This is a genomic window from Clostridioides sp. ES-S-0123-01 (assembly GCF_020658415.1).
Classification (GTDB): domain Bacteria; phylum Bacillota; class Clostridia; order Peptostreptococcales; family Peptostreptococcaceae; genus Clostridioides.
The window spans coordinates 346,028-403,698 of sequence record NZ_JACVWD010000004.1; the positions used below are offsets into that span (position 1 = coordinate 346,028).

Consider the following 57,671-nt stretch of genomic DNA (forward strand, 5'->3'; position numbering starts at 1 on the left):
AGATGGTCTTATGATTGCTCTTCAGAAAAAAACTAATAGGTCTGTACGTCTTGTTAGAACAGTTCTTGAAATATTAGCACTCGTTGCTGGTTGGTTATTAGGTGGTTCTGTAGGAATTGGTACACTTGTAAGTGCTTTAGGTTTAGGGTATGTATTACAAATAGTGTTTAGAATGTTTAAATTTGATACAAAATCTCTTAAACATAGATTCATTATAGATGATATAAAAGAGTGGAAAGAAAAGAAAAATGATGAACATAAATGTAAATCAAGCATTGTAATAAAAAATGAACAAAATTAATTATACTAAAATGTATCTATATTTTAGTTAACTTTATAAGGAAAGTAAGGAGATTTGAAAGTGGAATTATGGGATTTGTATAATGCTGATGGAATTAAAACAGGAAATGTTATAGAGCGAGATAATTCTATTGAAGAAGGATATTATCATTTAGCAGTTGAAGTGTGGATTGTAAATAGTAATTTTCAGGTTTTAATTCAGAAAAGGTCTGAAAATAAAAAGACACTGCCAAATATATGGGGGATGACAACTGGATGTATTGTTTCTGGAGAAGAAAGTTTAGATGGTGCAATTCGTGAGGCTAAGGAAGAAATAGGAATTGATATATCCAAAGATGAGATAAAGATTTTTAGAAGTATGATTCATGGAGATACTTTATGGGATGTATATTTAGTTAAAAAAGAGTATGATGTATCAAATGCAATTTTACAAAAAGAAGAAGTAAGTGATATAAAATGGGTAAGTACAGGTGAAATAAGACAATTATTAAAAAAGGGCTTATTTTTTGAATATCCAGAGATATATGATTTACTATCTGATATAGATAATAATGATTTAAATATATAATGTAGGCAGAATTAGATATAAGTATGTATTATCTAAAATTATCTTCTCTAAAATTTAATGTTGTATTAGGAAGAATTAATGCATTATTTTTAATGTTCTCCTAATTAGATTTTAGAATTAGAGTAATAAGTTTGATTGTTAAGTAGTAAAAATCTGGGGAGGATTACGCTGTGGAGAATAATAAAGAATTGACACCCGATAGTTCAAAATATAAGATTGTTTCTATATCTGTGGTAGTGATTATTTTAATTACATTTTGGTATATGTTAAATATGGTGCTTTTAACATTTATAATGACTTTTGTTTTTTATAATTTATTAGTTTCCATAAGAAAAAGAATTAGGAAATTATTTTCTTTCTATGTTCCTGATTCATTAATAATTATAGTATTATATTCGTTATTTGCTATATTATTAGTACTAATTAGTTATGCAGTTGTGCCAATAATTATAGTTCAACTTACAGAGTTAAGCAGGATTTTAAGTAATTTTGATGTAAATCAATTTGCTCAATCTTTAGGGCCAAAGATTTATCCTATTGTTTCAAAGTTGGATTTTAATAAATATATTTCACAGGCAGGATTGTTAATAGCATCAGCAGCAACTAAAGTTGGAAGTTTTGGGATAAATATATTACTAGCTTTTTTACTTAGTTTACTGCTTTTACTTGAAAAAAATGATATTAAAAAATTTGGAAATAAACTTGCAGAAAGTAAAATTTCTTTCATCTATAATTCTCTTGTATTTTTTGGAAAAAGTTTTGTGAAAAATTTTGGTGATGTAATGAAAGTACAAGTAATGATTGCATTTATAAATTCTATTGTTTCTATGATTTTTTTAGGATTTATGGGTTTTCCTCAAATATGGGCTTTAGGGCTTATGATTTTTGTTTTGGGTCTTATTCCAGTAGCTGGAGTTATAGTGTCTCTAATTCCATTAACAGTAATAGCCCTTAATATAGGAGGAATAGCAAAAGTATTTGGCGTTTTGGCCATGATTTGTATAGTGCATGCAGTGGAAACATATATATTAAATCCTAAGTTGATGTCAAATAGAACAAAACTTCCAGTTTGTTTTGTTTTCATTATTTTACTTGTAGGAGAGCATTATTTAGGTGTATGGGGATTATTAATTGGAGTTCCAATATTTATGTTTCTTATGGATATATTTGGTGTAAAATTTAGTTCAAGATGATAACTTATAATTACATTTACTTCCTAATACATAATGCTTTAATTGTAAAAAAGAACCTATAATAGATATCTTTTAAAAGGTATCTGTTTTATAGGTTCCATTTTATTTTTTATAAATACTAAATAGTTAAGTATCAATGAAATTATTTCATTTCAAAAGTTTCACAGCTTGCATTTCCTGAGTTTATATGAACTTTTTCAGCCTTGCAAAGTTCATTCTTGTTGTATTTACATTTTACAGCTTCACAATGAATATTATCTGTATCAACTTGGTTAGTGTCATTAGAACGACTAGTTATACCAGATGTATATTTGTCTTCAAAAGAAGCACAGTAAGTATTTCCTGTAGTAGTTGCTTGCATTCCATCTACTTTTATGCTACCAGCATAACAATATCCACTAGTATTATAAGCACAGTTAGTAGCATCACAATTTAAATTATTATTTTTCATAAATAACCTCCTAAGTTTTTTATTTAAACTTATTATGTGAAGTTATTTGAATTTTATACACTTATTTACAATTACATTTCTTACATTTAACAATTATATCTTCAGAAGTTTCTCTTCCTAAATTTTTATTAATATGATACACATCAATATTTTCAGTTGAACCACATATAGAACATTTAAAGTTGTTCTCTAGTAAAGTTCTTTCTCTAAACAACTTCCAGTACATAGAATTAATATAATCATTATAGTTTACCTTAAGGCATGTCTCAAGAAAGTTTATGTATAGATTGTCTAAATCTCCTGTATTTAAGTCTGTATATTCTGGCTCAAAATATTCACAACATCCTCTAAAATCAGGTTTGGTATCTGAAATAACACATTTAATATCATATCTGTAATCTAGGCTAGGCCCCTTCAATGAAAGGTGTGTACAAAAAGAACAAGATGTTTCTGGTAAATTTTTTTCTAGTTCATGTAATTTATTATTCATAAGTATTCCTCCAAAAAATTATTTTGAGTATATAAACAATGTAGATTATTTTAAATCTTTTATTTATTTATATTAAATATATAGGATAAATATTCCAATAAAAGGTGGCTGTTTATTTATTAATGTATTTAATAAGAAAGAGGCTAATCTCTATTTTGAGACAGCCTCTTTTTATTGAGTTATTTAAAATTAAAAGTTTTAATAAAAATCTAATAATATTTATATTTAGCTAGCTAGATTTGTATCCGTTTTGCTTTTTAGTTTTCTGCCATAGTATACAGTTAAAACAGCATACAAAACAGTAAAAATGGTAGCTAAAATATATGATATATTTATACTTAAGTTAAATCCAATTTGAGCATTGAATATATAACTAGAAATTACAAAAGAATAAAACATACCTGGGATTAAGCTTATGATATAATTTTTTTCTTTTATTATAAGATAAACTGTAATCATAGCAAAGGCGAATATAGCAATAGTTTGGTTACTCCAAGAGAAATATCTCCATAATATATTAAATCCAGAAGTGCTAAGTTTTGCAAATATAAGGATGGCTATAACAGGAATAAATATACAGATTGATAATATAACACGATGTTTCTTTTCTTTTTGGTCATAATGGAAATAATCTGCAAGCATTAATCTTAAAGATCTTAAAGCTGTATCTCCAGAAGTTATTGGTAAAACAATAACACCTATTATAGCTATAATACCACCAACAGAACCAAGTAAGTCTCTAGCAACTAAACCTATTACATCAGGAGAACCTATTAATTCACTAGGTATTCCTTTATTGTAAATACCCATAGCAGCTGCCGCCCAAATCATGGCAATTAAACCTTCCAAAATCATCATATTATAAAAAGTGCTTCTACCTTCTTTTTCATTTGAAACTGATCTTGCTATAAGAGTAGCTTGAGTTGAGTGGAATCCAGAAACAATACCACAAGCAACTGTAACAAAGAATGTAGGGATAAGAGGAATTCCATTAGGATGGATACCTTTCCAATTTGCTAGGCTTAAATTGGCTAAGTCATAACCCTGTGTAAATATTCCAATTCCAACACCAGCAGCAGATAAAAGTAGAATGGCTCCAAATATTGGATATATTTTTCCTATTATTTTATCAATTGGAAATAGTGTTGCACATAAATAATATACAAAGATGATTCCATAAACTATCCAAACGACTGGATTATTGATAGTTGATTTCATATTTAGAATTTGAGTAACTACCAAATCTCCAGGTGTATAAATAAAAACTGCACCAACCAAAAGCATTAATAAGCAAAGGAAGATATTATAAACTTGAAAGACCTTATTACCTAAAAATCTGCTGATAAGAGAAGGCATCTGTGCTCCTTTTTCTCTTATACTAATCATTCCACTCATATAGTCATGTAAAGCTCCTCCTAATACACAACCAATAGGAATTAGTATAAACGCAATTGGACCAAATAAAATACCTTGTATAGGTCCTAAAATCGGTCCTGTACCAGCTATATTAAGCAACTCAATAAGACTATTTTTCCATTTTTTCATTGGAACATAGTCTACTCCATCACTCTGAGCAAGTGCAGGTGTTTTTCTGTCATCTGGGCCAAATACTTTTTCACAATAAGCGCCGTATAAAGCACCTCCTATTAGTAAAATAGCCAAACCAATTAAGAATGTTGTCATAACATCACCCCATTTATAAAATTTTTTGGATTCTGTATACATATTGTCTGAATGTGTAAGTTTTTATAAGATTTTATACTTAAAACACTTACAAATTCTATAAAGTATTAAAACTAATATAATTTCAGAAATAAATACATATACATAATCATGCACTTAGTATACAGGTATTTGGAAAAAAATTCAATATTATAACAAGAAAGAATATAAAAAATATTCTGATAATATTCTACAAAAAATTAAAAAATACAAAAAAAATAATTTAAATAGAGGTAAAAAAATGATAAATTAATTGATAGTGTAAGTGTCTATATCTTAACAATATTAAGAGGTCTAAAATTCTTGAAGAAAAAATAGTCAAGTGATATAATGAATTTACAGGTGTATATACACTAGTACATATAGAAAGCGGTGCAATTATGGATAAAGATTTAACATATCAAATCAAAGAGCTAAAGAAAGAAAAAAATGCAATAATACTTGCTCATTTTTATCAACCACCAGAAATACAAGAATTAGCAGATGCAGTTGGAGATTCGTATTACTTAAGTGAAATTGCTAGAGATTGTAAAGAAGAAGTGGTTGTATTTTGTGGTGTGAGATTTATGGGAGAAAGTGCTAAGATATTATCACCTGAAAAAACTGTATTGATGCCAGTAAGTAACGCTGGATGTGCTATGGCAGATATGGTAGATGAAGAAGGCGTGATAAAACTAAAACAACAGTATCCAAATGCTTTGGTTGTATGTTATATAAACTCTACAGCTAAAGTTAAAGCACATTGTGATGTTTCAGTTACATCATCTAGTGCAATTAAAATATTAGAAAACATAGATAATAAAGAAATTATATTCCTCCCAGACAAGAACCTAGGAGGATATATTGCAGAAAAATTCCCTAATAAAGAATTTATATTTTGGGATGGATATTGTAAATATCACAACAATATAAAAGTTGCAGAAATAATTGAATTAAAAGAAAAGTATAAAGATGCAGAAGTATTGGTACATCCAGAATGTAAAAAAGAAATAAGAGACTTAGGTGATTATGTAGGTAGTACATCAGGAATAATAAAATATGCTACTGACAGCAAAAATAAAGATTTTATAATAGCAACTGAAGAGGGTATCTTACATGAATTAAAGAAAAACAATCCTAATAAAAATTTTTATATTCCTGGTGGAAGAATACTATGTACAGATATGAAAAAAACAACATTAGAGAATTTGTATAGTACTCTTAAAAATATGGAAAACGAAGTTATTGTAGAAGATGAAATTATGGAAAAGGCTTTAAATTCACTGCTTAATATGCACAGATTAGCAGAAGGATAGAGGGATAGACTTATGAATTTAGAACAGGATGTTTTAATAATTGGAAGTGGTGTTTCGGGACTATATTGTGCATTAAATTTGGATAAAAATTTAAATGTGTTAGTAGTATCAAAATCTACAATTGAAAACAACAATACATATCTTGCACAAGGAGGAATTTCAACTGCTAGAAATATTGATGATATAGAATCTTTTGTAGAAGATACAATGAAGGCTGGTCAGTATAAAAATAGGGTTGAAGCAGTCAAAGTTCTTGCAGATGAATCTATAGAAAATGTAGGTCAAATAGTAGACTATGGTATGCCTTTAGACAAAGAAAATGGAGAGATAGACTATACAAGAGAGGGAGCTCATAGCGTAAATAGAATAGTTCATAGCAAAGATAATACAGGAGAAGTTGTTTTTAAGACTCTATTAAAAGAAGCTAAAACTAGGGAAAATATAACTCTTATAGAAGATGCTTATCTTTTAGATATATTAAAAGATGGTAATAAGTGTATAGGAGCTAGAATTTTTAAGTCTCAAAAAGAAATTCATATCTTTTCAAAGGTAGTAGTTTTAGCTACAGGTGGAATTGGTGGACTTTTTAAAAATTCTACGAATCAAAGACACCTTACAGGAGATGGAATTGCTATAGCATTAAGAAATAATATTAAAATAGAAAATTTAGAATATATTCAAATACACCCAACAGCTTTCTATGAAGAAAATAGTGAAGGTAGAAGGATGCTTATATCTGAATCTTTGAGAGGAGAAGGGGCTAAACTTTTAAACAAAAACAAAGAAAGATTTGTAGATGAACTTCTTCCAAGAGATGTAGTTTCAAAAGCTATTTTTGAACAAATGGAAAAAGATGATTTGCCTTATGTATATTTAGATGCAACACACTTAGATAGTGAATATTTAATTAATAGATTTTCTTTTATATACAATGAATGTTTAAATAGAGGAACAGATATAACCAAAGAATATATAAAAGTATCTCCTGCACAACATTATTTTATGGGAGGGATACATGTTGATTTAGATTCAAAAACATCTATGGAGAATCTATATGCAGTGGGTGAAATTAGTTGTACAGGTGTTCATGGAGCTAATCGACTAGCAAGTAATTCACTACTTGAAGGTCTTGTATTTTCAAAAAGAGCAGCTAAAAATATAAACTCAGTTATAGGTAGTATAGAAGTGAAGTTTATAGAAGTAGCAAATATAGAGGTGGATGTAGAAAAAATAAAGGAAGAGAATAAAATATTAGTTATAAAAGAAATAGAAAGAACAAGTGAGGATTTTGGCGATGAATTATTTGATTATTGATAAAATGATACAAGATGCTTTAATAGAAGATGTTCCAAGTGAGGATATAACAACTAATTCTATTGTAGATGAAAATTCTAAGTCTACTGTAGATTTAATTTGTAAACAAGATGGTATAATAGCGGGTTTAGGTGTGTTTAAAAGGGTTTTTGAAATACTTGGAGATGTAGAGGTAGATTTGTATAAAAATGATGGCGATAGGGTAAATAATGCAGAAAAGATAGCTGTATTAACTGGAAATACTAGAAACTTACTTGTGGGAGAACGTGTAGCGTTAAATTATTTACAAAGAATGAGCGGAATAGCTACTGCTACAAGTATGTATGTGGAAAAACTTGAAGGTACAAATACTAAACTATTGGATAGTAGAAAAACAATACCTAATCTTAGAATTTTAGACAAATATTCTGTAAAAGTAGGTGGAGGATGCAATCATAGATTTAATTTATCTGATGGAATATTACTTAAAGATAATCATATTGGAGCTGCAGGTGGCGTCAAAAACGCAGTTGAATTAGCTAGAAAAAACACATCTTTTGTCAGAAAAATAGAGGTAGAAGTGGAAACTCTAGAAATGGTAAAAGAAGCTATAGAAGCTAAAGCAGATATAATAATGTTAGATAATATGAATTTGGAGACAGCAAAAAAGGCTATAGAAATGATAAATGGGAGAGCAGTTGTAGAGTTTTCTGGAAATGTAAATTTAGATACAATAGAATCTATAGGAAAAATTGGTGTTGATGTTGTCTCTGTGGGAGCGCTTACACACTCAGTGAAAGCACTTGATATAAGTATGAAAAACTTAAGAAATATATAAGACAGGACTAAAATAAATTTAATAAAAAAGTATTGAATAGATTTAATTTAATAATGTGATAAATAATTAAAATAGATTACTTAAATAAGCTAGATAAATTTAAGTAATCTATTTTTTATTTATTAAAGTTAACCAAAATGATGAAATAATCAAAAAATAATTAAATAAATATAGAAAAACACTATATTTCTATTGGATAATATTGTTATTATCTATTTTACAGATAAATACGAATAAACTTATAATATAATTACATATGTAAAATTTTGTATAAAATTTAGATAAAAAAGTATAGGGGGAATAAAAATGAAAGTAGCTTATATTTTTAGTAGTACTAACGCACATAAAATTCTAGACAAAATGATAATACCACAATTAGAACAAGGAACTCATGGGGTAGATGTCCTAGGTATGTTTTTCTTTATGGATAATACCTTATTTTTGTCTAAAGGTAACCCAGTGGGAGAAAGATTAAGTAAATTACATGAAAAGACAGATATGATAATAATGGCTTGTGACCAGTGTGCTATGGAAAGAGGGATAGAGGATAAGTTGGTCGATGGAGCTACAATTGGATGTTTCCCAAATTTATATGCTTGTTTAGGTGGTGCAGGTATAGACCAAGTTATAACATTATAAAATCTTGCGGAATACAATCCATAGAAAAAATTTTTCTGTGGATTATTTTAAGTAAAAGATAAATTGTTTAGAGTAGGGGATGAACAAATGTCTAAAATTTTAGTTGAATTCATAAATACTTGACCATCTTGTGATGAGCATGGAGTGTTTATAAAAAAAATTTCTGAGAAGTATACTGACAAGTTAGAAGTAAAACTTTACCAAGCAGGTAAAGATTTCTCATATGTCAAGAAGTATGGAATCATAACAAAAGGAACCTTAATAATAAACCAAAAAAAGAAGTATGATAGATTAAACAAAGATAACATTGAAAAGGCAATAGTAGAAGCTATAAATAATAGTTAAAAGTTTAAAAATTAGGAGCAGTAAAAATGAATATATTAGAAATTGTTTTAAGTGGAGTGAAAAACACTGTGGTAGCTTCTATAGTTACACTAAATGGAGCATCAGGATGGCTTATGATAAGTTTTATATTGGCAGGAGTTCTTCACAATGTTTTAACACCAAAAAGGTTTCAAAAGCAACTTGGAAATAAGAAGTTTTCTTCTCTGATTAAAAGCACTATTTCAGGAATGTTTTTACCAATTTGTAGTTGTGGCGTAATACCATTGGGCATAAGTATGTACTATTCGGGAGCATACTTAGGGCCAGTACTTGCCTTTATGACATCAACTCCAATAATAAATCCAATAGCTGTAGTTCTTTGTTTAGGTCTTTTGGGACCTAAAATTACAATCATTTATCTTATATCTGGATTTTTAGTACCATTTTTAGTAGGAGTTTTGGGGAATACCTTTGGAAAAGAAGAATTATTTTTGCAAAATGACTCAGATGAAGAAGCTATAGAATTAGAAGAAGAAAAGAGAAGCTTTATAGAAAATATGGTTGATGGGCTTAAATGGTCCTTTGGAGAGTTAGCACTTACTATTAGTAAATATGTAATAATGGGAATGCTTTTTGCGGGATTTATAACAACAATTTTTCCAAATAGTATAATTCAAAAATACTTAGGAAATCCAGGTTTACTATCTCTTGGAAGTATATCAATACTTGCATGTGTTATGTATGTATGTGCTGTAGGACATATTCCATTTATAGCAGCCCTTGTTGCAAGTGGAGCATCTCCTGGGATAGCGATAACATTTTTGATAGCTGGTGCAGCGACAAACTTACCAGAACTTATAAGTATGTGTAAACTTATTGGAAAAAGAACTGTTGTTATATATTCAGTTACACTAACACTCTGTTCAATAATAATAGGTTATATAACCAATTTACTTTTGGCAAACAACAATACTGTGAATTTAGAGACAACAAATTCTTCAATACAATTAGCAAATAAACTAATGTTAAATATACCAGATAGTTTTGAATATATATGCACTATTTTGATTATTTTATTTGCACTTAAAGCAGTAATACCAAAGATGAAAGAGGTCATAGGAAATCATGCTTAAAAAGGTAGTTATAATATCATGTGTAGTAATTGCATTAATAGTCTTATCAAGTGTAGTAGATGATAACCTTAAACAAAATGACTCTATTCCAAATGTAAATCAAGAAACATTAACATATTTCAAGAAAAATCATAAGGAAGATATAATAACCTGTGCTGAAGAAGACTTAAATAATGATGGAAAAAAAGATTTAGTAGTTATATATAAAAAAGGTAATAATTCAAATGAAATGGCAGTGGTAGTTTCTGATGCGGAGAGCCATTATATAACAAAACCAATACCAGCACCTATAGAGAATCAAACTATAACTTTTAAAAATATTGATGAGAAGCCACCAATAGAAGTAATAGTGTCAGGTTCTAAAAATGGCAATGTAGGATACTCTATTTATAGAGTAGAGGGTAAAAAACTTGTCGATTTATTTGGAGAAGATATGGACAAGTGTTGCTAAAAATAAAAATAATACATAAAAGAGGGGAAATTGAAATGAAAGTATCTAAAAAGATTCAAGCATTAATCTTAGTTAGTGCAGTGGGGGCATCTATATTAACTGGATGTAGCAGTAAACCAAAGGAAGAGGGGAAAAAAGCTGGAAAAGATGATTATGCGATAGCAGTAGGGTATTATAATTGTGACCATATGACAGCTGGACCAGTAGCAGAAGCAGCAGGAATATATAAAGATTTAGGTCTTAATGTAAAAACTGTTGGGAATGGTAAAGTTCCTGAAGCAATGGCAGCAGGTAAGATGGATGCTGGTTATATAGGAACAAAGGGTCTAGTAGGAGCTATACCTAAAGGTTCACCAATAACAATAGCAGCAAATAATCACACTGGTGGGTCTGAATATTTAATAGTTTCAAATGATATAAAAGAACCTAAGGATTTAGTGGGCAAAAAAATTGCAACAGATATGAGTGATTTCTTATGGATAAGTGATTATGGTCCAGAAACAGGTTTACCAACTGACCCATCAAAATATGAAGTTGTAAATATGGATTCAGATAAAGATAAATATTTAGCTCTTAAAACTGGAAAGATACAAGCATTTACATCTTGTGACCCTTGGGGTTCTGTAGCTGAAAATGATGGAGTAGGAAAAATAATAGCATCAACTCAATATAAAGAAAAAGCTAATAATAAAGAATATAACTGTTGTTCATTCTCATTAAATAAAAACTTTATAAAAGAGCACCCAGACTTAGCAAAAAAATTGGTTTTAGCTCATACTAAAGCAATAGAATATATATATACAAATCCAGCAGAAGCAGCTAAAATATTTGCAAAATATTATAATGTAGAAGAAGAAGTTGCACTTAGAACTATTTATAAAAAGACAGTTGGAGAAGGTAGAACGCTTACTTGGAAAGTTACAGGAGAAGAATACAAAAACAATTTACAAATGTATAAAGATTTAAAGGCATTAGATGAGATACCTAAATATGAAGATACAATTGATACAAGCTTATTAGATTCTTGTGGGGCAGACGACTTTGATAAGTTTATAAAAGAAAAAGTTAATCCCAAATTTCCAGAAGGTATGAGTTATGAAGATTGGAAAGCAAAGGTATTATAAATAAATGGAGAGAATAAAAAATATAATAATACTTTTTGTCATTATTTTAGGAAGTATATTTATAATATTTTTTAATTTTGAAGATAAAGAAGAAATAAAAGGAAAATTAAGAATAGGGGTATCTGATGATACCTCTGGTTTTGTAATAAATTATATGATAAACAAAGATTACTTTGAAAGCATAAAAGTAAGTGATGTAATGGAGACTTTTACAATTAATGATTGCTGAGCAAGTACAATGCAATGGGCTCTGAGTTCAGAGGAAATAGATATAGCAATCATATGTAAAGATGCAGCAAAACAGTATATAAATGCAACTAGTGAGTTTGAAATTGTTGGTACAGTAGTTCAAAATTCAGATATATTTTTATTAAAGAAGAACAATCCTCAAAAAATAGGAATAATTCAAAATAGAAATTATCAATCTGAATTAGTAAAAAAATACTATGAAAATATAAAAGTTTCTCCATTATTAGGGACAGCACTAGCATATGGGCTAGAAAGTAATTTAGTAGATGGTGTTGTAATAGACTGTATAAAAGCAATTGGATTAGAAGGCGAAAAAAAATCTACAGCTAAATTAGGTGACTATGATACCTATGTATTAGTTGTGAATAAGGAGTTTGAGAAAAGCAAGTCGTATAGTGATTTTATAAAACTATACAATAAAAGTGTTGATAATTTAAGGAAAGAAACTATATTTAAAAAAGCATTAAAAGAGTATAAGAATATAAGAAATATAGATATGGAGGAAATAAGAAGTTGGAAATTAAAATTTCTAAAGATAGAGGAGATACAATAGCTAAGAAAAAATCTAAAAGTAGTATGGACATTTTATATAAAATAATACTTTTAGTTAGTATATTTTTAGTCTGGCATTTTGCAGCAAAAGATATAGGGAGTTCTTTATTACTCCCAATGCCAGTAGATGTAATAAAAGGTTTCTTTTACTGTGTGACAGATGTAGAGACAGTGACTAATCTGTTTATAACATTGCAAAGAGTGCTTAAAGGATTTATGTATGCATTATTGTTTGGACTTCCAATAGGATTTATTATGGGATTTTCTAAGACTTTTGAAAAGCTTTTATCTCCAGTAGTAGATTCTGTAAGACAAGTTCCTATAATGGCGTGGGTTCCTCTTACAATAGTATGGTTTGGCATAGGGGATGGTCCAACAATATTTTTAATAGCTTTTTCAGGAGTTTTTCCTATAATTTTAAATACTATTCAAGGTGTAAGAGCAATATCAAAGGATTATTATAATGCAGCTAGAAGTATGGGGGCATCGCCAATTGTAATATTTGCAAATGTAATAGTACCAGCATCTCTTCCAGATATATTGACTGGTTCAAGAATTGCCATAAGTACAGGATGGATGTCTGTTATCTGAGCCGAGTTCATAGCTACGAGTGCCGGTCTCGGTTACTCCATGGTACAAGCTCAGACATTGATGCATACAGATGTATTAATTGGGCTTATGATATTTGCAGCTTTAATAGGATTTATAATAGATAGAGTACTAAAATTTATAAATAAAATCCTTTGTAGATGGAGGTTTGCAGATTAATGAAATTAAGTGTGAGAGATATAAATAAAACATTTGTAAATAGCAAAATACATACAAAGGTTTTGGAAGATATAAGTATAGATATAGAAAATGGTCAATTTGTTTGTCTTTTAGGACCATCAGGATGTGGAAAAACAACTTTACTTACTATAATAGGTGGATTTCAAAAGGCAGAAAGTGGAGATGTCTTTATAAATGATAAAATAGTTAAAAAACCAGGTATAGATAGAGCTTTCATATTTCAAAACTACGCTCTATTTCCTTGGAAGACTATAAGGGGCAATGTTTTATTTCCTATGAAACAGCAGAAAATACCGAAAGAAAAGAGAGAAGAAATGTTGGAAGAGCTTTTGGTTATGTCTGATTTAAAAGGGAAAGAAAATCTGTTTCCTCATCAATTGTCTGGAGGAATGAAACAAAGAGTTGCTATGATAAGAGCTTTAGCCTGTAATCCTGAAGTATTATTAATGGATGAACCACTAGGAGCAGTTGATTTTCAAATGAGACAAAACTTACAAGAAGAACTTGAAAGAATATGGACAAAAAAGAAAATAACTGCATTAATGGTAACTCATGATGTTGATGAAGCTGTATATATGAGTGATAGAGTTATAGTAATGTCAAGGGATAAGGGAAGAATTCTTGACGATATAAATATAGACATTCCAAGACCTAGGGCTAGAGGGAGCCAAGAATATGAAGAATATAAGAATAAATTAACTGACATTTTGTCAAAATGTTATGATGTTTAAAGAGGAGTAGAAATGAGTCAAATAGAAAAATACAATAGTTTAAATGACACACAACGAAAGATAAGAATATCTATTATGGATATGATAATAGATAATTGTTCTAGTGTTACACTTAAAGAAGTAATTGAACATATAAGTATAAATTTAAGCTTAGAAAAAGAATATCTAGAAACTACACTGAACCATTTTATTGATAAAAATATAATGGTTGTTGATGGAGATAGCATAAATTTTATATATCCAGTATCAGCATTACCTACTAATCATAAAGTTACATTAAGTGATAATAGAAGCTTCAGTGCAATGTGTGCTATAGATGCAATAGGAACTTCTTGCACATTTAATCAAGATGTAAGAATAAATTCTATTTGTAGTGCCACAGGTAAAGAAATAGAAATATTTATAAAAGATGAAAAAATTGAATATGTAAACAATCCAGATTTAAGAGTGCTTCATATAAACCTTGATAAGCATTCAAATTGGGCAGCAAGTTGCTGAAATGTAATGAATTTCTTCTGGACGAAGAATGATTTTGATGCATGGACAAAAGAAGCTGGATTATCAGATGATGAAGATATATATTGCTTGGACATTAATGAAGCAATAGTAGAATCGTATAAAATATTTAAACTTGAACAAAAAGTATTAGTATAGGAATGTACCTATCAAAAACTAAAAATATCCTTTAGACAAAATATCCATACAATATACACTATTAGTATTTAACATATATATGAGATGTATTTAAATCTAAAGGGATATTTTTAGTTTTTATAGATATTTAGATAGCTTTATTAAGTATATATTTGTTTATAACCTTTGCAACTCCATTTTCATTGTTGGTATCAGTAACATAATCAGCAATTTCTTTTATGCTACTACGTGCATTTCCCATAGCCACACCAAGCCCTGCATATTTTATCATATGTTGGTCATTTTCTTCATCACCAACAGCAATAGCATTTTCTATAGGTATATTTAGATTATTACATAATGTTTGAAGTGCAGTACCCTTATTAGTAGTTTTACCTAAAAATTCTAAATAAAAGGGAGCAGACCTTACTATAGTATATCTATTGAATAAATTCTTAGGAAGTTGTTTTATAATTTCTTCTAATCTTTCTGGTTCATCAACTATCATAACCTTACAGATTTTAATAGATTTATCAATTTTATCTTTATGTATATATTTAACTTCTATATCATTCAATTTAGCTTCATGAAGTGTGTACTTACCAGGAATTTCGTTTGGAGTAACTAAATTTGTCATGGTATTTATGTGTATTTTGGTATTATATTTTTTGCAAACATTGTTGTATATAAAATCAAAGTCGTCTAAAGTCATCTCTACATTATGTATTATTTTTTCACTTTTAACCTCTTGAATCATAGCTCCATTGAAGCATATAACATAATCACCTTCATCTGTTAGATTTAATTGATTTAAAAGTCCTTTGACACCAGGAAGGGGTCTACCTGTTGTTATAACTACTTTAGCTCCAGCTTTCTTTGCTTCTTGAATAGATTCAAATACTTCAGGAGTAACTTTTCTTTTTGTATTTAATATTGTTCCATCAATATCTAGTGCGATTAATTTGTACATATCAACCTCCAGTAATTTATATCCTCAATTTCCTAATGAAAACGTTGACACAACTAGTGTTGAACAAAATTTCAGTAGAAAATTTAATGTGTATATTATTATACCAAGAGATAAGCAATTTAGAAAGTTTAATAGTATTAATTTTTTGATAAAATTATTACTTATATAACATACTTATGTAAAATTGTATCTTTTATGAGTGTATAAAAGTTAACTATAAAAAATGACATCGTTTGCATTTTGATGTAGAGATAAGCTTATACTATAAAGGTTAATAGTTTTATATGAAAGCTTTATTAAAGTTTGTATAGTAATTAGTTTTATTCTATAAAATATTGTAATTACAATAATCATATGTTATTATTCAACATGATTATAATGTAAATATTACTCAAAATAATAATTTATAAAGTCATAGTAGTATGTAATACATGTAAATAATAGCATGTAATGCATATAAAACTATATTTATAAATAAAGAACAAATTTATAAAGGAGAGTTTTAAATGAAGTTTTCAGAGTTTAAGTATGAAAGACCAAATTATGATAGTATAAAAAAAGAGTTTTTAAAGTGTGTAGAGGAAATAGATAATTCTTGTTGTTATGATGAACAACAAGAAAATATACATAAAATTAATTTTTTGAGAAATAAAATAGAAACGTTGTCAAACATAGCATCTATAAGATACAGTATAAATACTCTTAATAAACTCTATCAAGAGGAAAAAAAATATTGGGACGAATACATGCCTTTATATGAAGAATTAAATTCATATTTTTATAATGTTATAGTAAATTCTAAATTTAAATCTAATTTAAAAAAAGAATTTGGAGAACAATTTTTTACAATAGTGGATTATTCTTTAAAAAGTTTTTCTAAAGAGATAATAAAGGAATTACAAGAAGAAAATAAATTGTGTTCAGAGTATACTAAACTTTTAGCATCTGCACAGATAATGTTTGAAGGAGAAGAGAGAAACTTATCTGGAATGGGAATGTTTATGTGTTCTAAGTCTAGAAAAACAAGGGAATTAGCGAATAAGGCATATTATAATTTCTTTGAAGAAAATGAACCTAAATTTGATGATATATTTGATAAATTAGTTAAACTGAGAGATAAAATAGCAAAAAAACTAGGTTTTAAAAACTTTGTAGAGCTTGGATATATTAGAATGATGAGAAGTAATTACAGAGAAGATAGGATTGAAAATTTTAGAAAACAAGTATTAAAATATATTGTACCACTGGCTGATGAACTTTATGAAAAGCAAGCTAAGAGAACCGGTCTAGAATCTTTGAGTTACATAGATGAAGGCTTAGAATTTTTAACAGGAAATCCAACGTTAAAGGGCAATTCAGAATACATAATTGAAAATGGAAAAAGAATGTATGCTGAATTATCTAAAGAAACTGGTGAATTTTTTAATTTTATGTTAGAAAACGAACTTATGGATTTAGAAACAAAGAAAGGAAAAGGGGCTGGTGGGTACTGTACTTATATACCAGACTACAAGTCGCCATTTATTTTTTCTAACTTTAATCAAACATCTGATGATATAGATGTATTGACACATGAGGTAGGTCATGCATTTCAATTGTATATGTCCAGATGGATTGAAATGCCAGAGATTAATTTTCCTACACTGGATAGTTGCGAAATTCATTCAATGAGTATGGAATTTATAACATGGCCATGGATGGAGTTATTTTTTAAGGAAGACACAGATAAATACAAGTTTACTCATTTATCATCTGCAATTAAATTTATACCTTATGGAGTAGTTGTTGATGAATTTCAGCATTATATTTATAAAAATCCTAATATTGACAAATCAAAAAGAAAAGAAATATGGAGGTTTTTAGAGAAAAAATACTTACCACATAGAAAGTATGATGATAATTCTTTTTTAGAACGAGGTTGCTGGTGGTTTAAACAAGGTCACATATTTAAAAATCCTTTTTACTATATAGATTATGCATTAGCTCAAATTTGCGCATTACAATTTTGGAAAAAAATGATTAAAGACAAAGACTCTGGATGGAATGACTATATAAACATCTGTAAAGTAGGTGGAACAAAGTCATTTTTAGATATTGTAAGTATAGGAAATCTATATTCTCCATTTGACAATGATTGTATAAAATCTGTTATAGGTGATGTGAAATCATGGTTTGATGAAATAAATGACATCAATTTGTAAAAAATTATGAGAAATTTGTTCTCCCAGCTTAAGAATTAAAAAAATATATCTTTCTTACAAAAATGATTATGTTTTTAATCAATATGAAATAATAAACCAAAAAAGATTTGTACTTAAAAAAAAAAGAAAATACAGGAAATATGTAATATCAACATTTGGAAAAAAAAGTAAAAATGTATACAAAATACATATAAAAAAACTATTGCAAATTTTATAGAATGTTTATATACTTAAGTCAACAGAGATAGAAAAAAGCTATTTATAAAAATAAAAAGATAAATTGCTAACTTTTCAATTTTCTGAAAATATAATAATCCGGGGGAAGAGTATGGGAGACTGCTTTATAAAAAGCGACCGAAGGGACAAATTTAATCTTACATACCCAGAAGATTAAATGAAATTCTCAGGTAAAGATGACTGTACTTGGACGGGTCTCTGAAAATGATTTTAACAGGGAAGACAAATTGGGAGATTTGTTTTTCCTGTTTTTTATTTATCGAGCAATAAATAAAAATTTGAAAGAGAGTAAAAAAATGATAATAATCACAAATAATCCAAAAGTAAAAGAAGAAGTTCAAGACAGAGAAGTTTTATTTAAAGATACAACTTATATTGGAATCTTAGAAACAAGTAGAGATTTGATACATGAAGGATATGAACTTTTATCTCATCCACTATATGGGAGTGTAAAACCAAATGAGACACCTTATAGAACAGTTATACTAAAACAAGGAAATCGTTTGGATATAAACTCTTTAACCTTAATTGAAGAAGCAATCATAACTGCAAGTAAATTTCAGAATAATAAAAAGACTCCAGCATGGACAGAAAGCGTTCAAGATGACTTTAGAGTAATCGATTATGACATATTTTATAATACAATACAAAGAATGCAGTATGAATAAATGAATTTGTTAAAAAGTTATTAAAATAGCATAAATATTAAATCTGATTTAATATTAAATAAAAATTAAGAAATTTAATTGGGGAGGATAAGTCAAAATGGAAAATGTGTATGACTTAGTAATAATTGGTTCAGGACCAGCAGGGCTTGCAGCAGGTCTTTATGGAGCAAGAGCAAAGTTGAAAACTCTAATCCTAGAAAAAGATAAGACTGGTGGGCAAATTGTAATAACACATGAAATTGCAAATTATCCAGGGTCAGTTCCAAATGCAACAGGACCAAGTCTAATAGCTAGAATGGTTGAGCAATGTAAAGAGTTCGGAGCAGAAATGTTAAGAGACAACATTGTAGATACTGAACTAGATGGAGATATAAAAGTTTTAAAAGGACAAAAGGCAGAATATAGAGCAAAAGCAGTAATAATAGGAACAGGAGCAACACCAAGAAAAATTGGTTGCCCAGGAGAAAAAGAACTTACTGGTAAAGGGGTTTCATATTGTGCAACTTGTGATGCAGATTTCTTTGAAGACTTTGAAGTCTTTGTTGTAGGTGGAGGAGACAGTGCATTAGAGGAAGCAATGTATTTAACTAAGTTTGCTAGAAAAGTAACAATTGTACATAGAAGACAAGGATTTAGATGCGCTAAAAGTGTTGAAGAAAAAGCAAAGGCTAATCCAAAGATAGAGTTTTTACTAGATACAGTAATAGAAGAAATAAAAGGTGATGGAATATTAGAATCAGTTGTATTTAAGAATAAAGTTACTGGAGAAACTCATGAATACTTTGCAGATGAAGAGGATGGAACAATGGGAGTATTTGTTTTCGTTGGATTAGATGCTCAAACTGATTTATTCAAAGGCAAAGTTGATATGGATGAAAAAGGTTACATAATAACTGATGAAGACATGAGAACTAATATACCAGGTGTATTTGCAGCAGGTGATTGCAGATCTAAGACTCTAAGACAGGTTGTAACTGCAACTAACGATGGAGCAATTGCATCTATAGTAGCTGAAAAATATATTGATGAAAAGTTTGAAAACTAAAAAGTTATAAAGTAAAGTTAATGAATAATATTTAAAATATTAAAATAAAATAAAAATTTCAAGGGGGAACATGAAAATGTTAGATTTAGATAAAAGTACTTTTGATGAAGAAGTTTTAAACGCAGAAGGTTTTGTATTTGTTGATTTCTGGAGTGAAGGTTGTGAACCTTGTAAAGCTTTAATGCCAGATGTTCATAAATTAGCTGAAACTTATGGGGATAAAATAAAATTCTGTAAAATGGATACAACAAAAGCTAGAAGATTAGCGATAAAACAAAAAGTATTAGGACTTCCAACTATGGCTATATACAAAGATGGAGAAAAAGTAGACGAAGTTACTAAGGATGATGCTACAATTACTAATATAGAAGATATGATTAAAAAATATCTTTAATATATTGATACAATATTAACAAAAACAAAGAAAAAATCGATTTAAGTCTAGAAGTAAAATAAAAAGGATTTTTATGTCTTAGTTTGTTAAAAAAATAATTTTGGATAAAATATTTTTTTTACGATAAAGAATTTTTAGTAATAAAACAAATATCAAGACATAAAAACACAATATGAAAACATCTTTAAAATAAGTTAGAAAATATTGATATAACTTTGAGAAAAACTCAAATGCATATATACAAAATTAAATAACAGGAGGTGCAAGTATGCGTCTTGAATTAGGGAAAATCTTTATAAAAGATATTCAATTTGGTGATGTAACAGAAGTGAAAGATGGAGTATTATTCATCAATAAGCAAGAGATGCTACAAGAAATTGGTGGAGATGAGCATATTAAGTCTATAGATATAGAATTAGCTCGTCCAGGTGAAAGCATAAGAATAACACCTGTAAAAGATGTTATTGAGCCAAGAGTAAAAGTTGAAGGTAATGGGGGAATATTCCCAGGTATCATGTCTAAGGTTGACACTGTAGGAGAAGGAAAAACTCATGCTTTAAAAGGTGTAGCTGTTGTAACTACTGGAAAGATAGTAGGTTTCCAAGAAGGTATAGTAGATATGACTGGAGAAGGGGCTAAATACACTCCATTTTCTAAATTAAATAATGTAGTAGTAGTAGCTGAACCTATTGATGGTTTAAAACAATACGCTCATGAGAAAGCTGTTAGAATGATAGGATTCAAAGCAGCAATGTATTTAGGAGAAGCAGCAAGAAATCTTACTCCAGACGAAGTTTCAGTGTATGAAACTAAACCTCTTCTTGAGTCAATAAAAGAGTATCCAGAACTTCCAAAAGTAGGATATGTTTACATGCTTCAAACTCAAGGATTATTACATGACACTTATGTATATGGTGTAGATGCAAAACAAATAGTACCAACTTTATTATATCCAACAGAATTAATGGACGGAGCAATTGTAAGTGGTAACTGTGTTTCTGCATGTGATAAAAATCCAAGTTATGTTCATATAAACAATGGAGTTGTTGAAGACTTATATGCAAGACATGGTAAAGATATAAATTTTGTAGGTGTAATTATAACTAATGAAAATGTTTACCTAGCAGATAAAGAAAGATCTTCAAACTGGACTTCTAAGTTATGTAAATACTTAGGATTAGACGCAGTTATAGTTTCACAAGAAGGTTTTGGAAATCCAGATACTGACCTTATAATGAACTGCAAAAAAATAGAAATGCAAGGTGTAAAAACAGTTATAGTTACAGATGAATATGCTGGACGTGATGGAGGTTCTCAATCACTTGCAGATGCAGATGTAAGAGCAGATGCTGTTGTAACAGGTGGAAATGCTAACCAAGTTGTAGTACTTCCTAAGTTAGATAAGGTAATTGGACACTTAGAAGTAGTAGATGTAATAGCTGGTGGTTCTGATGGAAGTTTAAAAGCTGATGGAACTATTGAAGTTGAAATACAAGCTATAACAGGTGCAACTAATGAAACAGGATTTGGTCATTTAACTGCTAAAGGATATTAAGAGTTATTTCATTAAACGATTTAGTAATATCATGATTGAGTAATATCAATTAAAAAGATTGTAAATAAATCTATCAAAACATAATGAATGTTATGGATATATAAATAATTAGAAATATAATGAGGAGGATTATTATGAGTTTACTTAGTAATAAAAAGGTTCTTATAATAGGTGACCGTGATGGTATACCAGGACCTGCAATAGAAGAATGTGTAAAAACAGTAGAAGGAGCAGAGGTTGTTTTCTCATCTACAGAATGCTTTGTCTGAACAGCTGCTGGGGCTATGGACTTAGAAAATCAAAACAGAGTTAAAGAAGCTGCTGATAAATTCGGAGCTGAAAATGTTGTGATTTTACTAGGTGCTGCTGAAGCCGAAGCTGCAGGTCTTGCAGCCGAAACAGTAACTGCGGGGGATCCAACTTTCGCTGGACCACTTGCTGGAGTTGCTTTAGGATTAAGTGTTTACCATGTTGTAGAGGAACAAATGAAAGAATTATTTGATGAAACTGTATATGAAGATCAAATAAGTATGATGGAAATGGTTTTAGAAGTTGAAGAAATAGCAGAAGAAATGTCTGGTATAAGAGAAGAATTTTGCAAATTTTAATGCCTAAAAGCAAAAGGGGTGAAACTAAGAGATGGGAAAACTAAGAGTAGTACATTATATTAATCAGTTCTTTGCTGGTATAGGTGGAGAAGAAAAAGCTGATACTAAGCCACATGTGGCAGAAACTTTACCTCCAATAAGTTTACAACTTGATAAATTATTAGGTGAAGATATTGAAGTAGTTGGTACAGTAGTGTGCGGAGACAGTTATTTCAATGAAAATATAGATAGCGCAAGTGAAGAAGTTTTAGCGATGATAAAAGGTTTTGAACCACAACTTTTTATAGCTGGGCCTGCCTTTAATGCTGGTAGATATGGGGTTGCTGCTGGAACAATAACTAAAGTTGTAAAAGATGCTTTAAGTATACCAGCTTTAACAGGTATGTACATTGAAAATCCAGGTGCAGATATGTTCAAAAAGGATGTTTATGTAGTAGAAACTTCTGATTCTGCAGCAGGTATGAGAAAAGCACTTCCTAAGATAGCTAAACTCGCAATAAAACTTGCTAAAGGTGAAGAAATTGGAACTCCTAAAGAAGAAGGATACATAGCTAGAGGAATAAGAGTTAACTACTTCCATGAAGACAGAGGTTCTAAGAGAGCTGTTGACATGTTAATTAAGAAAATAAAAGGCGAGTCATTTGAAACTGAATATCCAATGCCAAATTTTGATAGAGTTGACCCAAGTAATCCTGTAAAAGACTTATCAAAATGCAAAATAGCTTTAGTTACTTCTGGTGGTATAGTTCCTAAAGGAAATCCAGATAGAATAGAATCTTCTTCAGCTTCTAAATATGGAACTTATTCTATAGCAGGAGTTATGGATTTAACAGAAGAAACTTATGAAACTGCACATGGTGGATATGACCCAGTATATGCAAATTTAGATGCAGATAGAGTATTACCTGTTGATGTTCTTAGAGACTTAGAAAAAGAAGGTGTAATAGGAAAATTACATGAAACTTTCTACACAACTGTAGGTAATGGTACATCTGTTGCAAACTCTAAAAAATATGCTTCTGAAATTGGAGCAGCGTTGGTAGCTGATGGTGTAGATGCAGTAATCTTAACTTCTACATGAGGTACTTGTACTCGTTGCGGTGCAACGATGGTAAAAGAAATAGAAAAAACTGGACTTCCAGTAGTTCATATGTGTACAGTAGTACCTATTTCGTTAACAGTAGGGGCTAACAGAATAGTTCCAACTATAGCAATACCTCATCCACTTGGAAATCCAGCACTTGACCCTACAGAAGAAAAAGCCCTAAGAAGAGGCCTTGTAGAAAAAGCATTAAACGCTTTAACTACAGAAGTAGATGGTCAAACAGTATTTGAAAAATAAAAATAACACACACATATATTATATAGATAAAAATATAAACACACACTAAAAATAAAAAATAACTATACACAAAAAAATAATATAGATTTCATGAATGGGTAAATGTGAGTTATTCATTCATGAAATCTTAAAAAATACCAAAATACATAAAAAAAGAATAAAATATACAATAAAATAAAAATATAATAATTGAAGTCTTTAATGAAATTAAAATTAGGTGTTCATAAAATTTATGGAGGTGCACAAAATGACTTATCCAGTTTTAAAAGGGGCAGGCTATGTACTTATTCATACTCCAGATATGATAGTGCAAAATGGAAGTACTTGTACAGTTGAAAGAGCAACAAATCCAGATTCAGAATTTTTACAAGAAGTAGGTAATCATATAAGAAGTTATGAGGATGTAGTTAACTACATGCCAAATCAAGTTTACATAGGAAACAGAAGACCAGAAGAATTAAGAGATTTGCCAATGCCATGGTGTGAACAAAAAGTTGAGGGAACTAGAAATGGTAAATTTGGTGAAATAATGCCTCAAGATGAGTTTATAGCTTTAATGCAAATAAGTGATGCATTTGACTTAGTAAAGTTATCGCAAGAATTTATTGATGAAGTAAAACCAAAAATCGAAAATAACTACCCTGAAATTGCACCATTTGTAGGAAAATTAAAGGGTGATGATATAGAAGAAGGTAAGGAATTAGTAGCAACACACATAGCAGAAGGATTATACCATGATGGAAAATTCGTTGGCTATGTAAAAAGAGCACATGACGTAGATGTTAACTTAAATGCTCATACAATGTTTGAAAATTTAGTAGTAAAAGCATCTGGAGTTTTATCTGCTATTCAAATGCTAAGACATAGTAAAATAGACCCTGCTGAAATAGATTATGTTATTGAGTGTTCAGAAGAAGCTTGTGGAGATATAAACCAAAGAGGTGGAGGAAACTTTGCTAAATCAATAGCTGAAATAGCTGGACTTCAAAACGCAACTGGTTCTGATACAAGAGGATTTTGTGCAGCACCAACACATGCATTAATTCAAGCTGCAGCTTTAGTAAAATCTGGAATACACAAAAATGTAATGGTAGTAGCAGGTGGAGCAAGTGCTAAACTTGGAATGAATGCTAAAGACCATGTTAAAAAAGGCCTTCCTGTACTTGAAGATGTTGTTGGAGGATTTGCAGTACTTGTATCTGAAAATGATGGTGTAAACCCAGTTATAAGAACTGATTTAACAGGTAAGCATACAGTGGGAACTGGTTCTTCACCTCAAGCAGTTATGACAGCACTTATAACTTCAGGTCTTGATAGAGCTAATTTAAAAATAACAGATGTTGATGTATATTCAGTTGAAATGCAAAATCCAGATATAACTAAGCCAGCAGGAGCAGGAGATGTTCCAGAAGCAAACTACAAAATGATAGGTGCACTTGCTGTTAAGCGTGGAGACTTAGAGAAGAAAGAATTAAAAGATTTTGTGACTAATAAAGGATTACCAGGATGGGCACCAACTCAAGGACATATACCATCAGGAGCTCCTTATATAGGATTTTTAATAGATGATTTAACTACAGGAGATAGAAATAGAGCTATGATAGTTGGAAAAGGTAGTTTATTCTTAGGAAGAATGACTAATTTATTTGATGGAGTATCTTTTATAGCTGAAAGAAATACAGGTGTTACTGAAGAGACTTCAGGAATATCTAAAGATGAAATTAAGAAGATAATAGCTGAATCTATGAAAAAACTAGCATTAGATATGTTAGAAGAATAGGGGTGAGGATATGTCAAAAAAAGTAATCGCAGATGTATTCTTAGAAGTAGCTAATGCAATAGAAAGCGGCGAATTTGGCAAAAAAATAAGAATTGGTGTGACTACACTTGGAAGTGAACATGGTGTAGAGAACATGGTTAATGGTGCACACTTAGCAAAATCTAACTTATTTGATATAGTACTTATTGGTCCAAAAGTGGAAACTGACCTTGAAGTAGTTGAAGTTAATGATGAAAAAGAAATGCATGGAAAAATGGAAGAATTATTAGATTCAGGATATATAGATGCTTGTGTTACTATGCATTATAATTTTCCAATAGGAGTATCTACAGTAGGTAGAGTAATAACTCCAGCAAAAGGAAAAGAAATGATACTTGCAACAACAACAGGAACAAGTGCTACTAATAGAATAGAAGCAATGGTAAGAAATGCTATTTATGGTATTGCTACAGCTAAATCAATGGGAAATAAACATCCAAAAGTTGGAATACTTAATGTTGATGGAGCTAGACAAGTTGAAAAATGTTTAAAAGAGTTAAAAGATAATGGATATGATATAGAATTTGCAGATTCAATTAGAGCAGATGGTGGATGTGTTATGAGAGGTAATGATTTACTTGTAGGTGCACCTGATGTTATGGTTACTGATACATTATCTGGAAATATATTTATGAAAGTATTTTCTTCATATACTACAGGTGGAGACTATGAAGCTCAAGGCTTTGGGTATGGTCCTGGAGTAGGAGAAGACTATGATAGAAGAGTACTCATAGTATCAAGAGCATCAGGTTCTCCAGTAGTAGCTAATGCATTAAAATATGCTTATGATGTTGTAAAAGGAGAAATAAATAATATTGCAAGAAGTGAATTTACAAAAGTTAAAAGTGCAAAATTTGATGATATTATAGTTTCTCTTACTAAAAAAGAAGTTAAAGCTGAAAAAGTAGAAGTTAAAATGCCAGATAAAGAGGTTGTTACTCGTCAAATAGCTGGTGTTGATATAATGGACTTAGAAGATGCAGTATCTGAATTATGGAAAAATGGAATCTATGCTGAAAGTGGTATGGGTTGTACAGGGCCAATAGTTCTTGTAAATGATGCTAAAGGTGATTTAGCTGTTGAAACTTTAATCAAGGCTGGATACACTGCAAAATAAATATAAATTATACATGTAAATGAATAACATATAGTTATAGCCTTCTACGCTATAACTATATGTTATTTTTGTTACTCAACTTATATTATTTTTATTATCAAAGTAAGTATATAAAGATAATTAAATTTTTATAACTGATAAAACAGAAATAGCATGGGCTTTTATCATAGTAATATTTTTTTACTTATTTGTTGTTACTTATACTAAGTAAAAAATTAGTGGAAATGTATAAACAATATTAATAACATATGAAAAAATTTTAGAAATAAAGCATCTATAAGATAAAAAATAACATTATTAGTGGTATAATATAACTAAAGCAAAAATTATTTTTTGGAGGCAAAATCATGAGTAAAGTAGAAAAAGTAGTAGAATTGTTAGAAGCTAAAGGACTTGATGCATTATACTTAACAAAAAAAACAAATGTAAATTACATAAGTGGCTTTCCTGATGAAGAAGCATATGCAGTTATTTGTAAAGAGGGAAATTTTTTAGTTACTGATAGTAGATATATGGAGCTTGCTGAAAATGTTTGCAAAGGTTTTGAAATTATAAACTGGCATAATTTTGATAGAAGTGTGGCAAAAGCTGTAAAAAGTGTGTGTGATAAAGTAGGTATAAAAAAGCTTGGATTTGAAAGAACAAATATAATATTTGATAAATATGAAGAACTTAAAAATTTAGTTGAACAAGATGGAGGGGAATTGATACCTACAGAAAATATTGTAGAGACTCTTAGATATGTAAAGGATGAAGAAGAAATTAAAAATACAAGAAAAGCTTGTGAAATAGCTGATAAAGCATTAGAAGAGTTAGTTCCACATATAAAAGCTGGAGTTACTGAAATAGAATTAGCTACAAAACTAGAATATTTTATGAAAATGAATGGAGCTCAAAATATAGGATTTGAAACTATATTGATATCAGGAGCAAAAACTTCATTGCTTCATGGTAAACCAAGTGACAAGGTTATAGAAAATGGTGACTTTGTACTTGTAGATTATGGAGCTATGTACAATGGATATATTTCTGATACAACTAGAACTTTTATAGTTGGAGAAGCATCTGAAAAACAATTAGAGATTTATAATTTAGTTAAAGAAGCACAAGATGTTGGAGTTGAAAACATGAAGGCTGGTGTACATGCTACAATTCCAGATGCAGAAATAAGAAAAGTTGTTAAGAAATATGAAGATTACTATTATCAAGGGATAGGACATGGGGTTGGAAGAGATGTTCATGAAGAACCTTTTATTGGTAATTATGGTGATAAAACAATAGAAGAAGGATGTATAATAACAATGGAACCAGGTATTTATTTCCCAGGATGGGGAGGAGTTAGAATAGAAGATACTGTTTTAATTACAAAAAATGGACCTGAAAGATTAACTAAATTCCCTAAAGATTTGATGATTTTAGACAAATAATTTAATTTTTATATAATTTTTTACACAAAATAATATTGTAATCTCACCATTAAGCTCTCTCTACATATCTTAGTAAAGAGGGCTTAATTTTATTATGTGAGGTGATAATATCTATGAATAAAAAACATAAGTTTATGAAAAACATAAAAAAAGCCTGGTACAAAATTAAATTGATAGATAGATGTCTTATAATTGTTATGGCAATACTCATGTTTGAATCTATATACACATTGTTTGTCAATGAAGTTAACTCACAAGATACTACTACTATTGATGTAGTGATAAGAACTACTTCAGCAGCAATATTTGGATACTTTTTAAGTGCTAATTTTATAAGTAGAACTTCAAGAAAAGTTACAAATACTGATGCATATTCAAATATTTTTATAGATGATAATTCTTCTAATAACGGTCAAGTACCAAGTCAAAATAATATAATGAATGTGAAAAATACTATTGGATTTGAGTTAGAAAGTGACAATTATCAAAATAATGATAAAAAAGTGACTGTTAATAATGATGAAGAGATTGAAAAAGGAGAAACTAGTGAATTGCAAATTGTTATAGCTACTGTGATTTGTATAGTAGCATTAATAGTACTTTTTATTGTAAGAAATTTTACAACACCAGCAACAGCATCTATAGGAACTATTTCACAGATGAGAGATTTTGTCTCTGGATGCGTGGGTTTCTTGCTAGGTTGTCCAAGTAAACCCAATTAAAAATATGAGTATTAAAATAGGTAAAATTAATATTAAAGGTATCAGTATAATAATATTTAAGTTATGAATGTATATCATTGTAATTCTTTTGAGATAATATATTTTATTGTTATACTGATACTCAAAAATATTTATAATATTTATCAAAATATATATAATGCTGTATTTACATAATATGTAGAAATATTAATTTATATGAATAGAAGCCATATATTCAATAAAAAGTTTCATACTATGAGATATATATTGATGTTTTCTCCAAAGAACACCAATATTGGCAGTAATTGCACGTTCTAAAGGAATTGAACAGAGATTTTCGGTATTCTGGAATATTTCTTTATATAGTATCGTTGAAGCTAAATCATTTTCTAATAAATAACGAATAGTAGAAAGTTGATTTGAGTGTAAAATTATATTTGGTTTAACCTTCTCAAGTCTTTTTGTAATAATTTTGTAGTGATAAGAACCTTCAGATAGTATGACAAAAGGAATATTTTTCAACATATAGTTTGAAATAATGGACTGTTTTGCTAATTCATTTTTAGGATTTGTAACTAAATATAATTCTGTTTTATATATTGTTTTTGAATCTATATCATCATAAATATCACTATCAATTATACCAATGCAAAAATCAAGTGTAGATTCTTCAATCATTTTGGCACCCACAAAGGTTGGGACTTCAAAAATTTTAAGCTCAATATCTGGATAAATTACATTAAATCTAGGTAGTATTTTTGAAAGTAAAAAAGTACCTAAAACTGTAGGAATTCCTATTTTTAGAGATGCTTTTCTTTTTTTTCCTAAATCTAGTGCATCACTTTGAAAATCCTCAAATTGTCTCGTGAAATTTATTGCCTTATCTAAGAAAATCTTACCTTCAGGAGTTAAATCTATTTTATTACCTATTCTAAAAAAAAGTTCAAAACCGAGTTCCTTTTCCAATTCTTTAATAGCTAAGGTTATAGATGGTTGAGAAATATGAATACTTTCTGCTGCTTTAGTCATGTTTTTATATTTACAAACAGTTTGGAAATAATATAGATAATTTATGTTCATTGGTTAATAGTTCCTTTCATTTATGTAATTAGTGACAAGTATATAATTAACAACAATATAAGTTTTGTATATTATTGTAGAAAAATAGAATAGTTTTAAACTATCATATCATAAGTTTTTGATATTTTCAATCTATTAAGAATAGTGCTATTATTAAATTAACAAAAGATAATAGCTGACATAATTTAGGTAACAACTATTTAAAACCTAGTTATATCAATGAATATTAAAAATTTAACTATCTAAAAATAATTAGTATTTATGTAATTTAACTGTTAACTAAATTGTAACATAAAAAACTAATGTTAGAGGGATGAAATTTTTTTAATTAGAAATGTTAATTTAATAACAAGATATAATTTTGCAAAGTTTGCAAAGAGGGGAGAGATATATTTTTTAATAAATATCGTTAATTTAATAACAAAATATGAAAGGGAGTGGTTTGGTGAAATTTGAGTTAATGGATTTTTTAATGAACCCTTTTGTCCTTATGTTCGCTGCTGTAATTACAGGAATATTATTTGGAAAAATTAAATTTGGGAAGTTTAATTTTGGAGTGTCAGGAGCGTTATTTACAGGATTATTTATTGGATGGCTTGTGTATAGCTTAGGAAATTCAGTAATAGCAAAAGGAGAGACAGCAGCAGGGTATAAGGCAGCAACTATCATGATGGGCAATGGAATTATTTCTTCTGATTTCTTTGATTTTTTTCTAATTATATTTGTTGCAGCAGTTGGTTTATTGGCTGCTAAGGATATGAAAGCTGTACTTAAGAAGTATGGAGCTAGATTTGTAGTTTTAGGAGTGCTTATAACTTTTATAGGAGGCTCTATGACTTATGCAATGACTTTGCTATCAAGTAATAAAGGAAGTAGTGCATATGAGGTTTCTGGTGTTTATACAGGAGCACTAACAAGTTCTCCTGGTCTAGCTGCTGCTCTAGAAACAGCTGGTAAACATGCAGAAGATGTATCAAAAGAGTTTGAGAAAGCATCAATAAAAGATAAAAAAGAAATATTAAAAGTAGTTGATCCAGAGGGAAAATTGGATGTAGCTACAACTACATCACTAACTCAAGAGCAAATAGATAAGTATATCGCATATGCTGAAGCAGGTGTTGGTATAGGGCATGCAGTTGCCTATCCTTTTGGAGTATTAATAGTGATTTTAGGAGTAAATTTCCTTCCTAAAATATTTAGAATGGACCTTAGAGAAGAAAGAAGAAAATATGAAAAAGAAATGAAAGAAGCTAGAGATAGTGTTGGTGGTAAAACGATACCAGAAGTTCCATTTAATATAATAACATTTTTCTTAACATGTCTTGCCGGATATTTAGTTGGAGGAATACACGTGTTCATGGGACCATTAGGATACTTTACATTAGGGGCAACTGGTGGTTCTTTAATTGTATCTCTAATACTTGGATATATAGGTAAGATAGGTATAGTAAATTTCAGAATGGAAGAAAAAGTATTAAATATTCTAAAACAAATAGGGCTAGTATTTTTCTTAGCAATAGTTGGATTAAGATATGGTGGTAAAGTTGTTGATTCAATTATGACATCTGGGATGCATCTAGCTTTAGTAGCTATAGTAGTAGGAATTACAGCTATGATGATTGGATTTTTAGTTGGTAAGTATGTATTCAAACTAAATTGGATTTTGTTATCTGGAGCTGTCTGTGGTGGTATGACATCAACACCAGGTCTTGGAGCTGCTGTTGATGCTCTTGATAGTGATGACCCAGCAGCAGGGTATGGTGCTACCTATCCATTTGCACTGTTAACTAAAGTTATATTGGTTATAGTTTTACACAAACTTCCAATGTAAATAAGATTTTATATGGGGGGATATTTATGAATAATGAAGGAGTATTTGAAGAACTAAGCGAAAGATTAAGAAATAAAAAGTTATGTGATTTAATTATGAATGCAGATGAAGCTGCTAAACTTATAAATAATGGGATGGTTGTTGGACTTAGTGGATTCACACCTTCAGGTTACCCAAAAGCAGTACCATTAGCGGTTTCAGAAAGGGTAAAAAGTGGAGATAAGATAAAATTGACTGTATATTCAGGAGCATCTTTAGGACCAGAAGTAGATGGAGCATGGGCAGAAGCAGGAATAATTGAAAGAAGACTTCCTTATCAAACTAATTCAATACTTAGAAACAGTATTAATAAAGGTGATGTCAATTATATAGATATGCATCTAAGTCATTCTACTCAATTTTTAAACTATAAAACTATACCTAAAGTGGATGTAGCGATAATAGAAGCACTTGCCATAACTGAAAATGGAGATATTGTACCAACTAGTGGGATAGGAAATTCACCATCTTTTGTAAAAAGTGCAGACAAAGTAATTGTTGAAATAAATCTGGCAAAACCAATGGAGATGGAAGGTATGGCAGATATATATATTACAGAAAATCCGCCAAACAGGAAACCAATAGAAATAAATCATCCTAAAGATAGAATCGGAACGACATATATACCTTGTGGTTTAGATAAGATTGCAGGAATAGTAATCACTAATATGCAAGATAAAACACGTCCATTGGGTGTTGTAGATGAAGCTTCAAAAAAAATATCAAATAATATTATTGCATTTCTTAGAGAAGAAGTAAAATCAGGTAGATTGTCAAAAAATTTACTTCCTCTTCAATCTGGTGTAGGAAGTGTAGCAAATGCAGTTTTATATGGACTATGTGAATCTGAATTTGAGAATTTAACTTGTTATACAGAGGTTGTGCAGGACTCTATGTTGGACTTAATAAGAATGGGTAAAGTTACAATGGCATCAACTACATCTGTAAGCCCATCACCAGAAGGATTAATAAAATTTGAAAATGATATAGATTTCTTTAAAGATAAGATTATATTGAGACCTCAAGAGATTAGTAACAACCCAGAAATAGCTAGAAGAATTGGTGTAATTGCAATGAATACTGCAATTGAGGTTGATATTTATGGAAATGTAAACTCAACTCATATCATGGGTTCAAAGATGATGAATGGAATCGGTGGTTCTGGTGATTTTGCTAGAAATGGAGCCATAACTATATTTAGTACTGAATCAATTGCAAAAAATGGTGATATATCATCAATAGTACCTATGGTATCTCATGTAGACCACACTGAACATGATGTAATGGTAATTGTAACAGAACAAGGATATGCTGATTTAAGAGGTCTTGCACCTAGAGAAAGAGCTATTAAGATAATAGAAAATTGTGTTCATCCAGATTATAAAGATCAACTTATGGATTACCTAAATAGAGCATGTCAAAATGGAGCAAAACAAACTCCTCATATATTAGACGAAGCTTTATCATGGCATAGTAAATTTATGAGTACAGGTACAATGAAGAAGTCAGAAACTTTTGAAAGTGCATTATAAAAATATTTAATAAATTGGAGGAATATTAAAAATGGAAAAAGCAGTAGAAAACTTTGAAGATTTAAGCAAAGAATATATTAATGGATACATTGAGAGGGCTAGAAAAGCTCAAAGGGAGTTTGAATGTTATACTCAAGAACAAGTGGATAAAATAGTGAAGATAGTTGGAAAGGTAGTATACTATAACGCCGAATATTTAGCTAAACTTGCAGTAGAAGAAACTGGAATGGGTGTATATGAAGATAAAGTAGCTAAAAATAAAAGTAAAGCGAAAGTTATATATAATAATTTAAAAGATAAGAAATCAGTTGGTATAATTGATATAGATAGAGAAACAGGAATAACAAAAGTAGCTAAACCAATTGGAGTTGTAGCAGCAATAACTCCTTGTACAAATCCAATAGTTACACCTATGAGTAATGCCATGTTTGCATTAAAGGGAAGAAATGCAATTATTATAACACCACATCATAAAGCAATTGGATGTAGTACTAAGACTGTTGATATGATTAATGAAGAATTAGAAAAAATAGGAGCACCAGAAAATCTAATACAAATACTTGACCAACAATCAAGAGAAAATACGAGAAATTTAATTTCATCAGCAGATGTAGTAATTGCTACTGGTGGAATGGGAATGGTAAGAGCTGCATATTCAAGTGGAAAACCAGCTCTTGGTGTAGGAGCAGGAAATGTCCAATGTATTATAGACAGAGATGTAGATATTAAAGAAGCAGTACCTAAAATCATAGCTGGAAGAATATTTGATAATGGTATAATTTGCTCAGGTGAGCAATCAGTGATAGTGGCAGAAGAAATGTTTGATAAAATAATGGATGAATTTGAAAGTAACAAAGGATTTATAGTTAGAGATAATGCACAAAAAGAAGCTTTTAGAAATGCCATGTTTGTGAATAAATCTATGAATAAAGATGCAGTAGGACAATCAGTTCATGCAATCGCAAACATTGCAGGAGTTGAAATACCAAAAGATACAAAAATAATAGTAATAGAAGCAGATGGACCAGGTGAAGAAGACATACTTGCAAAAGAAAAAATGTGTCCAGTTATATCTGCATATAAGTATAAAGACTTTGAAGAAGGAGTAGCTATTGCAAAAGCAAATCTAAATGTAGAAGGAAAAGGACATAGTGTATCTATACATTCAAATACAATTAAGAACATAGAATATGCAGGAGAAAATATAGAAGTATCAAGATTTGTAATTAATCAATGTTGTGCTACAAGTGCTGGAGGAAGCTTCTTTAATGGTCTTGCACCTACAAATACCTTAGGTTGTGGTTCTTGGGGAAATAATAGTATTTCTGAAAATCTTGACTACAAACATTTAATTAATATTTCTAGAATTGCTTATTATATGCCAGAAAATGAAGTACCTACAGATGAAGAACTTTGGGGATAAAATTCAAATATAAAAAAGTATTCATTCTAAATTAAAATAGAAATATATTTTAATTTAGAATGAATCTAAACTAAAAATGAATTTAATTTAAAATATTGAAGTAAATTTAGAAGATTGAAAGACGAACAAAAGAAGGAAGTATTATAAATTAACATAAATAAAAATTATTATAAAAGAGAAGGAGTGGTTTTATTATGGCATTAATGACAGGAGCTCAATATATTGAAAGTTTGAGAAAATTAAATACTAAAGTTTATATGTTTGGTGAAGAGGTTAAAAATTGGGTTGACCATCCAATGATTAGACCATCTATAAATTGTGTAGCAGCTACTTATGATTTGGCACATGACCCAGAATATGCAGATTTAATGACAGTTACTTCAAATATTACAGGAGAAAAAATAAATAGATTTGGTCATCTTCATCAAAGTACTGATGATTTGATAAAAAAAGTTAAAATGCAAAGACTATGTGGTCAAAAAACAGCTTCTTGTTTCCAAAGATGTGTAGGTATGGATGCTTTTAATGCGGTATATTCAACAACATTTGAGTGCGACAAAGCGCATGGAACTAATTATCATGATAATTTTGTAAAATACTTAACTTATATACAAGAAAACGATTTAGTAGTTGATGGAGCTATGACTGACCCTAAGGGAGATAGAGCATTATCACCTAGTGCTCAACCTGACCCAGATATGTTTCTTCACATAGTTGAAAGAAGAGAAGATGGAATAGTGGTAAGAGGAGCAAAAGCACATCAAACTGGTTCAATAAATTCACATGAACATCTTATAATGCCTACTATAAGCATGACTGAAGCAGATAAAGACTATGCTGTATCATTTGCAGTTCCTTCAGATGCTGAAGGTGTATTTATGATTTATGGAAGACAATCTTGTGATACTAGAAAATTAGAAGAGGGAGCAGATGTTGACTTAGGAAATAAAGAGTTTGGAGGTCAAGAAGCTCTAGTAGTATTTGATAATGTATTTGTTCCAAATGATAGAATCTTCTTATGCGGAGAGTGGGATTTCTCTGGTATGTTGGTAGAAAGATTTGCTGGATATCATAGACAAAGTTATGGTGGATGTAAAGTTGGAGTAGGTGATGTAATAATAGGAGCAGCAGCTTTAGCAGCTGATTACAATGGAGCAAACAAAGCTTCTCATATAAAAGATAAATTAATAGAAATGACTCACCTTAATGAAAGCTTATATTGTTGTGGTATAGCATGTTCATCAGAAGGACATAAGACAGAGGCTGGAAACTATCAAATAGATTTACTTCTTGCAAATGTATGTAAACAAAATGTAACTAGATTCCCTTATGAAATAGTGAGACTTGCAGAAGATATAGCTGGTGGGCTTATGGTTACTATGCCTTCAGAAAAAGACTTCAAGTCAGATTTAAAAGTTGGAACAAGTGGAATGACAATAGGTGAAGTATGTAATAAATATTTTAAAGCTTCTTCAGTAGCTTCAACAGAAGAAAGAATGAGAATATTAAGATTCTTAGAAAATATATGTCTTGGCTCATCTGCTGTTGGTTATAGAACTGAGTCAATGCATGGAGCAGGTTCACCACAGGCACAAAGAATAATGATTTCAAGACAAGGAAATATAAATCAGAAGAAAGAATTAGCTAAGACAATTGCAGGAATAAAAAAAGAAAAAGCTCTAAATTTATAAAAAGTTAATATATAAAAAAGTTGATATATAAATGGGAAAATATATTGACTTATACTAATTAATGAAAAAATATATCGTATAAGAATGATTATAAAGTAGTAGTTTGAGTTATAAAAAGAGATTTTAGAAGGAGAATTTACACATGACCTGTGGAGTTAGATTTTGTGGGGGCTGTAACCCTAGATACGAAAGAGGGAAGGCTCTAGCAATAATCAAAGAGCACTTCAATGGTAGAGTAGATTTTAGCGTAGCAGAAGAAGATGTAGAATATGATTTATTACTTATAATTGGAGGATGCACAACTTTATGTGCATCCTACCAACAATATAAAGTTAAGAAATCATATATTAAAATTTGGGATTTTAGTCATATAGAAAGAGCTATAAATATAATAGAATCAGCGATTTGTGAGGCTTAAATAAGAGTTAGATGGGGTGATTTCATTGAATTGGCGAGAATTGTATCAAAGTAAGTTATGTACTGCTATAGAGGCTGTAAAGCATATTAAAGATGGGGATACAGTAGTATTTGCACATTGTGTAGGTGAGCCACCTGCACTAGTAGAGGCAATGATTGAAAATGCAAAACAGTATAAAAATGTTGAGATTAAGCATATGGTAAGTCTAGGCAGTGGTGGATATACTGGTGAGGGAATGGAAACTCACTTTAGAGTAAATCCAATGTTTGTAAGTGGAAATGTAAGAAAGGCAATTGAAAATGGAGATGGAGATTTTACTCCTGCATTCTTTCATGAAGTACCAAAATTAATTAGAGAGAAAAGATTAAAATGTGATGTTGTTTTAGCTCAGGTAACTCCACCAGATGAACATGGGTATTGTAGCCTAGGAACATCAGTTGATTATACTTATGAAGCTATTAAAACTGCTAAAACAGTAATTGTTCAAGTAAATGACCAATTTCCTAGAACTTATGGTGAAGTAGTTCATGTATCAGAGTTTGACTATATAGTTGAAAAGTCACAACCTTTATATGAACTGCAACCTGCTAAGATTGGAGAAGTAGAAGAAGCAATAGGTAAAAATTGTGCTTCTCTAATTGAAGATGGTTCTACTTTACAACTTGGAATTGGTGGAATTCCAGATGCAGTTATGCTATTTTTAACAGATAAAAAAGATTTAGGAATTCATTCAGAAATGATTTCAGATGGAACCCTAGCTCTCTATGAAAAAGGTGTTATAAATGGTAAATATAAAAATTTTGATAAAGAAAAAATGACAGTTACATTTTTAATGGGAACTAAAAAATTATATGATTTTGCTAATAATAACCCAGTAGTTGAAGTGAAACCTGTAGACTATGTAAATCATCCAGCAGTTATAATGAAACAACATAAAATGGTGTCTATAAATTCTGCTATACAAGTTGATTTGATGGGACAGGTAGTTGCAGAGGCAATGGGTCTTAGACAATTTAGTGGAGTTGGAGGTCAAGTTGACTTCATACGTGGAGTATCTATGGGAGAAGATGGAAAGGCAATTATAGCAATGCCTTCAATAACTACAAAAAAAGATGGGACAGTAATTTCAAAAATTGTCTCTATTGTGGATGAAGGTGCTCCTATAACAACATCTAGAAATGATATTGACTATGTTGTAACTGAGTATGGTATAGCAGAACTAAAAGGGAAATCTCTTAGAGAAAGGGCAAGAAATTTAATCAATATTGCTCATCCAAGTGTAAGAGAAAATCTAGCATTAGAGTTTGAAAAACGATTTAAGGAGAAATATTAATAGTAGAGGGGTGTTAAGTATGGAAGCACTTAGAGTAGTTCCAAAAATATTTTATTTTGATACATTTAAAGAATTCAATGAAGAATTTAAAATAGGAAAAAATGATTTAGTAATTACAAATGAATTTATATATGAACCATATATGAAGCCTCTTGGAATAGATACCAATCTAATTTTCCAAGAAAAATTTGGAACAGGTGAACCATCCGATGAAATGATAGATTCTATGACAAAAGAAATGAAGAAATACAATTTCGATAGAATTATCGCTTTTGGAGGAGGTACAATAGTTGATATATGCAAGATATTAGCACTTGATGTTCCAGAGAAGTCTATTGACTTATTTGAAGGAGAAGTAGCACCTAAAAAAGTAAAAGAATTGGTGGTAGTTCCTACAACATGTGGTACAGGAAGTGAAGTAACAAATGTAGCCATTGCAGAGTTAAAATCTAAGCATACTAAAAAGGGTCTTGCAGTAGAAGAAACTTATGCAGATTATGCAGTATTAATTCCAGAGTCAGTAAAAGGATTGCCTTATAAATTTTTTGTAACAAGTTCAGTGGACGCTCTTATACATGCTATTGAATCTTATCTATCTCCAAAAGCAAGTCCATTTACAGAAATATATTCTTTACAGGCTATAAAAATGATTATGGATGGATATAAAAAGATTGTGGATAAAGGAGAAGAAGAGAGATTCAATCATCTTAAGGACTTTGTACTTGCATCAAACTATGCAGGAATTGCTTTTGGAAATGCTGGTTGTGCAGCAGTGCATGCTTTATCTTATTCGATAGGTGCAGCTTTCCATGTTGCACATGGGGAAGCAAATTATCAGTTCTTTACTGAAGTATTTAAGATGTACTCTAGAAAAAATCCTAATGGAAAGATTACGCAATGTACAAAAATTTTAGCAGATGCTCTTGAATGTGACTCTAATTGTGACGTTTATGGAGAATTAGAGAAATTCTTAAACAAATTAATAACTAAGAAAGCTCTAAGAGAGTATGGAATGGTAGAAAGTCAGATAGATGAATTTACTGATAGTACGATAGCCAATCAACAGAGATTACTTGCCAATAATTATGTAGAACTTAGTAGAGAAGAAATAAGAGAGATATTTGCAAATCTTTATTAATATAATTTTTTATTTGGATTAAGTATAGATGAGATAAATAATGATAATTATATAAATATAAAAAATGAGAGGGCTTAAATTTACTTAAAATTAAGTTCTCTTATTTTTGTATAGCATTAAATGTAAGTACATTTTTAGTTAGAAAATGTACTTACATTTAATGCTATTACTTTATTTGAAATAATTTGTAGAATTTCAAATTCCTTGACAGTAATAAGTAAGTAATTGTATAATCAAACTGAAATATAATAATAATATTAGTAAAAATGAAAGGATATAAATCATGTATAAACCAGAGAATTTTTCTAAAAAATCTGTATTAATAAATTCGTTTTTAAGTAAGTTTTTGAAGATCGTTGGATGGGGTCTAGTAGGCTTATTTACACTATCAGCCTTAGTATTGTCAACTATTTCAATTATAATTGGATGGGCAGTTATACTTCCTATTCAAGTATGTGCTTTATTCTTAATAATAGGTGGAGTTTGTATTTTTAAAGGTAAAAGATTAGGAGACCAAATTTCTCGTTATAAAAAATACTGTACAATCATAAGTAATAAAAATATTATTCCAGTAGAACTTATTGCAGAAAGTACATCTAAATCACTAAAATTTATAATAAAAGATGTGCAAAAGATGATAGATAAAAATTACTTTATAAATACTTATATTGATAAAAGAAATAATCAAATTGTATTGACAAATGAAGATGGAGTTCCACCAACATATGAAGATGTAGTATATGAAGTTGAAGAAGATGAAGTTGAGAATAGCAATGAAGCTGATATGATTATTAAAAAGGGAATGGACTATTTGAGACAAATAAAAGAGGCTAATGAAAATATTAAATCAGAATCAATGTGCAAGAAAATTATACAAGTAGAAGATGTTACAAGTAAAATATTTGATGTTGTAAAACATGACCCATCAAAACTTATTCAGATACAAAAATTTATGGATTATTATATTCCAACTACTTTAAAGCTTTTAAATTCATATCATATATTGGAAGAACAAGGAATAGACAGAGAAAATATAACAACAACTATGGAAAGCATTGAAAGTACAATGAGTACAATTGTAGTGGCTTTTGAAAACCAACTGGATTCTCTATTTGAGGATGAAGCTATTGACATATCTACAGATATTACTGTTTTAGAAAATATGTTAGTTCAAGAGGGATTAACAGGTGGAAAGTTTTAACTGTAATATAAAAAATATTCTGTTATTTTTGAACAGTTAAGTAGTTATGAAGGATAAAAATATGTAAGATATAAGTATATAATTAGTACTTTATGAAGGAAGAGGAGAGAACTATAGAATGAATAATTTAGATGATATACCAGTTATGCCAACACTAACACTTGACCCATTTGGTGAAGAAACAAAAACAAATGATATAAATAATTCTGACCTATTAATGAAAAAGAATGAAAAAGACCCAGAAGAAGAAAAACTATCAGAAGCTGAGCGTAAAATGGTAAAAGAGTTTGCAGAAAAAATAGATATTACAAATACAAATATGATTTTGCAATATGGAGCTGGGGCTCAAAAAAAGGTAGCGGGATTTTCGGAAACCGCTTTAAAGAGTGTTAAAACTAGAGATTTAGGCGAAGTTGGTGATATGCTTACAAATCTAGTTACTGATTTAAAATCATTCTCAGCTGACGAAAAAGAACAAGGTGGTTTTTTAGGAATTTTTAAAAAGGCAAATAATAAAATTTCAAATTTAAAAACTAAGTATGATAGCGCAGAAGTAAATGTAGACAAAGTAAGTAAAGAACTTCAAAAGCATCAAGTTAAAATATTGAAAGATATAGCAATGCTTGATAAAATGTATGAATTAAACTTAGCTTATTCAAAAGAGCTTACAATGTATATTATAGCAGGGAAACAAAAGCTAAAAGATATGAAAGAAATTGAGATGCCAAAATTAAGAGAAAGAGCAAGTCTGTCTGGTTCAACAGAAGATGCTCAATCTGTAAACGATATGGTTTCACTTTGTGACAGATTTGAAAAGAAGATTCATGACTTAGAATTAACTAGAATGGTATCACTTCAAATGGCTCCACAGATAAGATTGGTTCAAAATAGCAATAATCTAATGGCAGAAAAAATTCAATCTACTATAGTAAATACTATTCCATTGTGGAAAAATCAAATAGTACTTGCTCTTGGAATATCTCATTTGAATCAAGCTATGAAAGCACAGCGTGAAGTTAGTAATATGACAAATGAACTTCTACTAAAGAATGCAGAGACATTGAAAATGGGAACAATAGAAACAGCCAAAGAATCAGAAAGAGGAATTGTAGATATAGATACAATTAAGAAAACTAATCAATCTTTAATATCAACTATTGATGAAGTAGTTAAGATACAAAATGATGGTAGAATAAAGAGACAGGAAGCAGAAGTTGAATTATCAAAAATAGAAAATGAACTTAAAAGTAAGCTTCTTGAATTTACAGTTAAATAATAACTCATAAATAATAGCTTATATTAAAATAAAAAGTGTAGTTGATTTTACAATTAACTACACTTTTGTTTATATTATAAGTTTCTGTTATCTTTTAGCATAACATCATGAGCTCCACCTTCAACGATACTAGTAGAAGATACAAGTGTTAGCTTAGCATTTTTTTGAAGTTCAGGGATACTAAGAGCACCACAGTTGCACATAGTAGAACGAACCTTACTTAGAGAAAGTGTCACATTGTCTTTTAAAGAACCAGCATAAGGAACATAAGAGTCAACACCTTCTTCAAAAGAAAGTTTCTTATCTCCACCAAGGTCATATCTTTGCCAGTTTCTAGCACGTGCAGAACCTTCTCCCCAATACTCTTTCATGTAACTACCATTTATATTAACCTTATTAGTTGGACTCTCATCAAAACGAGAGAAATATCTACCAAGCATTATAAAATCAGCACCCATAGCTAAGGCTAAAGTTATATGATGGTCATAAACAATACCACCATCAGAACAAATTGGAATGTAAATACCTGTTTTTTCAAAGTATTCATCTCTAGCTTGAGCAACTTCAATTATAGAAGTAGCTTGTCCACGTCCTATACCTTTTTGTTCACGAGTGATACATATAGAACCACCACCAATACCAACTTTAACGAAGTCAGCACCAGCTTCAGCAAGGTAAAGGAATCCTTCACGGTCAACTACATTCCCAGCTCCAACCTTAACTGTATCACCGTATTTTTCACGAATAAAATCAAGAGTTATTTTTTGCCACTCAGAAAAACCTTCTGAAGAGTCTATACATAAAACATCAGCACCAGCTTCAACTAAAGCAGGAACACGCTCAGCAAAGTCTCTAGTATTGATACCAGCTCCAACTACATATCTTTTAGAAGAATCTAAAAGTTCAAGTGGATTTTCTTTATGAGAAGAGTAATCTTTACGGAATACCATATATACAAGATTACCATTGTCATCAAGTACAGGAAGAGAATTAAGCTTATGGTCCCATATAATATTGTTTGCTTCTTTTAAAGTAACATCTTTGTTAGCATAAACTATGGACGACATAGGAGTCATAAACTCACTAACTTTAGTGTCTAAGTCCATACGACTTATACGATAATCACGACTTGCAACAATACCTAATAATTTACCAGTTGAAGTACCATCTTCAGTAACTGCAACCGTAGAATGACCAGTTCTCTCTTTTAGTTCAAGTATGTCTTTTAATGTATTGTCAGGTTTAATATTTGAATCACTCACAACAAATCCAGCTTTATGAGATTTAACACGTGCTACCATAGCAGCTTCACTTTCAATAGATTGAGAACCATATATAAATGAGATGCCACCTTCTTTAGCAAGTGCAATAGCCATCTTGTCATCAGAAACAGATTGCATAATAGCAGAAGTTAAAGGTATATTCATATGAATATCTGCTTCCTCGCCCTTTTTAAATTTAGTAACAGGTGTTTTTAAACTTACATTAGCAGGTATACAGTCAGTAGAAGAGAAACCTGGTACAAGTAGGTATTCACTGAAAGTATGTGATGGTGTATCAAAATAAAACGCCATTTTTTAATCACTCCTTATATTTTTATACTTTATTATAATTGATAGTATTAATTATAACTTATTCTTTAATTTTATTAAAGTATTTTGTCAGATATTGAGATTTTTGAAAAATTTAAACTATTTTAACTGAATCTGTTTAATATATGTTGCTTTATACAATCAAACTGTATATTAAATAATGTTTTATTTAAGGTGGTAGCTAATTTGAAGTTAATTCTTATTATATAATATCTTACATTATGTCTATATACTCCTGTTGTTAATATTAAGTATATAGTATTTTTTATTGAAAGTATAAGTCAATTAAATCTATATTAGTATGTCCAAAAGTGTCTCTAAAAAATTTATTTCATTAAATTCTTAATTTAAAATACTACATAAATAAAATTAAACAAAAACTAAAGTGACAAATGTCATTATCTTAAGTGACATAGAAACGATTTCTTAAAGTTGTTACTATAAAATATAAACTCTATAATAAAAGTATAACAAAAGGGAATCATATCGATATAGAATATAATTCAAATGGAGGTAAAATTATGAGCAGTTCTAATCAATCGACAATAAAGACATCTATACAGCGAGTAGGAAAGTTTTTAAGTGGGATGGTAATGCCAAATATAGGAGCTTTTATAGCATGGGGTCTTATAACAGCATTATTTATACCAACAGGGTGGATGCCAAATGAAAAATTAAGTACTATAGGCGATCCGATGATAAAATATCTTTTACCACTATTGATAGCATATACTGGTGGTAAAGCTATAGCAGGGCAAAGAGGCGGAGTAATAGGTGCAGCAGCAGCGATGGGAGTAATCGTTGGAGCTGATATACCAATGTTTATTGGAGCAATGATAATGGGACCATTTGCAGGATGGGTAATCAAGAAGTTTGATAAACTTGTAGATGGTAAAATACCAACAGGATTTGAGATGTTAGTAAATAACTTTTCAATAGGTATAATAGGTATGCTTCTTGCAATATTAGGTTTTTATGCAATTGGACCAGCTATAGTAGCAGGTACAGCTCTTATAGAATCAGGAGTGCAATTTATAGTTAGCAAAAGTTTATTACCTTTAGTTTCGGTATTTATAGAGCCTGGAAAGGTACTGTTCTTAAACAATGCAATAAATCATGGTATATTAGGTCCTATAGGTATAGCTGAAGCAAAAGAAGCAGGTAAATCTATAATGTTCTTATTAGAAAGTAACCCTGGACCAGGTTTAGGTGTTCTATTAGCATATTGGATGTTTAGTAGAGGAAGTGTAAAACAATCAGCACCAGGAGCAGTAATAATACATTTCCTTGGTGGTATCCATGAAATTTACTTCCCATATATATTAATGAATCCAGTTTTAATATTAGCTACAATGGCAGGTGGAGCAGCAGGAATATTAACTTTTTCAATATTAGGAGCTGGACTTGTAGCAGCACCATCACCAGGAAGTATATTTGCACTTATGGCACTAGCACCAAAAGGAGGATTACTTCCAGTATTAGCAGGGGTTGCAGTTGCGACAGTTGTATCATTCTTAGTGGCAGCACCATTTGTTAAGAGAGCTTCAGCAAACCAAAGTGAAGAAGATGGTACTTTAGAAGAAGCTAAAGCAAAGATGAGTGATATGAAATCTGCAAGCAAAAGTTCAGAACAAAAAGTTAAAGAAAAGCAACTTGAATTAAATGAAATTAAGAAGATTGTATTTGCATGTGATGCAGGAATGGGTTCTAGTGCAATGGGAGCTTCTAGATTTAAAAATAGAATAAAAAACTTGAATTTAGATATAGAAATTACAAATTCATCTGTTGATAATCTTCCAGATGATACACAAATAGTAGTAACTCACAACACATTAGTTGAAAGAGTTGCCAAAAACAATTCAAATGTTGAGATAGTATCAATAAATAACTTTTTAAATGACCCCAATTTAGATATACTGTTTAAAAGATTAGAATCTAAATAAAAAATAAAAAGTACCACTGATTAGGAGTGGATAATTTGAAAAAAAAGAAGATTACATCTAGACAAAAAAAGATAATACTCATGATAGTAGAAAATTCTAAAAAAAATATTCCAATAACTGTTTCTGAAATTGCAGGAGAGTTAGAGTTAAGTTCAAGAACTGTACTTAGAGATATGTCAGGAATTGAAAAATGGTTTGATGAAAATGATTTTAATTTTGTAAAAAAACCAGGTGTAGGTTTGATTTTAGAAGAGAATACAGAAAATCAAAATTTTATAATTGAGTTGTTAGAAGAGGAAAAAATAGAAAAAGAATATAACAAAGAAGAAAGAAACTTAATTATATTATCAAAGCTACTAGTTTCTAATGAGCCAGTAAAATCTTACTACTTTGCAAAAATATTAAAGGTATCTGAAGGAGTACTAAATAATGATTTTGCACTAGCAAGTGAATGGTTAGAAAGATTTGATATTGAGCTTATTAGAAAACCAGGGCTTGGTGTGTATCTCAAAGGTCAGGAAAAAAACTTTAGAGAAGCATATGTAAACCTTATATATGACTCATTTAATGAAAAAGAAATATTGGATATGGTCAGAAATATAAGTGAGAATATACAAACTGATAAAGCAATAGAGATTTTAAGTGAAAATAGACTTTTAAATTTAATGGACAAGTGCATAATAAGAAAAGTTGAAAGTACATTAACAAAGAAGCTTTCAGAGTTAGATGTAAATTTAGCTGATAGTGCATATATAGGGCTTGTAGTTCATATTTCATTAGCTTTACAGAGGATAAAAAATGGTGAAAATATAACTATGGAGAAAGATTTTCTAAAGGAATTATCTTTAACCGAAGAGTTTAAATTAGCTCAGGAAATCGTAAAAGGTATGGCAGTTGATTTTAGTATGGATATACCATTAGATGAAGTTGGATATATAACTATGCACATTAGAGGTGCAAAGCAAAGGTCATCTTCAAGTCATAAAGAGTTAAACTTAGATGACATAGAAGTAATGGACATTACAAATAAAATGATAGATTTGGCAGAAGATGAATTTAAGATAAGTCTTAAAAATGATGAAAGATTATTTAAAGACCTAGCAAACCATCTGGGACCTTCCATAAACAGATTGAATATGGGACTAGAAATAAGAAATCCCCTTTTAGATGAAATAAAAACTAAGTATTCATATGCTTATAATGGAGTCGAAAAGGTTTCTAAAGTCATAAAAGATAAGCTAAATATAAATTCAATACCTGAATCTGAAATAGGATATATTGCAATGCATTTTGCATCAGCCATAGAAAAAAATCTAATGATGCATGCTAATATAAATATTGTTGTAGCATGTCCTACTGGAATAGGAACTTCAAGGTTTTTATCGACTAAAATTGAAAATAAATTTCCAAATCTAAATATACTTGAAACTATTTCAGCTATAAACATAGATGAGGAATATTTAAAAGAAAAAGAAGTCGATTTAATTGTATCTACAGTAGAATTAAATACAAACTTAGATTATATATGTGTAGGTCCATTTATGAGTTCAGATGATGAGCTGATAATCAAAGAAAAAATAAAGTCTATAGCTCAAAACAAATTAATGGATTTAAAAGTAAAAGATGATACTAAAAATAAAAATAAAGTATATGAACAGATAACAGAAAGTATGAACATAGGAAGAGATATTCTTCAGTTTTTAGATGAAATTCAATTTAAAAAATTTAAAAGTAAAAACTTAGATGAACTTATTATGGATTCATCAAAAATATTTGTAAAATCTAGTGAAGATGTAATATCTATAAAAGAATCATTAGAAGAAAGATTAAAAATATCAATTCCATATATAGAAGAATCAAGGATTTTATTATTACACTGTATGAGTGAAAGAATAGATATTATGAAGTTAGCAATAATAAGATTAGAAAATAACATAAAGCTAAATTCTAAGGAAGAAATTGAGAATGTGGTTTTTATGTTACTTCCTAAAGATTCACCAAATTATCAAAGACAAATAATGAGTGAAGTAAGTGGCTCATTAATAGATAATTTTGTTTTTACTAATAAAATAAACAAATTTTCTATACAAGAGATGACATTAGAAATAAAAGATATAGTTTTTAATTTTTATACAAATAAATTAAAAACATTAATAGATAAATAAAATTTACATTAAAAAAAGGAAGGTTGATATTATGAGTAAAGTATTAAATGAGAATAATATATTTTTAGGATTAGATAGTGTTTCAAAGGAAGAAGCTATAACTTTAGCAGGAAGAAAACTATTTGAAAATGGATATGTAAAAGAAGAATATATACCAGCAATGTTGGAAAGAGAAAAGGTAATGACTACATACATGGGCATGGGTGTTGCTATTCCACATGGTGTAAATGAAGCGAAAAAAGAAATATTATCTTCTGGAATAGTTATACTACAATTCCCTAATGGTATAGATTTTGATGGAGAAAAGGCATATTTATTAATAGGAATAGCTGGTGTTGGAGATGAGCATTTAGAGATACTATCTAATATAGCAATAGTTTTAGATGATGATTTAACAGAGAGACTAAAAAATTCAAATGACAAACAAGCTTTTATGGAAGCTTTTGCCAACTAATCTTAGGAGGAACTTAAAATGAAAAAGGCAATCCAATTTGGAGCAGGAAATATTGGAAGAGGATTTATTGGAGGTTTGTTAGTTAAGTCAGGTTATCATGTTGTATTTGCTGATGTTAATGAAGAAATATTAAATTCAATAAATAAAGATAAAAAATATACTATACACATAAGAGATGTAGAATGTGTAGATGAGATAATTGACAATATAAGTGCAGTTTCATCTATAAAAGAAGAAATAATAGATGAGATTGTAGAAGCTGAAATAATAACTACAGCAGTTGGCCCTTTGGTTTTAACTAAAATAGCCCCTACAATTGCTAGAGGTATAAAAACTAGAAAAGAAAAAGGATTAAGAAATAATTTAAATATAATAGCTTGTGAAAATGCAATATATGCAAGTTCTTCTTTAAAAGAGGAAATACTTAAGTGTCTAAATAAAGAAGAAGAAGACTATTTAGAGAGCTATATTGGTTTCCCTAACTGTTCAGTTGACAGAATAGTTCCTCCTGGTAAAAATGAGAATCCTCTTGATGTAACTGTTGAAAATTTTTATGAGTGGAATGTTGAAAAGCAAGGATTTAAAGGAGAAATACCTAATATAGTTGGAATGAATTTAGCTGATAACCTTATGGCTTATATAGAACGTAAGTTATTTACACTAAATACAGGCCATGCTATAACTGCTTATATAGGGTACTTAAAGGGATACAAAACAATAGAAGAAAGTATAAATGATGAATATATTTGCAATATAGTGAAAAATGCAATGACAGAAAGTGGAGAAGGATTAATTAAAAAATATAATTTTGATTCAGAAGCACATTATAAATATATTGATAAGATTTTAAATAGATTTAAAAATCCATATCTTAATGATGATGTAGTCAGAGTTGGAAGAGAGCCACTTAGAAAATTAAGTGATAAAGATAGATTGATTAAACCTCTAATGACTGCAAAATCATATGGCTTAACAGTTGATAACTTAATTCTTGGAATAGGTGCAGCACTTCATTATAACAATAGTGAAGATGCTCAAAGTGTAGAATTACAAGAACTAATAAAGTCTAATGGAGTAAAAAAAGCTATTGCTAAAATAGCTAATATAAACAAGGATGAAGTACTTCTAGATAATATAGAAAAAAGTTATATCTTTATGGAAAATCTATAAGTTTACTTAAAAAGGTTGAATTTTGTCAAGTAACTAGTGAATGTTTTATTCTACACAGTTTGAATTATTTGTTGAATAATAGAGAATTATAATATATAATTAAAAAGAATAAATTAATATGTTTACCTGTATACTTTTGATAATATGGTTCAAATGTTTCTACTAAGCTACCAATAATAGCTTAACTACAGGAGTGAAGATGATATAGTTTATACTTATTTTAAATTATATATTAAGTTGGTTACTTTGAATTTTAAGCTCCTGTCTATGATATAGACAGGAGCTTTTTTAGTATTCTAAGATAAAATACAAGCAATGTAGAGAGTAAAATTAAAGAGAATATAATTTTTTTTATTAAGATTAATATAATTTAGAAAGGTTTAGGTGGGAGTACAATGAAGGCTTTAGAGGAAAAGATATTAAGAGAAGGTAGTGTTTCAGGAAATGATATACTAAAAGTCGATAGTTTTTTAAATCATCAAATTGATGTAGCTTTTTTAAATGAAATAGGAAAAGAATTTAAAGAGAGATTTAGTGGAGAAAAGGTAGATAAAATATTTACAATAGAGGCTTCAGGAATAGCTATAGCATCAATTGTTTCACAATACTTTGACAATGCACCTGTAGTTTTTGCGAAAAAATCAGAATCTAAAAACTTAGATACTGATGTGTATGAAACTAATGTATATTCATTTACTAAGGCAAAAGAATATGCAGTAAAAGTTTCTAAAAAGTATATAAACGAAGGTGAAAACATATTGGTAGTAGATGATTTTTTAGCTAATGGAAGAGCCGCTCTTGGTCTTAAAGATTTAATTGAACAAGCAAATGCAAACTTAGTTGGAGTAGGGATTGTTATTGAAAAAGGATTCCAAGCTGGAGGAGCACTTTTAAAGGCCAATGATGTAAGATTAGAATCTTTAGCAGTAGTTGAATCTATAGATAATGGAACTGTAAAATTTAGATAATTTATGATATTATATACTTGTGTTTAGCACATATTCTAATTATGGAGGATTTTTTAAATGAGATTTTTTATAGACACAGCTAATATTGAAGAAATAAAGGAAGCAAATGATTTAGGTGTAATATGTGGAGTTACTACAAATCCATCTCTAATAGCTAAAGAAGGTAGAGATTTTATAGAAGTAGTTAAGGAAATCAGTGAGATAGTAGATGGACCAATAAGTGCAGAAGTAATAAGTTTAGAGCACAAGGGTATGATAGAAGAAGCAGAAAAATTATCTAAGATACATAAAAATATAGTTATAAAAATACCTATGACAGCAGAAGGTTTAAAGGCAGTAAAAGTATTATCTAGTAAAGGTATAAAAACTAATGTTACACTTATATTCTCTGCTGGGCAAGCTCTTTTAGCTGCTAGAGCTGGAGCTACATATGTAAGTCCTTTTGTTGGAAGATTAGACGATATATCACAAAATGGTCTTGATTTAATTGAAGAAATTGTTGACATCTTCAGTGTAAATAGTATTGAGTCTCAAATAATAGTTGCTAGTGTTAGAAATCCAATACATGTTTTACAAGCTGCTAGAATGGGAGCTGATATAGCAACAGTTCCTCTTAAAGTTATAAACCAAATGATTAAGCATCCTTTGACAGACAAAGGAATAGATAGCTTTATGAAGGATTGGGAAGGTGCTTCTTTAAAATTATAATCATATAGTTATGGTTATAATTTTAATAGAAGTTCTTATGGAAATTCTAAGTAATAAGGCTAGGCTATTTTGCCTAGTCTTATTTTGGTGTATAATATATTGAAATAAACTAAAATTTAAAGTAAGGAGGCGAAATATGGATAAAATATTAAGAGAGATACAAAGAGAAGACAAGAAAAATCCATACACTGACCAAGAACTTGCTGAAATATTAAATGTAGCTAGGTCTGAAGTAATAGCGGTTAGAAAAAAGAATAATATTTTAGATTCAAGAGAAAGAAGAAAACAAATATTAATAAAGGATATATCTAAGATTGTAAATGAGAATCCTCAAATGTCTGAAAGAAAAATAACTGAAATTTTAACCGAAAATGGCTATAATATATCAAGAAGTGCAGTATCAAAATTACTAAAAGAAGAAAACTTAAGTCAATCGAAAGCTGAAATAAAAGATAAAGAACTAGTATCATCTGGAAAACATGTAAAAGTTAGTAAAGCTGTAGAAGAAGATGGGTTTGAAGAATTAATAGGTATAAAAGGCAGTTTGAAAGAAAAAGTAAACCTAGCTAAATCAGCAATAATGTATCCTCCTAATGGTCTTCATACTATAATATATGGAGAAACAGGTGTAGGTAAGAGTGAGTTAGCTACATGTATGTACAAATATGCTGTGAAAAATAATATCAAAGAAGAAAATAGTCCATTCATAGTATTTAACTGTGCAGATTATGCAGAAAATCCTAATCTATTGATAGCTCAGCTATTTGGAGTAGTAAAAGGTGCATACACAGGTGCAGATGCAAATAGAGAGGGTCTTGTAGAGCAAGCCAATAATGGAATTTTGTTTTTGGATGAAATTCATAGATTACCTGCTGCTGGTCAAGAAATATTATTTTCTTTAATAGATAGAGGTGAATTTAGGAGGTTAGGAGAGAGTAGTTCTAATAGAAAGGCAAATGTTCTCATAATAAGTGCTACAACAGAAAATCCAGATTCTAATTTACTTCAAACATTTAGAAGACGTATACCAATGGTAATAAACTTACCAAATATGAGTGAAAGACCAAAATCTGAAAGATATGAAATAATAATAAAATTCTTTGAAAGAGAAGCAAAAAGAGTAAATAAAAACTTTATAATAACTAAAGAAGTGATGTGTGCACTTATGAATTATAAATGTACTGGGAATATAGGACAGTTAAAGAGTGATATACAAGTAACTTGTGCTAGAGCTTTTAGTAAGGCAATATTTTCTAGTGACAAGGTAATTATAGATTTAGATAGCTTGAGAGATTATATAAAAAGTGGATATTATGATTGTAATTGTGAAGATGAAAAGTATTCTGAGTTTTCAGTTGAAGATATATATATAGATATTAGTGAATTAGTAAGTGGGAAAAATAGAATTTTGTCTGATAATGAGATAAGTGAAATATACAATTATGCAGAAAAAGAATTAAAAGTTCTAGAAAGTAAGTGTTTTTCAGAAGAAGAGTTAAAAAATGCATTTATAGAAAAGTTAGACAATAAATTTAATGCTATTAAAAACAATAAAAACTTGTCTGATAGAAGAAGTCGAATAGACTGGGGTGGACAGTTAAAAGAATCCACACTAGAGATAATGGACAAAGTAATTGTATTTATTAAAGAGCAGTTTAAGCATGTAAATCAGGGGCTGTATTTAGCTTTAGCAATTCATATTGAGCATGCTATAGATAGAATAAGAGATGGAAAAACTATAATAAATCCAAGTTTGGATAAGATAAAAGCATCAATGCCAATGGAATATGAATTATCCAGATATGTAATGGGAATAGTGGAAGATTTAACACAAGTTACATTCCCAGAGGATGAACTTGGATATTTAGCATATTATATAAATAAATTTTGTTACAATGAAGAAAGTATAAAAGATAAAGTAAAAGTAGTTATAGTTACGCATGGTAAAGTTGGAATTGAAATGTCTAATGTTGTAAATCACATTCTTGGTATAGAATGTACACTGGGTATAGAAATAGCACTTACAGATTCACCAGCAGAAGGAATAGAACATGTATTGGAGGAACTTAAAAAGATAGAAGCACAGAAAGGAATTTTGGTTCTAATTGATATGGGTTCTCTAGTAATCCTTGGTGATGAGGTTGAAAAAAGACTTGGTATTAGATGTAAGACTGTAAACAGGGTGGATACATTATTAGCAATGGAAGCAGGAAAATTGGCGACAATTGAAGGAAAAAGTTTAGATGGTATAATAGCAGATTTAAAGAAAAATAAAAATTATGCTATGGTAAATACGAATAAATTTAGTTATAGAAAAAATGAATATGGAAAGAAAAATGTAATTATTACATTATGTTTAAGTGGGGTAGGTACAGCTTTAAACTTAAAGGAACATATAGAAAAGCAAATTGAGGAATATGATGCTTCAATTGAAGTAAAGCCAATTGCTTTTTTAAATAATAATTTAGAAGATGAATTAAATGACATTGAAGCTGAATATAATATTATTGCTATTTGTGGCACAATTGATATAGATTATAAAAATGTACCTTTTATTTCTTATAATGAGGTACTTGGAAAAAATGGAATTAACAAGGTATTAGAACATTTAAATAATAAACAACCATCTTTGAGTAGCGATAATCAATTGGATAATTTAATACATGAAGATTTGATTTTATATGATTTTGAAGGAATCTCAAAGGAGTATATAATCGACACTCTTGTATCAAAGCTTGAAGAAGGTGGGTATGTAGATTCAAAATATATATTAAGTGTGTATAAAAGGGAAGCTATGGGAAGTGTTGTAATGGCTTCAAAAGTTGCTGTACCACATGGGCTTCCAGAAAATGTTATAAAACCAGCAATAGCTATAGCAAGATTAAATAAGCCCATAGTGTGGGATAATAAATTTATGGTAGATTTAGTGGTTTTATTAGCACTTAAAGAGAATAATAAAAAAGAAATACGAAGCTTATTTTCAAAGATTAATGACCAGCATACTTTGGAAATTTTATTAAATACTGAAGATAAAAATGAAATAAAAAAGATATTAAGTTGATTTTCAACATGAAAAATAATACAAAAAATTAAATAGAAAAATTTATTTTAGCACAAGTTTTAAGGTAAGTTTAATTGATAGATAGTTAATTGTTTAATATAAGGTTAATACCATAAGATTTATTTAATTTTATAGTGTTAGCCTTTTTATTTGTAGATAGCAAACATACAAAATAATAATAATTAGTGATTTTATTTTTTATAGACTTGTTATAAATTATTAAAAAGCAAATATATTGCTAAAATATAGGGCTTTTTTTATATTAATTTATGAAATTTTAGAATCATAAAGATTTGTATATGCAGATACTAAGAAAGAGCAGTAATAAAAGATGGAATATGTATTATAATAATTTATACATATACCAAATAAATAGAAATATCTAGTAGAATATAAGAAATTAAAAACAGTAGTCAGGAAAATATCAAATATGTTGGTGTTATAGTGATTTTCTAATATAAAAGCAGGTGTTATATCAACATAAAAGTTGGCACCTGCTTTTTATATTAAAACTAAGGAAAATAATAACCCTGCAAGTAGAAATAATAGATTTATTTTCCTTGCAAGATTTGTATTAATTAAAATTGATATTTTATTTTAAGATAAGTTTTTTATTGAATTTTATAGCATCTATACATACTTTCACCACTCTTAAAGGAGAATCTGAAATAAACTTTATCATTAGAAAAATCTTTTTCCATAGCTACTAAATCTTGCTTTTCTCCAGCCTTTCCACCAGTTCCAACTAAGAATACATCTTTTTCACTATCTATTTCTTGAACTGAACCCATATATTTGTAATAGTCATTTATGTCATATGAGCGATATTCAGTAACTTTTTTATTTTCTTCATCCAATTTTATTTTAATAACTCTTGTAGATTTATTTTTTACACCATTATCATATAAGGTTATATATCCATCATCTGTAATTCTAGCATTATGTTGTCTTGAGAATTTTTGATTATCTGTTAAATTGAACTCATCACCCAATCCTCCTAGGGTCCAAATAATTTCTCCTGTTTTTCTATCTAATTTAATAACTTCATCTAAATTTCTAAATGAGCAGATTAGATTTCCGTCCTTGGGGTCAATAGTCATAGAATTAAAATGTACATAGTCTAAAGATGTATCACTTTTTTCGCTAAAATTATTTTGTTCAACACTTTCTTTATATAGTTTTTCATGGTCAATACTTTCCCACTGCCATACAACTTTACCATCTTTTATTTCTTGTAGTACACTATTTACTACATAAGGTGAATTTCCTTTATTCAAGTTTGAAGGAATGTTTGTTGCCTTAGATTTTTGATAACTAGAAACGATATAGTGATTATCATTTATGTATATAAAGTCATGGTTTTCTAACTCAGTACCAGATTCTATGTTTTTATTTTTTTCCATAGTAATTTTATTTATTTCATTATAATTTTCATCTAATATAACAAGATATGTTGGTGAGTATCCAACAGAACTTATTCGTTTTGTTGAGTCTTTATCTTGAAGTAAATATCCATATCTAACTTTACCATCATCTGTAGTGATTTTTTTAAAATCAAAAGGATTTGATTCGACTTCCTTGTAAAAAACTATATTTCCTTTGTTATTTAATTTAAATACAAAATTATGTTCTTCATTGTGTGTAGTAAGATAATAATCACCATCATAAGGGCTATTTGCAGTAACAGTATACTTTGGAAAATCTTTTGAAAGAGAATTTATGTAATAATTTCTATATGAATTCTCACCACTATACATTACAGATATTTTTATTTTAGAAGAGCTACTGATTTCTTTCAATTTAAAAGCTGATTTATCATTTACATTAATTTCTTTATCATCTATTTTGACACTGTTTACACTTTTAGAGTTTTTTATTGTTATACTATTTTGATTTGTTGAATTAAGTTGCTTTACGTTTTGACTATTAAAAATTCCCTCTTTAGATAGTGTTACATCATAACCATTTACAGTTATAGTAAGTGTTTTTTTCGACTTACTTTGAGATGCAAAGACTTGCTTTGCGAAAACACCAGAAACAAATAAAATACTACATAAAAATACTATCTTTAATAAATTTTTTCTTTTCATTCTTATCTCCTTTTCATATTAAGTTTTATATATTTTCATATTGATTTTATTATATAAATAAAAACATACTATGAATTTAATTATGCGTAACGTGAATTTTGCTAGACAATTATATGAAAATTCATTCACACTGAAATAATTAAACAATAAATACGAAAATTAAGGTTGTTTAGATTGAATAATTTTATAAAATAGCTAAGAAACAGAAAAAACCACCCATAAAAAATAAAAAAACCATTTCTATAACAAAAAAAACCACGAAAATATAAAAATATATGGATAGTTAAGTGCTTAACAAGTGAAAATTAAAATAAAAATTAAAAAAAATTTATCTATGAAAGTCGGCTAAAATCCTGCAATTGAACATTATTTCAAGGAAAACATTTTCTTTTATTTCACAAAAAAAGCCACTTTTTGGCACGGCATATGCTTTATATAAAGACAAGAAAAACAAGATATGAGATAAGAGCAATTAGGAGGTGCAAATATGGAGTTTATAAATTTTGTAAGTGATAAAGTTATAAACCTTAAAATGGATTGTAAAACAAAAGAAGATTTCTTTAAGGAAATACATAATAAAGTTTTTGAATTAGACTTTGTAAAAGAAGAATTTGGAGAAAAAATACTAGGGAGAGAAAATGTATTTCCAACAGGTTTAAACTTAGGTGATTATGGAGTAGCTATACCACATACAGATGCAGAATATATTAAAGAACAATTTATAGCAGTCTGTACTTTTAATGAACCAGTAGTATTTAGTTCTATGGAAGACCAAAATGAAAAAGTACCTGTAAATTTAGCTTTCGTTTTGGGGCTTAATCAACCACACAGTCAATTGTCTGTATTAACAGAATTGATGGGGATTATGCAAAATAAAGAATTAGTTGAGAAGCTAATGGATTCTACTGACAAAGAAGAAGTTTTAAAGACAATAAAGTCTTTATAAAAAATAAAAGAATAAAAGATACTAACAATAAAAATAAGAAAATAAAAATTATTAGGAGGAAATAAAAATGAAAAAAATATTAGTAGCATGTGGAGCAGGAATAGCAACATCAACAGTAGTTTGTGATAAGGTAGAAAGATTAGTTAAAGAAAATAATATACAAGCAGAAGTTATACAATGCAAAATAGCTGAATGTGCAACAAAGCAAGATGGAGCAGATTTAATAGTATCAACAACTATATTACCAACAACTTATAATATACCAGCAATAAAAGCAACAGCATATATAACTGGAGTTAATACAGCAGCATTAGATAAAAAAATATTAGATGCTTTAAAATAATCCTATCATAAATAAATTGAAATCATATTAAAAAAACAGAAAAAGGAGGATTTATAAATGGATAAATTATTAGCAGTAGTACAGTACATTTTAAACATGGGACCAACAGTAATACTACCAATAACAATTGTAGTCTTAGGAATGATATTTAGAATTAAATTTACAAAAGCTTTAAAATCAGGTCTTACAATTGGTATAGGGTTTGTGGGTATAAACTTAGTTGTAAACCTATTAACTTCAACACTAGGGCCAGCAGCTCAAGGAATGGTTGAGAGATTTGGACTTAATTTAACAGTAATAGATGTTGGTTGGCCAACAACAGCATCAGCAACATGGGCTTCACCAGTTGCACCAATATTAATACCAGTTTGTTTATTAGTAAACTTGCTATTATTATACTTCAATAAAAC

52 protein-coding genes and 2 riboswitches (2 of these 54 running past the window's edge) are annotated in these 57,671 nt (G+C 29.3%); of the genes, 45 read left to right on the plus strand and 7 right to left on the minus strand.

Annotation, left to right across the window (positions count from 1 at the left end; all coding sequences use genetic code 11):
• From IC175_RS11490 to IC175_RS11500, 3 genes are all read left to right on the plus strand, one after another.
• Positions 1-301: the 3' end of a YczE/YyaS/YitT family protein gene (locus IC175_RS11490; protein WP_227835358.1), read on the plus strand. 401 nt of this gene lie to the left of the window's left edge; the window shows 301 of its 702 coding nt (coding positions 402-702); its start codon lies beyond the left edge, outside the window; its stop codon occupies positions 299-301.
• Positions 302-361: 60 nt separating this feature from the next.
• A complete protein-coding gene (locus IC175_RS11495) occupies positions 362-868 on the plus strand; it encodes an NUDIX hydrolase (RefSeq protein ID WP_227432659.1) in 507 nt (168 codons plus the stop codon).
• Positions 869-1,038: 170 nt separating this feature from the next.
• Positions 1,039-2,061, plus strand: coding sequence for an AI-2E family transporter (locus IC175_RS11500; RefSeq protein WP_227432660.1), 1,023 nt, complete (start codon positions 1,039-1,041; stop codon positions 2,059-2,061).
• Positions 2,062-2,203: 142 nt separating this feature from the next.
• Here the strand turns inward: IC175_RS11500 and IC175_RS11505 are convergent, their stop codons facing one another.
• From IC175_RS11505 to IC175_RS11515, 3 genes are all read right to left on the minus strand, one after another.
• Positions 2,204-2,512 carry a DUF1540 domain-containing protein gene (locus tag IC175_RS11505; protein WP_021385244.1) on the minus strand — a complete coding sequence of 103 codons (309 nt, stop codon included), beginning with the start codon at positions 2,510-2,512 and terminating at the stop codon, positions 2,204-2,206.
• 61 nt (positions 2,513-2,573) lie between these two features.
• Positions 2,574-3,002 (minus strand): hypothetical protein, encoded by a 429-nt coding sequence (locus IC175_RS11510; protein WP_227432661.1) that lies wholly within the window; start codon positions 3,000-3,002, stop codon positions 2,574-2,576.
• A 225-nt stretch (positions 3,003-3,227) separates the two neighbouring features.
• Positions 3,228-4,685, minus strand: coding sequence for a carbon starvation protein A (locus IC175_RS11515; RefSeq protein WP_227432662.1), 1,458 nt, complete (start codon positions 4,683-4,685; stop codon positions 3,228-3,230).
• 419 nt (positions 4,686-5,104) lie between these two features.
• On the opposite strand from IC175_RS11515, the gene nadA reads away from it, so the two are divergent.
• The 12 genes from nadA (at position 5,105) to saoL (ending at position 14,796) form a co-directional block, all read left to right on the plus strand.
• Complete coding sequence (nadA, locus tag IC175_RS11520; protein ID WP_227851533.1) at positions 5,105-6,019, plus strand: quinolinate synthase NadA; 915 nt, start codon at positions 5,105-5,107, stop codon at positions 6,017-6,019.
• 12 nt (positions 6,020-6,031) lie between these two features.
• Positions 6,032-7,333: an L-aspartate oxidase gene (locus tag IC175_RS11525; RefSeq protein WP_227432664.1), complete on the plus strand. Its 1,302-nt coding sequence runs from the start codon at positions 6,032-6,034 to the stop codon at positions 7,331-7,333.
• Positions 7,314-8,150, plus strand: coding sequence for a carboxylating nicotinate-nucleotide diphosphorylase (gene nadC, locus IC175_RS11530; protein WP_227830722.1), 837 nt, complete (start codon positions 7,314-7,316; stop codon positions 8,148-8,150). Before IC175_RS11525 ends, nadC begins: the two co-directional genes overlap by 20 nt.
• 306 nt (positions 8,151-8,456) lie before the next feature.
• Positions 8,457-8,789, plus strand: a complete 333-nt coding sequence (saoD, locus tag IC175_RS11535) for a DsrE-related protein SaoD (protein WP_227824140.1) — start codon at positions 8,457-8,459, stop codon at positions 8,787-8,789.
• An 87-nt stretch (positions 8,790-8,876) separates the two neighbouring features.
• The gene (saoT, locus tag IC175_RS11540) at positions 8,877-9,134 is read left to right on the plus strand and encodes a thioredoxin-like (seleno)protein SaoT (RefSeq protein ID WP_255613171.1); all 258 of its coding nucleotides are present in this window, start codon (positions 8,877-8,879) and stop codon (positions 9,132-9,134) included.
• Positions 9,135-9,160: 26 nt separating this feature from the next.
• Complete coding sequence (saoE, locus tag IC175_RS11545; protein WP_227482810.1) at positions 9,161-10,246, plus strand: efflux transporter SaoE; 1,086 nt, start codon at positions 9,161-9,163, stop codon at positions 10,244-10,246.
• Positions 10,239-10,697 (plus strand): Cys-Cys-COOH (seleno)protein SaoC, encoded by a 459-nt coding sequence (saoC, locus tag IC175_RS11550; RefSeq protein ID WP_227851534.1) that lies wholly within the window; start codon positions 10,239-10,241, stop codon positions 10,695-10,697. The genes saoE and saoC overlap by 8 nt, the downstream gene beginning before the upstream one ends.
• 35 nt (positions 10,698-10,732) lie before the next feature.
• Positions 10,733-11,821, plus strand: a complete 1,089-nt coding sequence (gene saoX, locus IC175_RS11555; RefSeq protein WP_227851535.1) for an ABC transporter substrate-binding subunit SaoX — start codon at positions 10,733-10,735, stop codon at positions 11,819-11,821.
• 4 nt (positions 11,822-11,825) lie between these two features.
• Positions 11,826-12,623 (plus strand): ABC transporter substrate-binding (seleno)protein SaoB, encoded by a 798-nt coding sequence (gene saoB / locus IC175_RS11565; RefSeq protein WP_255612854.1) that lies wholly within the window; start codon positions 11,826-11,828, stop codon positions 12,621-12,623.
• The gene (saoP, locus tag IC175_RS11570; protein WP_255606496.1) at positions 12,584-13,390 is read left to right on the plus strand and encodes an ABC transporter permease subunit SaoP; all 807 of its coding nucleotides are present in this window, start codon (positions 12,584-12,586) and stop codon (positions 13,388-13,390) included. The genes saoB and saoP overlap by 40 nt, the downstream gene beginning before the upstream one ends.
• Positions 13,390-14,142, plus strand: a complete 753-nt coding sequence (saoA, locus tag IC175_RS11575; protein WP_227482806.1) for an ABC transporter ATP-binding protein SaoA — start codon at positions 13,390-13,392, stop codon at positions 14,140-14,142. The genes saoP and saoA overlap by 1 nt, the downstream gene beginning before the upstream one ends.
• Positions 14,143-14,154: 12 nt before the next feature.
• Positions 14,155-14,796: a MerB-like organometallic lyase SaoL gene (gene saoL, locus IC175_RS11580; protein ID WP_255606497.1), complete on the plus strand. Its 642-nt coding sequence runs from the start codon at positions 14,155-14,157 to the stop codon at positions 14,794-14,796.
• Positions 14,797-14,923: 127 nt separating this feature from the next.
• Here the strand turns inward: saoL and yidA are convergent, their stop codons facing one another.
• Positions 14,924-15,745 carry a sugar-phosphatase gene (gene yidA / locus IC175_RS11590; RefSeq protein WP_227432677.1) on the minus strand — a complete coding sequence of 274 codons (822 nt, stop codon included), beginning with the start codon at positions 15,743-15,745 and terminating at the stop codon, positions 14,924-14,926.
• Positions 15,746-16,251: 506 nt separating this feature from the next.
• Here yidA and IC175_RS11595 point away from each other — a divergent pair.
• The 11 genes from IC175_RS11595 (at position 16,252) to IC175_RS11645 (ending at position 28,880) form a co-directional block, all read left to right on the plus strand.
• Entirely contained in the window at positions 16,252-17,946 is a 1,695-nt protein-coding gene (locus IC175_RS11595) for a M3 family oligoendopeptidase (protein ID WP_227851536.1), read from the plus strand.
• A 319-nt stretch (positions 17,947-18,265) separates the two neighbouring features.
• Positions 18,266-18,376: riboswitch (glycine riboswitch) on the plus strand.
• A gap of 103 nt (positions 18,377-18,479) precedes the next feature.
• Complete coding sequence (locus IC175_RS11600; RefSeq protein WP_227432679.1) at positions 18,480-18,851, plus strand: GrdX family protein; 372 nt, start codon at positions 18,480-18,482, stop codon at positions 18,849-18,851.
• A 97-nt stretch (positions 18,852-18,948) separates the two neighbouring features.
• Positions 18,949-19,896, plus strand: coding sequence for a thioredoxin-disulfide reductase (gene trxB / locus IC175_RS11605; protein ID WP_227432680.1), 948 nt, complete (start codon positions 18,949-18,951; stop codon positions 19,894-19,896).
• Between the two features lie 76 nt (positions 19,897-19,972).
• Positions 19,973-20,290, plus strand: coding sequence for a thioredoxin TrxA (gene trxA / locus IC175_RS11610; RefSeq protein WP_227432681.1), 318 nt, complete (start codon positions 19,973-19,975; stop codon positions 20,288-20,290).
• A 268-nt stretch (positions 20,291-20,558) separates the two neighbouring features.
• On the plus strand, positions 20,559-21,845 hold the full coding sequence (locus tag IC175_RS11615) for a glycine/sarcosine/betaine reductase component B subunit (protein WP_227482802.1): 1,287 nt from the start codon (positions 20,559-20,561) through the stop codon (positions 21,843-21,845).
• Between the two features lie 134 nt (positions 21,846-21,979).
• Positions 21,980-22,453: a glycine/sarcosine/betaine reductase complex selenoprotein A gene (grdA, locus tag IC175_RS11620; RefSeq protein ID WP_227432683.1), complete on the plus strand. Its 474-nt coding sequence runs from the start codon at positions 21,980-21,982 to the stop codon at positions 22,451-22,453.
• A gap of 31 nt (positions 22,454-22,484) precedes the next feature.
• Positions 22,485-23,795 carry a glycine reductase complex selenoprotein B gene (gene grdB / locus IC175_RS11625; protein WP_227432684.1) on the plus strand — a complete coding sequence of 437 codons (1,311 nt, stop codon included), beginning with the start codon at positions 22,485-22,487 and terminating at the stop codon, positions 23,793-23,795.
• 247 nt (positions 23,796-24,042) lie between these two features.
• Complete coding sequence (gene grdC / locus IC175_RS11630) at positions 24,043-25,575, plus strand: glycine/sarcosine/betaine reductase complex component C subunit beta (RefSeq protein ID WP_227432685.1); 1,533 nt, start codon at positions 24,043-24,045, stop codon at positions 25,573-25,575.
• A 10-nt stretch (positions 25,576-25,585) separates the two neighbouring features.
• Complete coding sequence (gene grdD / locus IC175_RS11635) at positions 25,586-26,731, plus strand: glycine/sarcosine/betaine reductase complex component C subunit alpha (protein WP_227432686.1); 1,146 nt, start codon at positions 25,586-25,588, stop codon at positions 26,729-26,731.
• 347 nt (positions 26,732-27,078) lie between these two features.
• Positions 27,079-28,158, plus strand: a complete 1,080-nt coding sequence (locus tag IC175_RS11640) for a M24 family metallopeptidase (protein WP_227432687.1) — start codon at positions 27,079-27,081, stop codon at positions 28,156-28,158.
• Positions 28,159-28,271: 113 nt separating this feature from the next.
• The gene (locus IC175_RS11645) at positions 28,272-28,880 is read left to right on the plus strand and encodes a hypothetical protein (RefSeq protein ID WP_227432688.1); all 609 of its coding nucleotides are present in this window, start codon (positions 28,272-28,274) and stop codon (positions 28,878-28,880) included.
• Between the two features lie 186 nt (positions 28,881-29,066).
• On the opposite strand, the gene IC175_RS11650 is transcribed toward IC175_RS11645, so the two are convergent.
• Positions 29,067-29,939 (minus strand): LysR family transcriptional regulator, encoded by an 873-nt coding sequence (locus IC175_RS11650; protein WP_227432689.1) that lies wholly within the window; start codon positions 29,937-29,939, stop codon positions 29,067-29,069.
• A 427-nt stretch (positions 29,940-30,366) separates the two neighbouring features.
• Between IC175_RS11650 and IC175_RS11655 the strand changes: the two genes are divergently transcribed.
• The 9 genes from IC175_RS11655 to IC175_RS11695 all read left to right on the plus strand — a co-directional run bounded on the left by IC175_RS11655 (position 30,367) and on the right by IC175_RS11695 (position 41,821).
• Positions 30,367-31,770 (plus strand): hypothetical protein, encoded by a 1,404-nt coding sequence (locus tag IC175_RS11655; protein ID WP_227482798.1) that lies wholly within the window; start codon positions 30,367-30,369, stop codon positions 31,768-31,770.
• Positions 31,771-31,796: 26 nt separating this feature from the next.
• Positions 31,797-33,341: an acetyl-CoA hydrolase/transferase family protein gene (locus IC175_RS11660; RefSeq protein ID WP_227824131.1), complete on the plus strand. Its 1,545-nt coding sequence runs from the start codon at positions 31,797-31,799 to the stop codon at positions 33,339-33,341.
• A gap of 31 nt (positions 33,342-33,372) precedes the next feature.
• Positions 33,373-34,764, plus strand: coding sequence for an aldehyde dehydrogenase family protein (locus tag IC175_RS11665; RefSeq protein WP_227432692.1), 1,392 nt, complete (start codon positions 33,373-33,375; stop codon positions 34,762-34,764).
• A gap of 194 nt (positions 34,765-34,958) precedes the next feature.
• Positions 34,959-36,455: a 4-hydroxyphenylacetate 3-hydroxylase family protein gene (abfD, locus tag IC175_RS11670; protein WP_227432693.1), complete on the plus strand. Its 1,497-nt coding sequence runs from the start codon at positions 34,959-34,961 to the stop codon at positions 36,453-36,455.
• 142 nt (positions 36,456-36,597) lie between these two features.
• Positions 36,598-36,873 (plus strand): hypothetical protein, encoded by a 276-nt coding sequence (locus tag IC175_RS11675; RefSeq protein ID WP_227432694.1) that lies wholly within the window; start codon positions 36,598-36,600, stop codon positions 36,871-36,873.
• A 16-nt stretch (positions 36,874-36,889) separates the two neighbouring features.
• Positions 36,890-38,206: an acetyl-CoA hydrolase/transferase family protein gene (locus tag IC175_RS11680; RefSeq protein WP_413926662.1), complete on the plus strand. Its 1,317-nt coding sequence runs from the start codon at positions 36,890-36,892 to the stop codon at positions 38,204-38,206.
• Positions 38,207-38,225: 19 nt separating this feature from the next.
• On the plus strand, positions 38,226-39,344 hold the full coding sequence (locus IC175_RS11685) for a 4-hydroxybutyrate dehydrogenase (RefSeq protein ID WP_227432696.1): 1,119 nt from the start codon (positions 38,226-38,228) through the stop codon (positions 39,342-39,344).
• A gap of 283 nt (positions 39,345-39,627) precedes the next feature.
• Complete coding sequence (locus IC175_RS11690) at positions 39,628-40,545, plus strand: 5-bromo-4-chloroindolyl phosphate hydrolysis family protein (protein ID WP_227432697.1); 918 nt, start codon at positions 39,628-39,630, stop codon at positions 40,543-40,545.
• A gap of 118 nt (positions 40,546-40,663) precedes the next feature.
• Positions 40,664-41,821, plus strand: coding sequence for a toxic anion resistance protein (locus tag IC175_RS11695; protein ID WP_227432698.1), 1,158 nt, complete (start codon positions 40,664-40,666; stop codon positions 41,819-41,821).
• 74 nt (positions 41,822-41,895) lie between these two features.
• On the opposite strand, the gene IC175_RS11700 is transcribed toward IC175_RS11695, so the two are convergent.
• Positions 41,896-43,395, minus strand: a complete 1,500-nt coding sequence (locus tag IC175_RS11700) for an IMP dehydrogenase (RefSeq protein WP_227432699.1) — start codon at positions 43,393-43,395, stop codon at positions 41,896-41,898.
• 539 nt (positions 43,396-43,934) lie between these two features.
• Here IC175_RS11700 and IC175_RS11705 point away from each other — a divergent pair.
• The 7 genes from IC175_RS11705 (at position 43,935) to IC175_RS11735 (ending at position 53,882) form a co-directional block, all read left to right on the plus strand.
• Entirely contained in the window at positions 43,935-45,356 is a 1,422-nt protein-coding gene (locus IC175_RS11705) for a PTS mannitol transporter subunit IICB (protein ID WP_227432700.1), read from the plus strand.
• Between the two features lie 26 nt (positions 45,357-45,382).
• Positions 45,383-47,521: a BglG family transcription antiterminator gene (locus tag IC175_RS11710; protein ID WP_227432701.1), complete on the plus strand. Its 2,139-nt coding sequence runs from the start codon at positions 45,383-45,385 to the stop codon at positions 47,519-47,521.
• Between the two features lie 31 nt (positions 47,522-47,552).
• Positions 47,553-47,975, plus strand: coding sequence for a PTS sugar transporter subunit IIA (locus IC175_RS11715; RefSeq protein WP_227432702.1), 423 nt, complete (start codon positions 47,553-47,555; stop codon positions 47,973-47,975).
• A gap of 18 nt (positions 47,976-47,993) precedes the next feature.
• Positions 47,994-49,145 carry a mannitol-1-phosphate 5-dehydrogenase gene (locus tag IC175_RS11720; RefSeq protein WP_227845636.1) on the plus strand — a complete coding sequence of 384 codons (1,152 nt, stop codon included), beginning with the start codon at positions 47,994-47,996 and terminating at the stop codon, positions 49,143-49,145.
• A 106-nt stretch (positions 49,146-49,251) separates the two neighbouring features.
• Positions 49,252-49,353: riboswitch (purine riboswitch) on the plus strand.
• A gap of 187 nt (positions 49,354-49,540) precedes the next feature.
• Positions 49,541-50,113: a xanthine phosphoribosyltransferase gene (locus IC175_RS11725; protein ID WP_227432704.1), complete on the plus strand. Its 573-nt coding sequence runs from the start codon at positions 49,541-49,543 to the stop codon at positions 50,111-50,113.
• Positions 50,114-50,170: 57 nt separating this feature from the next.
• Complete coding sequence (gene fsa / locus IC175_RS11730) at positions 50,171-50,821, plus strand: fructose-6-phosphate aldolase (RefSeq protein ID WP_227432705.1); 651 nt, start codon at positions 50,171-50,173, stop codon at positions 50,819-50,821.
• A 136-nt stretch (positions 50,822-50,957) separates the two neighbouring features.
• A complete protein-coding gene (locus IC175_RS11735) occupies positions 50,958-53,882 on the plus strand; it encodes a sigma 54-interacting transcriptional regulator (protein ID WP_227851537.1) in 2,925 nt (974 codons plus the stop codon).
• A gap of 611 nt (positions 53,883-54,493) precedes the next feature.
• On the opposite strand, the gene IC175_RS11740 is transcribed toward IC175_RS11735, so the two are convergent.
• Positions 54,494-55,972: an arylsulfotransferase family protein gene (locus IC175_RS11740; RefSeq protein WP_227851538.1), complete on the minus strand. Its 1,479-nt coding sequence runs from the start codon at positions 55,970-55,972 to the stop codon at positions 54,494-54,496.
• A 487-nt stretch (positions 55,973-56,459) separates the two neighbouring features.
• On the opposite strand from IC175_RS11740, the gene IC175_RS11745 reads away from it, so the two are divergent.
• The 3 genes from IC175_RS11745 to IC175_RS11755 all read left to right on the plus strand — a co-directional run.
• Positions 56,460-56,918 (plus strand): PTS sugar transporter subunit IIA, encoded by a 459-nt coding sequence (locus tag IC175_RS11745; RefSeq protein WP_227851539.1) that lies wholly within the window; start codon positions 56,460-56,462, stop codon positions 56,916-56,918.
• Between the two features lie 67 nt (positions 56,919-56,985).
• On the plus strand, positions 56,986-57,261 hold the full coding sequence (locus IC175_RS11750; RefSeq protein WP_021385190.1) for a PTS sugar transporter subunit IIB: 276 nt from the start codon (positions 56,986-56,988) through the stop codon (positions 57,259-57,261).
• Positions 57,262-57,318: 57 nt separating this feature from the next.
• Positions 57,319-57,671 carry the beginning of a PTS galactitol transporter subunit IIC gene (locus IC175_RS11755; RefSeq protein ID WP_227482790.1) on the plus strand. The gene runs 922 nt beyond the window's last position, so only the first 353 of its 1,275 coding nucleotides appear in the window; its start codon is at positions 57,319-57,321; its stop codon lies off the right edge, out of view.

Bases quoted from the DNA above. Each gene is read 5' to 3' on its own strand.
- IC175_RS11655 (WP_227482798.1), top strand. From the start codon at position 30,367: ATGAAAGGGAGTGGTTTGGTGAAATTTGAGTTAATGGATTTTTTAATG.
- grdC (WP_227432685.1), top strand. From the start codon at position 24,043: ATGACTTATCCAGTTTTAAAAGGGGCAGGCTATGTACTTATTCATACT.
- IC175_RS11615 (WP_227482802.1), top strand. From the start codon at position 20,559: ATGCGTCTTGAATTAGGGAAAATCTTTATAAAAGATATTCAATTTGGT.
- IC175_RS11660 (WP_227824131.1), top strand. From the start codon at position 31,797: ATGAATAATGAAGGAGTATTTGAAGAACTAAGCGAAAGATTAAGAAAT.
- grdD (WP_227432686.1), top strand. From the start codon at position 25,586: ATGTCAAAAAAAGTAATCGCAGATGTATTCTTAGAAGTAGCTAATGCA.
- abfD (WP_227432693.1), top strand. From the start codon at position 34,959: ATGGCATTAATGACAGGAGCTCAATATATTGAAAGTTTGAGAAAATTA.
- IC175_RS11675 (WP_227432694.1), top strand. From the start codon at position 36,598: ATGACCTGTGGAGTTAGATTTTGTGGGGGCTGTAACCCTAGATACGAA.
- trxB (WP_227432680.1), top strand. From the start codon at position 18,949: ATGGAAAATGTGTATGACTTAGTAATAATTGGTTCAGGACCAGCAGGG.
- saoC (WP_227851534.1), top strand. From the start codon at position 10,239: ATGCTTAAAAAGGTAGTTATAATATCATGTGTAGTAATTGCATTAATA.
- IC175_RS11505 (WP_021385244.1), bottom strand. From the start codon at position 2,512: ATGAAAAATAATAATTTAAATTGTGATGCTACTAACTGTGCTTATAAT.
- nadA (WP_227851533.1), top strand. From the start codon at position 5,105: ATGGATAAAGATTTAACATATCAAATCAAAGAGCTAAAGAAAGAAAAA.
- IC175_RS11510 (WP_227432661.1), bottom strand. From the start codon at position 3,002: ATGAATAATAAATTACATGAACTAGAAAAAAATTTACCAGAAACATCT.
- fsa (WP_227432705.1), top strand. From the start codon at position 50,171: ATGAGATTTTTTATAGACACAGCTAATATTGAAGAAATAAAGGAAGCA.
- IC175_RS11665 (WP_227432692.1), top strand. From the start codon at position 33,373: ATGGAAAAAGCAGTAGAAAACTTTGAAGATTTAAGCAAAGAATATATT.
- IC175_RS11720 (WP_227845636.1), top strand. From the start codon at position 47,994: ATGAAAAAGGCAATCCAATTTGGAGCAGGAAATATTGGAAGAGGATTT.
- IC175_RS11525 (WP_227432664.1), top strand. From the start codon at position 6,032: ATGAATTTAGAACAGGATGTTTTAATAATTGGAAGTGGTGTTTCGGGA.
- IC175_RS11725 (WP_227432704.1), top strand. From the start codon at position 49,541: ATGAAGGCTTTAGAGGAAAAGATATTAAGAGAAGGTAGTGTTTCAGGA.
- IC175_RS11745 (WP_227851539.1), top strand. From the start codon at position 56,460: ATGGAGTTTATAAATTTTGTAAGTGATAAAGTTATAAACCTTAAAATG.
- IC175_RS11650 (WP_227432689.1), bottom strand. From the start codon at position 29,939: ATGAACATAAATTATCTATATTATTTCCAAACTGTTTGTAAATATAAA.
- IC175_RS11645 (WP_227432688.1), top strand. From the start codon at position 28,272: ATGAATAAAAAACATAAGTTTATGAAAAACATAAAAAAAGCCTGGTAC.
- saoA (WP_227482806.1), top strand. From the start codon at position 13,390: ATGAAATTAAGTGTGAGAGATATAAATAAAACATTTGTAAATAGCAAA.
- IC175_RS11600 (WP_227432679.1), top strand. From the start codon at position 18,480: ATGATAATAATCACAAATAATCCAAAAGTAAAAGAAGAAGTTCAAGAC.
- IC175_RS11685 (WP_227432696.1), top strand. From the start codon at position 38,226: ATGGAAGCACTTAGAGTAGTTCCAAAAATATTTTATTTTGATACATTT.
- IC175_RS11515 (WP_227432662.1), bottom strand. From the start codon at position 4,685: ATGACAACATTCTTAATTGGTTTGGCTATTTTACTAATAGGAGGTGCT.
- nadC (WP_227830722.1), top strand. From the start codon at position 7,314: ATGAATTATTTGATTATTGATAAAATGATACAAGATGCTTTAATAGAA.
- IC175_RS11700 (WP_227432699.1), bottom strand. From the start codon at position 43,395: ATGGCGTTTTATTTTGATACACCATCACATACTTTCAGTGAATACCTA.
- IC175_RS11690 (WP_227432697.1), top strand. From the start codon at position 39,628: ATGTATAAACCAGAGAATTTTTCTAAAAAATCTGTATTAATAAATTCG.
- yidA (WP_227432677.1), bottom strand. From the start codon at position 15,745: ATGTACAAATTAATCGCACTAGATATTGATGGAACAATATTAAATACA.
- saoX (WP_227851535.1), top strand. From the start codon at position 10,733: ATGAAAGTATCTAAAAAGATTCAAGCATTAATCTTAGTTAGTGCAGTG.
- IC175_RS11705 (WP_227432700.1), top strand. From the start codon at position 43,935: ATGAGCAGTTCTAATCAATCGACAATAAAGACATCTATACAGCGAGTA.
- IC175_RS11640 (WP_227432687.1), top strand. From the start codon at position 27,079: ATGAGTAAAGTAGAAAAAGTAGTAGAATTGTTAGAAGCTAAAGGACTT.
- IC175_RS11595 (WP_227851536.1), top strand. From the start codon at position 16,252: ATGAAGTTTTCAGAGTTTAAGTATGAAAGACCAAATTATGATAGTATA.
- IC175_RS11750 (WP_021385190.1), top strand. From the start codon at position 56,986: ATGAAAAAAATATTAGTAGCATGTGGAGCAGGAATAGCAACATCAACA.
- IC175_RS11695 (WP_227432698.1), top strand. From the start codon at position 40,664: ATGAATAATTTAGATGATATACCAGTTATGCCAACACTAACACTTGAC.
- trxA (WP_227432681.1), top strand. From the start codon at position 19,973: ATGTTAGATTTAGATAAAAGTACTTTTGATGAAGAAGTTTTAAACGCA.
- IC175_RS11715 (WP_227432702.1), top strand. From the start codon at position 47,553: ATGAGTAAAGTATTAAATGAGAATAATATATTTTTAGGATTAGATAGT.
- saoD (WP_227824140.1), top strand. From the start codon at position 8,457: ATGAAAGTAGCTTATATTTTTAGTAGTACTAACGCACATAAAATTCTA.
- saoE (WP_227482810.1), top strand. From the start codon at position 9,161: ATGAATATATTAGAAATTGTTTTAAGTGGAGTGAAAAACACTGTGGTA.
- IC175_RS11735 (WP_227851537.1), top strand. From the start codon at position 50,958: ATGGATAAAATATTAAGAGAGATACAAAGAGAAGACAAGAAAAATCCA.
- IC175_RS11740 (WP_227851538.1), bottom strand. From the start codon at position 55,972: ATGAAAAGAAAAAATTTATTAAAGATAGTATTTTTATGTAGTATTTTA.